Raw genomic sequence first — 57671 nt, forward strand, 5'->3', positions numbered from 1 at the left:
TACGCCCGCGCGGTCAGCCGTGGCTCCACCCGGCACCACAACCCGGCGAGCAGCGCGAAGAAGTCCTCGAACCACCCGTCCCACCGCTCGACATCCCGCTGCACGTCCTCCATGCACGGCTCAACGCGTCACGCGGCCAGCAGACACGAAGCTCCCCTGTAGTGCAGGGCGTGTACGACCCGAACGGGGCGGGAGCCATCGTGTTCGCCGTCCTGGCCGTGGCCGCGGCCGTGGAACGGGAAGGCATCCGGGAGAAGACCGGCCGGCGGGGGCGTGGAGGGTCGGCGCGAACCGGCCGCGTTGCGGGCGGACCAACTGCAGGCGGTGCTCTGCCACGAACTGGGGCACCACTCGCACGGCCGCACCCGCTTCGCCGCGACCGTGTACCAGGGGGCGGCCGGTCTGGACCGCGCGCAGCGCAGCTTCGCACGACCGAATTCGCCTGCCGGTACGGGACGAACGTCCCCTTCCTCATGTTCCCCATGGCGCTCAATTTCCCGGACGAGTCCGTGCTGCGCCCCGGTCACGGTCTGATCGTTCCGGAGATGCCGGTCACCGGGGCGGCCACCGGGGCGTCGTGCTCCGCGCAGCCGCGGGCGTGAAGCAGGCAGCCGCAGTGTCAGGGCCGGATCATGGCCGGTGGACCCGGCCCGGCCCTGTGGCCCTCCGGAGAGCGGAGGCCGTCGAGGACGTTCGAGGCCGACGGGGCCGGGCGGAGACGGGCGGAGGCGGGCGGCGGGTGGGGCCGGGTGGCGGGTGGCCCGCCCGATGGGCCGCTTCGATGCCGTACCCCCTCATGGTCGTGCCCGCGTGGGCAGGGTGAGGATTTCGGCTCCGTCGTCGGTGATGGCGATGGTGTGCTCGCTGTGCGCGGTCCGGCAGCCCGTGGCGCTGCGCAGTGTCCACCCGTCGGCGTCGGTGACGAGTGCGGCGGTGTCGGCCATGACCCAGGGTTCCAGGGCGAGCAGCAGTCCGGGGCGCAGTGTGTACCCGCGGCCCGGCCGTCCGGTGTTCGGGATGTGGGGGTCCTGGTGCATGGTCGAGCCGATGCCGTGGCCTCCGAACTCGGTGCTGATCGGGTAGCCCGCCTCATCGAGGATCGTGCCGATGGCGTGGGAGAGGTCACCGATGCGCGCTCCGGGCCTGGCGGCGGCGATGCCGGCGGCGAGTGCCCGTTCGGTCGTCTCGATCATCGCGACGCTCTCCGCCGGCCTGGCTTCGCCCACCAGGAAGCTGATCGCGGCGTCCGAGGCCACCCCGCCCTTGGCTACGGCGAGGTCGAGAGTCAGCAGATCCCCGTTCGCCAGGGGGTAGTTGTGGGGCAGCCCGTGGAGCACCGCGTCGTTGACGGCCGTGCAGACGTAGTGCCCGAACGGGCCGCGTCCGAAGGAGGGTGCGTAGTCGACGTAGCAGGACTGCGCTCCCGCCTCGCTGATCAGCTCTTTGGCCCACTGGTCGATGTCCAGCAGATTGGTCCCGACCGTGCTGCGCTGCTTCAGAGTCTGCAGGATGTCTCCGACCAGAGCGCCGGTGCCCCTCGCCCGCTCGAGCCGAGCGGAGTTCAGGATCTCGATCATGGGGAGCCTTTCACGTATGGCCAATAACTATACCGGCATAACTATACCGGGATTAGAATCGGGTCATGGTCAGGTTGCCGCTCACCCCCGCCGAGGTAGAACGCGGAGAGCGCCTTGGCGCTCTGCTCCGCCGAGCCCGGGGCTGCCGCTCGATGCTCGATGTGGCGCTCGCCGCGCGTATCTCGCCGGAAACCCTGCGGAAGATCGAGTCCGGCCGTGTGGCCACCCCCGCCTTCCCCACCATCGCGGCGATCGCCGACACCCTCGGCCTGTCCCTGGACGCCGTCTGGACCGAGATCAACCGGGCGGAGCGAACCGTCGGGGACCAGTCGGCCCCGTCTGCCGAGCGGCGTGCGTCGCTGGCTTCGTAGCGCCCGTTCCGCCTCGAGTGCGCAAGCGCGGTGAAGTGTGCATTGACCGTCAATGGGGAGGGCGTCAACAGCTGTCTTGTGTAGGCTGCCGACTCATGAGACATGACGCGGTGCGCGGCCACCTCGACGGACTGCTGCTGGCCGTGCTCGAAACCGGGCCTCTGCACGGCTACGCGATCATCACCGCCGTTCAGCAGCGCAGTGGAGGCGTGCTGGAGCTGCGTACGGGCACGATCTATCCGGCGCTCAACCGGCTCGAGCGGATCGGGCTGCTGCGCAGCAGTTGGCAGACCACCGGCGAACGCCGCAGACGGTGCTACGAACTCACCGAGGCCGGACGCCGTACCCTGGCGGGCGAGCGGACCGCTTGGCGGGAGTTCACCACCGCCATCGGCTCGGTCCTGAACCCCGTCGCGCCGCCCGGAGCCGTCACGTGAGCGCCGTCACGCCGCGGAGTGACCCCGTCGAGGACTGCGTTTCCACCCTGGCCGCCGCCGTGCACGGACCGGCACGCACCAAGGCGCGCATGGTGGCCGAGGTGCGCGAGGACCTGACGGACGCGGTGGCGGAACGCACCCGGGCGGGGCTGACGTACCAGCGTGCCGCCGCCCAGGCGGTGCGGGAGTTCGGGACCCCCGACGAGCTCGTGGTGAGCTGGCAGCGCGAACTCACCATCGCCCAGGCCCGGCACACCGCGCGGACCGTCGCCCTCACCGTCCCCCTGGTGGTCGCCTGCTGGTATCTGGTCCGGCGAGCCGGCCACGACCAGACCTGGGAACTTGCGCGCACCGCGCAGATGCTGGGCGTCCATCTGTCCGGCGTCTCGGCGATCACCGCACTGCTCGCCGCAGTGGCCCTGGCGGTGACAGGCACCCTCGCCCGCCGGCTGCCCACGCCGGACCGGTTGCCGCTCGCGGTCGCCTGGGGCGGCACCGTCGCGAGCGCCTCCATGGCCTTCGCCACCCTGGCCCTCGCCCTCGCGGCCGCCCTGGGCACCGACTGGCTGCTGTTCGCGTCCGCCGGTACCCTCGCGGCCTCTTCGCACGCCCTGGTGGCGGGCTCGGCCCGGTCCTGCAGGCGCTGCGCCCGGCTGCCGGCCGTCGGGGCATCGAGCGCCGGGGCGCGCTGACCGCGACCGGGAGGTTCCGCCCTCGGGTCGACAGGCCGATGTCCGGGTGTGCCGCGGGCATCTTGGATGTTCTGGGCCGCCGCGCGGGATGGGCGGGGTCTGTGGGGCGTACGGCGATCAGGCGCCCGTGGTGGAGCCCGGTCGGACGATCATGAGTACGACCACGACGGCCCAGAGCAGGTTGAACACCCCGGTGATCATGGCCAGTCGCGCCGCCGCGGACCGGGACGCGGTCGCGGTCCGCGGCGCGTTGGCGGTCGCGGTCTCCGCGGCCGCACCCTCGCCGCCGTAGGCCGCCGTACCGGCGGACTGGGCGAGCAGCCGCTCCTGACCGGGCAGGATCGCTATCAGCAGCAGCGCCGCAGCGACCGTCGTGAGGATGAGCGAGACGATGAGCCAGCTGTCGCCCAGCACGCCCATCCGGGCTCCGGTGGCAAGGCCGAAGACCGGTACGGCGACGCCGACGGCGGCGTATACCCGGCAGATCCGGTGCAGCAGCGCGGCGGTGGCGGGTGTGCGCTCCTTGCCGCTCGGGTCGTCGGCCCCGGCTTGGGGCGTGACGAAGCGGGGGAACATCGAGGCCGCCACCGTGATCGGGCCGATCGTCACGATCGATGCCAGCACATGCAAGGAGAGCAGCAGTTTGGTCACCGGGGATCCCTTCTCTTTAGGTTGTCAGGCAATATATTGACAGCCAACCTATTGCCGCAAGCCGGCCCGCTGGGGTGGGCTGCCTGCCTGCTCCCGCTCCGCTGCGGCGTTGCGGATGCCGGGTCTCGGCGATTGTCGCCGTAGGCGTCGTGCGGGCGTCGGGCGGGATTTGCCGTGGCACCGGTTCCGGATATCGGTGGTTCACCGGGGCGGTCCGTCGCCGCACGGCGGTGCCTTACAGGAGTCGGCCGCCCTGCCCGCACCGCGGTGGCGCCCAAGCCGCAGCGTCTGTTCTCCGCGCAGGCCGCCGTGGTTCCGCCGGCCGCCCCGACGGCGTGGCAGCCGCTGGAGGCGGCCGGGTGTGTGCGGGGCTGCGGGTTCCGGTGCACGCGGGGGCGGGCGGCGTCGGACACTTCCCCGTTCAGTTCGCCCGGCACTTCGGGGCGCACGTCACCGCTGACCGCCTCCGCGGGCAACCCGGACTTCCTGAGAGGCCCGGGGCCCGTCTACCGGCGGATTCCCGGCGCGTTCCCGGCCGCCGGCAGCCACCGCGGGCCCCGTGCCCGCATGGGCTGCCGGCGGCTCCCGTCAGCCACCGCGGTCCGAAACCCCCGGCTGTGCGGGGGTGACGGCCGGCTCCGGACCGCGGCCGTCACCCCTCCGTGCGGGAGCCGCCGATGCCGTAGTCGGCCCGCTGGTAGATGTCGGGGATGCCGTCCGCGTCCTCGTCGACGGTCTCCTCCTCGTAGAGGCGGCGGTAGACCGCGTTGCGGCGCTTGATCAGCGCCGCGGCCAGGACCGCCGCGATCAGCGACCCGAGGAGGACGGCGGCCTTCACCTGCTCCGCCTGGGCCGGGTCGGAGAAGGCGAGCTCCCCGATGAGGAGGGCGACGGTGAAGCCTATTCCCGCCAGGACGGCGAGGGAGAAGACGTCCGCCCACTCCAGGTCGGGGTTGAGGCGGGCGCGGGTGTAGCGGGCGGCGAGGTAGGTGCCCGCGAAGATGCCGAGGGTCTTGCCCGCGACGAGGCCGACGACCACGCCGAGCGGTTCGGGCCTGGTGAACACGTCGCCCAGGGCGGCCGCGGAGACGCTCACACCGGCGGCGAACAGGGCGAACAGCGGCACCGCCACTCCTGCCGAGACCGGGTGGAGCAGATGCGAGGTCCGTTCCGCGGGCGAGGTCTCCTCGCCCTTGTCGCGGGTGGTGCGCAGGATCAGGCCCATGGCGACGCCGGCGACGGTGGCGTGGACTCCGCCGTTGTACATCAGCGCCCAGATCGCGATGCCGAGCGGTGCGTACCACCACCAGCCCCTCACCCGCAGGCGCTGGAGGACGTAGAAGAGGACCAGGCCGGCGAAGGCTCCCGCGAGGGCCGGGTAGTCCAGGTCGCTGGTGAAGAAGATCGCGATGATCAGGATGGCGCCGAGGTCGTCGACGACGGCGAGTGTGAGCAGGAACGCGCGAAGCGCGGCCGGGAGATGGGTGCTGAGGACGGCCAGGACCGCGAGCGCGAAGGCGATGTCGGTGGCCATCGGCACGGCCCATCCGTCCAGTCCGCCCCCGGCGGGTGCGGCGACCGCGACGTACAGCGCGGCGGGCACGACCATGCCGCAGACCGCGGCGATGACCGGCAGTGCGGCGGTGGCGGGATTGCGCAGCTCGCCGACGACGAGTTCGCGCTTGAGTTCGATCCCGGCGACGAGGAAGAAGACGGCGAGCAGGCCGTCGGCGGTCCAGTGCCCGACCGACAGGTCGAGACCCAGGGCGGGTATGCCGAAGTGGAAGTCGCGTATCTGTTCGTAGACGCCGCTCCACGGGCTGTTCGCCCAGAGGAGTGCCACCACCGCCGCGGCCAGCAGAACGAGTCCGCCGATCGTCTCGGTGCGCAGCGCCTCGGCCACGGCCTTGCGCTCGGGCAGAGGCAGCAGGCCGAGGAAGGTGGCGCGCTGACGCGGGGCGTCTGACATGGGGAAGGCCTCCGGGCCGTCGGTGGAGCGGGCACACTGCACCCTTTGACGCCGACCAGACTTCCCGGCACACCAAGCGTCATGCTGACGCGTTCCTCACACCCTAACCAGAAGGCGGCCGCTGCCACCAGACAGCGCCCTACCTGCGGGAACACCGGCGCGAGCACCGGTGGGCACGCCGACGGGCACCCCGGCGCGAACACCGGCGGGAACATCGGCGGGCACCCCGGCGCGAGCGTGCCGAGGAGGCCGCATGCGCCCGCGCCCTGCGCATGCGGCCTCCTCCGCGGAACCGGACCGCGCGGGCGGTCAGACGGTGGTCTTCGCCGGCTCCGGTTCGTCGTCGGCGTCGCCCGCCCCGCCGGCCTTGAGGGACCGGACGTACTCCAGGAAGGAGTTGAGCTCCCGCTTGACGACGGGGGCGAGCAGGTAGAGGCCGATGATGTTGATGACCGCCAGCATGAACAGGACCGCGTCGGCCATGTCGATCAGCGTCTGCAGCGTGAGCAGGGCACCGGCGACGGCGAACAGCGAGTAGAGCACCTTGAAGGTGATCTCGCTGGCCTTGCTGCGGCCGAAGAGGTACGTCCACGCCTTGAGGCAGTAGTAGCCCCAGGTCAGCACTGTCGAGATGGCGAAGAGCATCACCGCGACGGTCAGGATGTACGGGAACCAGGGCAGCACCGTGGCGAAGGCGTCGGAGGTGATGGTGACGCCGCCGATGGACTCGCCGGCCCGTGCCTCGGCCCAGCTCGCCGGGTTGGCGATCACGATGGTCAGGGCGGTCATGGTGCAGATGATCACGGTGTCGATGAAGGGCTCGAGCAGGGCGACCAGGCCCTCGCTCGCGGGGTGCTTGGTCTTCACCGCGGAGTGCGCGATCGGGGCGGAGCCGAGACCGGCCTCGTTGGAGAACGCCGCCCGCTTGAAGCCGATGATCAGCGCACCGAGGACACCGCCGGCGACACCCTCGGGGTTGAACGCGCCCTCGACGATCGTGACGACCGCGTCGGGCACGGCCGTGACGTTCACCAGGATGACCACCAGACAGGCGGCGATGTAGACGCCCGCCATGGCCGGCACCAGCCTGCTGGTGACGTTGGCGATGGAGCGGATGCCGCCGATCAGCACGATGCCGACGAGCGCGGCGATCAGGATGCCGAAGAAGAGGGCCCCGGACGAGGAGCCGACGGCGCCGTCCTCGCCGCCGGCGATGGAGACCAGCTGCGCGTAGCTCTGGTTGACCTGGAAGAGGTTGCCGCCGAAGAGGCCGAAGAACAGGACCATGAAGGAGGCGAGGACGGCGAGGACCTTGCCCAGGGTCTTGCCGTTCTTGCCGAAGCGCTCGGTCAGGCCCTTGGGGATGTAGTGCATCGGGCCGCCCGAGACGGTGCCGTCGGCGTGCACCTCGCGGTACTTCACACCGAGGGTGACCTCGACGAACTTCGTGGCCATGCCCAGCAGACCGCAGAGGATCATCCAGAAGGTCGCGCCCGGACCGCCGATGGAGACGGCGACCGCGACACCCGCGATGTTGCCGAGGCCTACGGTGCCGGAGACGGCGGCGGTCAGCGCCTGGAAGTGGTTGACCTCGCCGGCCGACCCCTTCTCGTCGTACTTCCCGCGCACCACGTCGACCGCGAGGCGGAACTTGCGTATCTGGATCAGCCCGAACCAGGCGGAGAAGACCAGACCGGCGACGACCAGCCAGGCGACGATGAGGGGGAGGTCCGTCCCCCCTACGGGGACGGAGTAGAAGACGACTTCTCCGAGCCAGCTGGCGATGGGCTCGAAGAATCCGCTGACAGCCTTGTCGACGGATTCGGTCATGGAGTCGAGTGACACAGTGGCTACCTCGTGGCGCAGGACCGGCGCACGGGAGGCTGCGCCGGATGGTGTGCGGTCTTGGAGCGAACGCCGTTGTCCGATCGGCGACCGTGGGCGCGCGGTCCACGGACTCGAACCGTATCGCCCTGGTCGTGCCGCGCCGGCGGACCGGCGCGCCCCCGCATCACGGCGGGAGGCCGACTGCGGAGTTGCGCAGTTCTAGCACGTTTTTTACGCCCCCATGGGTGATGGGAATCACATAACGGCCAGTAGCCACGCGAAGTGCCTGCGACTGTGACGAGACCGTTATTCGGAAGCGGGAGTTCGTTCACCGAACGTCCATGAGGGTTGGCTTTGCGTACTCGCCCGAGTCGGGCTGTGAGGTGTGACCTGCGGAAAAGGTTCTTCTGCCGGGGCGGGCGGGTCCGGGGGCGCCCCGGGGGCGCCGGGCACCGCCCGGGCATCCGCTCGACTCCCGTACCCGGCAGAGTTCCGGCGCGGAGGCTGCCGTATCCGGGAAGTGACGGCGCGGAGCGGACGTGGCAGGACCGGCCGTCCCCGATCCGGGCGTGTCCCCGGTCGGTGGATGCCGCCGATCCGGGAGTGCCGTCGTCGCGCGCCCCCTGCCGTGCGCGTGGCGCCCCGTGGTGCCCGTGGTGCTCCGTGGTGCGCGTGGCGCCCCGTGGTGCCCGTGGTGCTCCGTGGTGCGCGTGGCGCCCCGTGGTGCCCGTGGTGCTCCGCGCGGTACCTGCGGTGCTCCGCGCGTGTCCGGGCTGCGCCGGGCCGTGTCGCGCCGCTCCGCGCCGTATCGGGCCGCTGCGGGGGCCTGCGCCGATCCGCCCCTCCGCCCGTGTGACGTTCGCCGGCGCCCGGCACGGCGCCCGGCACGGCGGGCGACTCGCCGGGCCCGGGCGGGGTAGACGAGCGCTGTGGACGACAAGGTTCTCTGGTGGATCCTCGGCATGGCGGCCCTGGCCACGGCCGCCGGTGCCGCCTGGATGCTCCTCCGTGTGCTCAGGGCCCGCCGGGCGCTCCGCGAGGCCGGTGTGCCCCTGCGCGACAAGGCCCTCTTCTGGGGCGCCGTGCTCTACACCGTCTCGCCCGTCGACGTGCTGCCGGACCCGGTGTACCTCGACGACATCGGCGTGCTGATGCTGGCGCTCCGCGCGCTGCAGACGGCCGCCCGGGGGGCGGCACGGCATAAGCCCGGATGACCGGGCTCGCCCGGGGGTGTCACCGGCCGCACCCCGCCGGCCACGCCCGCTCGGCGGCGGCGTCAGGAGTCCGCCGGGGGGAGTCCGGGCAGCAGCTTCTCGAGGGTGACGGGGAAGTCGCGCACACGGATGCCCGTGGCGTTGAACACCGCGTTCGCCACGGCGGCGCCGGACCCGCAGATGCCCAGCTCACCGACACCCTTCCCGCCCAGGACGTTGGCCCTGCCGTCGAACGATTCCAGCACGACGGCCTCGACGTCGGTGATGTCGGCGTGGACCGGCACCAGGTAACCGGCGAGGTCCCGGTTGACGAAGGCACCGGAGCGCGTGTCGACGACGGCCTCCTCCTCGAGGGCGGCGCCCACACCCCAGATCATGCCGCCGAGCAGTTGCGAGCGGGTCGTCTTCGGATTGAACACCCGGCCCACCGAGAACACGCCGAGCATCCGCCGCAGACGGATCTCGGCGGTGTCCGCGTCGACCCCCACCTCGGCGAAATGGGCCCCGTAGGAGTTGATCGAGTAGTCCGAGTAGTGCGGATCGTCAGCCATGTGCCGCACCCGGCCCTCCGCCTCCGTCCCCTCCGGGGCGGCGCGCGCGGCAATCGCTCCCACCGCCTCGGACGCCCCGCCGATATGCACCACCCCGTCGGCGAACACGGCGCCGGCCGGGTCCATGCCGTACAGCGGAGAGCCGGTGTCGCCGCAGGCCGCCTCCAGCAGCTTCGCACGGAGGGCGCCGCAGGCCCGATGTGCGGCGGTGCACGCGTTGGCGGCGCCCCACGAGCCTCCGGACCCCCAGCTGGTGGGGTGGTCGGAGTCGCCCAGCTCGATCCGCACCCGCTCGGGCGGGAGCCCGAGCCCGCCGGCCGCGACCTGGGCGAGGACGGTGTACGTACCCGTGCCGATGTCGGTCATGTCGCTGAGGACGACGGCGGTGCCGTCCGGCTCCAGCCGCACCCGTACCGCCGTGGGGGCCTGGAGATGCCCCCGGATCGCCGCCGACATGCCGTAGCCGACGAGCCAGCGCCCCTCGCGCAAGCGCGCGGGCACGGCGGGCCGGTTCTCCCACCCGAACCGGCGCGCGCCCTCGCGCAGGCAGTCGACCAGATGCCGGTCGCTGTACGGCACGCCCCGCTCGGGATCGAGGGCCGGCTCGTTGCGGATCCGCAGTTCCACCGGGTCCATCCCGAGGGCGTCGGCCAGCTCGTCCATGGCCGACTCGACCGCCAGCAGGCCCGGTGCCTCGCCCGGCGCGCGGACGTCCGCCCCGCGCGGCAGGTCGAGTGGCGTCAGCCGGTGGCCGGTCAGCCGGTGGGGTGCGGCATACAGGCTGCGGGTGGTGGCGGCGGTCTGCTCGGCGTACTCGGTCTCGGGGCTGGTGTGCATGAGGACGTCGTGGGCGATCGCCGTCAGCCGCCCGTCGCGCTCCGCCCCCAGCCGGACCCGCTGGCGCGACCGGGGACGCATGCCCACGAGCTGGAAGACCTGCTGCCGGGTCAGCGCGACCTTCACCGGCCGGCCGAGCACGCGGGCGGCCATCGCGGCCAGGATCGTCTCGGCGTGGATGCTCAGTTTGGAGCCGAACCCGCCGCCGACGAAGGGGGCGACGACGTGCACCTGCCCGGGGTCCATCCGCAGCGTGGCCGCGACCGAGGCCCGCGCTGCGTCGACGATCTGGCAGCTGGTGTAGAGGACCAGGCTCTCGCCGCGCGGCTCGGCCAGGCAGGCGTTGGGTTCGATCGGCAGGGAGAACTCGTACGGGGTCGTGTAGTGCTGGTCGATCCTGACCTCGGCAGCGTCGAACCCGGCGTCGAAGTCGCCTACCTCGGTGTCCGCGGGCAGGCCGCCGGTGACCTCCTTGGGGGTGTACACCCCGTCCTGGCGGGCGTCGAGGTCGAAACGCCCCCGTGCGGTGTCGTACCCGACCTCGACGCGGGCTGCCGCGTCCCTGGCCTGTTCGAGGGTCTCGGCGACGACGAGCGCCACCGGCTCACCGAAGTGGTGGATGTCCGGCCGCGCCAGCACGGGTTGGGCGCGCCAGTAGTCCATGGCCGACTCGTCGACGGGCCCCTGTTCCGGGGCGTTGAGATGGGTCAGTACGAGGTGCACACCCGGTGCGCTCTCGGCGTTCTCGGTCCCGATCCGGGTGATGCGGCCCTTGCCGATCGTCGCGCCGGCGATGAAGCCGCAGAGCGGCCGGCCGGCCTCCTGGTGCTCGTAGGCGTAGGGGGCCCGGCCGGTGGCCTTCAGCGGGCCGTCGACGCGATCCAGCGCCTTCCCGATCATCCCGCCTCCTCGGCCGCTCCGGCCAGTTGCGCCAGGGTGCGGCACAGCGTGCGCCTGGCCAGGTCGATCTTGAAGTCGTTGTGTCCCCGCCCGACCGCGCCCGCCATCGCCGCCTCGGCGGCGGCGCGGTAGGTGCCCATCGTGGCCGGGCGGCCGGTCAGCGCGGTCTCCGCCTCGGTGGACCGCCACGGCTTGGGCGCCACGCCGCCGAGCGCCACCCGGGCCCCGACGATCGTGCCCCGCTCGACCGAGACCACGGCCGCCACGGAGACCAGCGCGAACTCGTAGGACGCCCGGTCGCGCACCTTGCGGTAGCGCTGCCGGCCCGGCGGCGGCGGTGGCAGCAGCACGCCCGTGATCAACTCGCCGGGGCCCAGCACGGTCTCGATGTGCGGTGTGTCGCCCGGCAGCCGGTAGAAGCCGGTGACGGCGACCCGGCGAACCGCCTGGTCGGCGCCGAGCAGTTCGATCTCCGCATCCAGAACGGCCAGGGCGACGGCCATGTCCGAGGGGTGGGTGGCGATGCAGGAGTCGCTTGCACCGAGGACCGCGTGCGCCCGGTTGAGCCCGCCGATGGCCGAGCACCCCGAGCCGGGATCGCGCTTGTTGCAGTCCGCGGCGGTGTCCTGGAAGTACGGGCACCGGGTGCGTTGCAGCAGGTTCCCGCCGGTCGACGCCATGTTGCGCAACTGGCCCGAGGCGCCGGACACCAGCGCCTCGGACAGCACCGGATAGCGGGAGCGCACCGCGGCGTCGGCGGCGACCTCGGAGTTCGACGCCTGGGCGCCGATGCGCAGTCCGCCGTCGGGGAGTTCCTCGACGCCGCGCAGGGGGAGCCGGCTGATGTCCACGAGACGGCTCGGCGTCTCGACGTCCAGTTTCATCAGATCGAGCAGATTGGTGCCGCCGCTGATGAACTTCGCACCGTCTGCGGACGCCGCGGCGACGGCGGCCCGGGCGTCCGTCGCCCGCTCGTAGGAGAAGGACTTCATGCCGGACCGCCTCGGGCCGTGTCGCGGATGGCCGCGACGATGTTCGGATAGGCGGCGCACCGGCAGATGTTGCCGCTCATCCGCTCCCGGATCTCCGCGTCGGTCGGCGCGATCCGCGGCGAGGCGACGTCGGCGGTGGCGTGGCTGGGCCAGCCCGCCGCCACCTCGGCGAGCATTCCGACGGCGGAGCAGATCTGGCCCGGTGTGCAGTAGCCGCACTGGAAGGCGTCGTTCTCGACGAAGGCGCGTTGCAGGGGGTGCAGGTGGTCGGGATCGCCCAGGCCCTCGATCGTGACGATGTCGTCGTCCTCGTGCATCACGGCCAGCGTCAGGCATGAGTTGACGCGTCGGCCGTTGACCAGCACGGTGCAGGCGCCGCACTGGCCGTGGTCACACCCCTTCTTGGTGCCGCTCAGGCGCAGATGCTCGCGCAGCGCGTCGAGCAGGGAGGTCCGCGGATCCACATCGAGCTGCCGCACCCGCTCGTTGACGTTCAACCGGATCGCCGTAGGCCGGCCTGTTCGGGACGGGCCCGTTCCGTTCGGCCCTGTCCCGTGCGGGACGGCGCTGCCCGAGCCCGTCGGGCCTGGGCCCGTTCCCTGGGGGTCTGCTGCGCCTGACCTCGGCCCGGCGGGGCCGGCGTCCGGATCGCTCATCGGGGCCTGCCTTCCTCGTTCGCCGCGGCGCGGCTGCCGAGTGGGACGTGCCTCGCACCGGCGGCCGGTGCGGTGCCCGCGCCGACCCTCGCCACCGCGACGCGGGCTTCACTCCCAGCGTCTCGCACACGCGGTCGCACCGCGACTCACGCTTCCGGAGGGCCTGTCGCCGCCGGGACCCCCGTATGGCGTGTCGCGTGCGCCGTGCGCGCCGGGCGGGCCGTACCGGCGCTGGACGTCACGCGCCGGGCCCTGCGACCCGCGCCGCGGCCTCGCCGTGCCGCTGCGCGCGTACGCCCGCTCCGGGGCGACCGGCGGGCGAGTCGCCCGGCGGCCTCCGGGCCCTTGCGGCAGGATGAGGGCGGGTGGTGGCGGGCAGGCCGCTGTGGGGTGCGCGGGGAGGAGGCGACGGGTGTGCGGCTTCGGTTCGAGGGCTGGATCGCCGGTGTCGGCACCCGGTCCGGCGTGCGCCTGGTGGTGGGGCACTGGGTGCGGTCACCTTTCGGGGCTTTCGCCGATGTCATGATCGAGCGGGCGGACGGTGAGCGCCTGCTGCTGGCCCCCACGCAGGAGGCCGCCGACTTCATCGCGGCCACCTACGCCTTCGAGGAGGTGCGGGTCGGTCCGGTGCGGGTGCGGGTGGCCGGGACGGCCTGGACCGTCACGGCTCCGTCACTGGACCTGCGTTTTGCCACCGGTGGGCGGGGACCGCTGGGACGGCTGCTGCGGGCCGTGCCCGGCCCGCTCGCCGGCCGGCCGGCCTGGAGTGCCCTGGCCGATCTCCCGGCACGTCTGATGCCGGGTGTGCGCACCCGGGGCAGGAGCGGGGCGGGCCGCCGCGCATGGTACGGCGCGCGGGACCTCCTGCCGATCGTGAGTGCGCATGCCGTCTTCGAGGGGGCTGAGCTGGGTCCCCTCGCGCCCGTCGAACCTCCCGTGCGCTTCGGGTTCGGCTCCGTACCCGGGAAACCGGCTGCCGTGCGGGTCACTTCGACGGTGGCGCTGGACGGCGGACGATGCGCCTGACGCCTGACGCCTGACGCCTGACGGCCGCGCGTGCGCCCGCGGGTCTGCCGGTGCCTCCTCCGGCGTACCCGCCCCGGTTGCGGCAGCCCGGGCCGCAGGAGCGACGGGCGGGCGTCCGGGCCCGGCCCGGTGTCAGTGGTGCTGGCTACGGTGGGCAGATGATCGAGCCCGAGGAGATCCGCCGTATCGCGCTGTCCCTGCCGGAGACGGTGGAGAAGGAGGCGTGGAGCATGCCCACGTTCCGTGTCGCGGGGAGGATGTTCATCACGATGCCCGACGACCAGACGTCGTTCGCCGTGCGATGCCCCAGGCACGAGCGGACCGAGCTGATCGCCGCCGAGCCAGGGAAGTTCTGGGTACCGCCGCACGAGGCGCGTTCGGCCTGGGTCCGGGTGCGGCTCCGCGCCCTGGAGGGCCTTGACGAACTGCGCGACATCCTCGTGGACTCCTGGAGACAGGCTGCTCCGGACCGGCTCTCGGAGCAGCACCCCGAGCTGTGCCCTGGCGGCGCGCCCGGCGGGTGAACGGTACGGAGCACCGGCCGGCGCGGCCAGGCACCGTCGCGGATTCCGGGAGCGGCGGATTCCGGGAGCGGGGGAGGCCGCGGCGAAAGGACCGGCGGGACCGCGGTCCTGAACTGAAGAGCCGTGTCGAGGGGTGAACTCGACAACGACTTTCGATTCTTTGAGGAATCGGTGTTGCCGTATGTGAAAGTGCAGGTCAGGGGGGTGTTAATGACAGCGATTACCACCACCGTTGCAGCCTTTGCGTGAACTCCTTCCGTGCGTTTCACTGCCTGGCGGAAAAGCACTCGCTCTCGCATCGGAGGGGTACGCAATGGGCGCTGGACACGGTCAGGGCGTTTCACACGGCCACGATCATGCTCATGGAATGACCGGAGACTCCGACAAGAGATGGCTCTCGATGGCGCTGGTCCTCATCGTGGGGTTCATGTCGGTCGAGGTCGTCATCGGGGTCGTGGCCGAGTCGCTGGCCCTGATCTCCGACGCCGCGCACATGCTGACCGACGCGGTGGCCATCGTCCTCGCACTCGTGGCGATGCGGATAGCCAAGCGTCCCCCCGGGGGCAGCTACACGTACGGCCTGAAGCGGGTGGAGATCCTCTCCGCCCAGGTGAACGGGCTGTCCCTGATCCTGCTGGGCGCCTGGCTGTCGGTCGAGGCAGTCGAGCGGCTCATCGACCCTCCCGAGGTCAAGGGCGGACTCGTGCTCGCCACCGCTCTGGCCGGGGTCGTGGTCAACGTCGCCGCCGCCTGGTGCATCTCCCGCGCCAACCGCTCCTCGCTCAACGTCGAAGGCGCCTACCAGCACATCCTCAACGACCTGTTCGCGTTCATCGGCACAGCGGTCGCGGGCTTCGTCGTGCTCACCACGGGATTCGCGCGGGCCGACGGCATCGCGACGCTCGTGGTCGTCGCCCTGATGCTCAAGGCCGGCTACGGCCTGCTCCGCGACTCGGGGAGGATTTTCCTGGAAGCCGCTCCCGCTCATGTCGAACCCGACCGGCTGGGGGAGCGGCTGGCGGCTGAGCCGGGTGTACGGGAGATCCACGACCTCCACATCTGGCAGATCGCGTCCGAGGAGGTCGTCCTGTCCGCGCATGTGCTCGTGGAACCCGGCGGCGACTGCCACGCCGTGCGGCGTGGCCTTGAGGAGCTGGTGCGTCGGGACTTCGGCATCACCCACACCACCCTCCAGGTGGACCACCGGCCGGAATCCCTCCTCCAGATCGGCGGACGGGACGGCGCACCGGCTTCGGCGGCGCACCGGGTGGACCCACACGGCCCCATCCGCCTCGACCGTGCGCGCAGCCACGGCGACGGAGGGCCGGACGAACACGGGGACGGCGGCCCGAGTGATCACGACGGTGCGTCCGGCCGCGGGATGGCAGGCGCACTCCGGCCGTGACGACCGCCGGTGTGAGCCCCCCGGAGCCTCCGGGGGGATGCCGGCGGTGCCCGCCCCTGGGGGCTCCACCGCCGCGGTGCCGCCGCTCCCCGCCGCTCGGCGCGGTCTTCTTCGGGGGCGGGCGCACCGTCTGGGCCTCGGCGGACCGGGACCGGTGATGGTGAGGAGCCGGTGTCCGCCGGAACGAGAGGGATCCTGCCCGAAAGCATGTGAAGCGGGTGAACCGCTTCGAGCGGAAGAATCCGGCTGAAAACAGCTGCAACAGGCTGGATCATGCTGAATTGGGCTGGGGGTCGAGGTCGGAAGGTGGTCACGGACCCGGCGAAAGGTGCAGAGAGCTATATATCACTGATAACGGGTGATTCCTATGAATTTAGGATGGGTAGAGAGGTAGAGAAGACACGGACCGGGACCGGCGAGGCCGGCCCCGGGTCCGAGCGGGAGGGATGACGGGACATCGCCCATGATCTCCGTGCACCCACGTCAGTCAGGAGGGCGCGATGGACTTCTGGGCGATCTGGCTGATCATCGCCGCGGTCCTGGTGGTCGCTGAGATCGCCACCCTGACCGCCGCACTCGGGATGCTCGGCGGGGCCGCGCTCATCACGGCGGCATTCGCCGCCGTGGGGGTTCCGCTGCCCTTGCAGCTCCTGGTCTTCACCGTCGTCGCCGTGGTCAGTGTCGTCTTCGTGCGGCCCCGGGTGCGGCGCGCTCTCAAGCCGCGGGACAAGCGGTTCGGCGTGGACGCACTGGTCGGCCGCACCGCCGAGACCGTGTCGGAGGTGACGGGCACGGGCGGCAGGGTCCGGATCGGGGGCGAGGAGTGGACCGCCCGCGCGTACGACGAGACGCTGGTGATCCCTGCCGGAACGGAAGTGGACGTCATGGAGATCAGCGGTGCCACCGCAGTCGTCTACCCCCGGGAGTGAGTCATGGAAGCCACGGCGCTCTTCGTCGGCGTGATCATCGCGCTCTTGGCCGTCATCACCGTCCTCCGGGCGGTCCGCGTCGTGCCCCAGGCGCGTGCCCGCAACGTCGAACGGCTCGGCCGGTACCACCGCACGCTGCAACCGGGGCTCAATGTGGTGATCCCGTACGTCGACCGGGTCTATCCCGTGATCGACCTCCGTGAACAGGTCGTCTCCTTCCGCCCGCAGCCCGTGATCACCGAGGACAACCTGGTGGTGGAGATCGACACCGTGGTGTACTTCCAGGTCACCGACCCGCGTGCCGCCGCCTACGAGATCGCGAACTATCTGCAGGCCGTCGAGCAGCTCACCGTCACCACACTGCGCAACGTCGTGGGCTCGATGGACCTGGAGCAGACCCTCACCTCGCGCGACATCATCAACAACCAGCTGCGCGGCGTGCTGGACGAGGCAACCGGAAAATGGGGGCTGAGGGTCAACCGTGTGGAGATCAAGGCCATCGACCCTCCGCAGTCCATCAAGGACGCGATGGAGAAGCAGATGCGGGCCGAGCGGGACAAGCGGGCCGCGATTCTCGGGGCCGAGGGGCAGCGGCAGGCCCAGATCCTCACCGCCGAGGGGGAGAAGCAGTCCGCCGTTCTCCGGGCGGAGGGCAACCGGACGGCGGACATCCTCAAGGCCGAGGGGCAGTCCCGGGCCATCGACGAGGTGTTCCAGGCGGTGCACCGCAACGACCCGGACCCCAAACTGCTCGCCTACCAGTACCTCCAGGTGCTGCCGCAGCTGGCACAGGGATCGGGCAACACGTTCTGGGTCATCCCCGGTGAGGTCACCTCCGCGCTCCAGGGCGTGTCCCGCGCGTTCAGTGAGGCGCTGCCCCAGTCGCCGGCGACCCGGGAGGAGATCTCCGGCGGCGAGGCCGACCGGAAGGCCGCGAACGACGCGGCACGGGCCGCGGAAGCCGCGGCCGAGGCCGTCGCCGACGCGGTCCAGGTGGACCGCGGCCCCACCGCGCCCTGACCTTCTGAACCGGTGCCGCGGCCGATCGGCGCTCAGAGTCTGACGACCCCTTCGAAGACGACGAGAACGCCCACCGCGGCGATCACCACCGCCATCACTCCAGCGGCATGGCCCTCCAGCCACCGTCTGACCCTGGTCAGTGGTGCGAGCACCCGCTCACCCATGAGTACATGGAGGGCCACGGGCAGCGCCACCGTGCTGGCGGCGCATGCGGTGAACACGGCGAGGGCCGTCACCCCGCTCGTGGTGGCGTGTGCGCCGGACCCGATCGCGAGACCGGCGGCGGCGGAGAGCAGCAGGATCTTCGGGTTGGCGACCGACAGCAGCACTCCCAGCCGGAACGCACGAGCGGGGTGCGCGCCGGTCAGCAGCCGCATCCAGCCCGGGGCCGGTCTCCCCCGCCGGGTCAGCCACTGGCGGAGCCCGAAGGCGACGAGGAGCGTGCCCAGACCCACTCGGGCCCAGGCGACCCAGGGCGGACCCTCCTGGGGACGGTGGACGACGGAAGCCAGCGCGGCACAGGCGCTCGCGGGGGCGACGATGCCGATGACCCAGCCGGCCAGAAAGGCGCTGCTGGTCGCCCGCGGCCGCGGGGTGAACTGCATGAAGAGTGCGGGGATGAGGGTGAACGGTGAAACGGCGATCACCACAGCGAAGAACACGATCTCACCGAATGACACCGGTACCGCCCTCTGCCGCCCTCGGTCCTGCACGCGCCTACCCGCGGTCGCTCATGCGTACGGGCCTCCTACGCGACCGCCCGCGCCGCACCGGAAGTCCACGGGCACGGCGACTCTGCCGAGGATGTCACACGGTCCGGCGCACCGGGAGGCGGCGGCCGCCGGAGCGCGGTTCGGCGTGCCCCTGCTCCAAAGAGTACGGCCTCCGGCGCCGCCCCGGTTCCCGGAAGCACCCGGTGTCCTTCGCCGCCGCGTCGCCGGACGCACCCGGTGTGCGCTGCCGTGAGGTTCTCGGCGCCGGGTGGCGTTCGGTGCCGTCCGGGTCCTGCGAAACGCCGGCCCCGATGCCGGCCGCCGGCTGCGGTACCGGCGGTCGGCAGACAGCAGTCGGCATCGGCGGCACTCCGCCCGGCAGGCGCGAACGCGGCCACCCGGCGGCGCAGAACGCGGCCCGTGCACCGTGTGAGCCGGTCAGGGGACGTCCTGGCGGGTCCGGCCGCGGCTGGGCCGAGCGGTGATCGATCCGGGCCAGAATGCCGGACGGCCCGCTGACGCGGCGGGAGCTGCTGCGAATCGGAAGGACGGGCGGCATGGGCGGCATGAACGGCGAGAGCCTGATGCGACGGATCCTCGACCCCGACAGCCGGGCCGACCCCTATCCGCTGTACGCCGAGCTGCGCAGGACACCGGTGTGCAGGCAGGAGGACGGCAGCTACGCCGTCAGCACCTACCACGAGGTCCTGGCCCTGCTCCACGACCCCCGCCTCACCTCCGTCAACGCCGAGCAGGAAGCGGCCGACGGCGGCAGGCTCCCGCCCAGCATCCTCGGCATGGACCCGCCCGAGCACGACCGCGTGCGGTCCCTGCTGATGCGGCAGTTCGGGCCCCCGCACACCCCGAACCTGATCAACGACATGCGCGGCGACCTCGAAGCCACGGTCGACGGGCTGATCGACGCCTTTCCCGAGGAGGGCAAGGCCGATCTGGTGGACGCCTTCGCCTACCCCTTCCCCGTGACCGTCATCTGCCGGCTGCTCGGCGTCCCGCCCGAGGACGAGCCACGCTTCCGGGGCTGGGCCGACAAGCTGGTCGCCTCCATCGACCCCCGGCCCGGCGAGGACCCCGCCGTCAGGCTGCGGCAGGGTGCCGAGACCAGGCAGGAACTCGCCCTCTACCTCAACGACCTCGTGGAGAAGGGCGCCGGCCGCTCCGGGGACGGAATGCTCTTCCGGCTCGCCGGGGACCGCGACGCCGAAGGCGGACCGCTGAGCCGTCTGGAGCTGCTCGTCGCCTCGGTTCTCCTGCTGATCGCGGGCCACGAGACCACGGTGAACCTCATCACCAACGGCGCGCTCACCCTGCTGCGGCGCCCGGAGCAGTGGGAACGGCTGCGCCGGGAGCCGGAGATCGCGCCGCGGCTCGTCGAGGAACTGCTCCGGTTCGAGCCGCCGGTCCAGATGATCCCCAGGCGGGGCGCGCTGGCGGACATCGAGGTCGGCGACGTCACCATCCCGGCGGGATCGACGGTCGCGCTGGTCCTGGCATCGGGAAACCGGGACCCGAAGCGCTTCACCGACCCGGAGGCCTTCGATCCGGACCGCCCGGACATCGAACACCTCGGCTTCGGCAGCGGTATCCACATCTGCTTCGGCGCGCCCCTGGCCCGTCTGGAGGCCCAGGTCGCCCTCACCCGCCTGGTTCGCCGGCTGGACGGCGCGCGGCTGCTCCAGGACCCTCCGCCCTATCGCAGCAGCGCGGTGCTGCGCGGGCCGCGGCACCTGGCAGTCGGTTTCGACCGGGTCCTGGGCTGAGACCGCGCTGCCGGCCCTGCCGCCCGGGGGGCCGGATCCGCCGGCCCGGTGGCTTCGGGTGCCGGTTCGGCCGGCCCGGCCGCCCGGGAGCGGCCGGACGCCACCGGCCTGGTGAGCCGTCGGCCGCCGTCCCGTCTCCGCCGTCTCCGCCGCCGTCCCGTCTCCGCCGCACGTGAGCGAAGCGCCGCGGACGGCCTGCCGTCCACCGGTCAGCGGCAGACCGGCACCCGCCGTGGCGTGATGCCCTCCCTGGCCGGGTTGCCGCCCCAGTCCTCCCGGGCGGGCACCTCCTCGCCCTTCATCAGGAAGGAGTCGGCGGCGAGCCGGGCACCGTCCCCGACCGTCGTCCCGTAGTGGACGAACGCGCCCACGCCCAGGGTCACGTGCGCGCCGAGTACGGCCCGGTCGGACTTGAAGGCGCCGTCCTCCTGGGAGTGGCACTGGATGACGGTGCCGGCGTTGAGCGTGCATTCGTCGCCGATGGCGACGAGGGACCGCTCGATCAGCGTGCAGCCGTCGTCGAAGACCTGCCGGCCGATCCGGACCCCCAGCAGCCGCCAGACGAGGTTCTTGAACGGGGTGCCGTTGAAGAGCTGCATATAGCGGTGGGTCGTGAGCTTCCAGAAGCGTTCGTGCCGCCAGAAGGACAGGTCGTAGATCGAGCAGTACAGCGGCCTCAGCGGACGGACCCGGATGACGATCCGCTCGACCAGGGCGAAGTAGACGACGGTGAACACCAGAGTGACCAGGCTGAACAGCACGACCGACGCCACTCCGTGGGCGTGGTAGAGATCGACCGCGGTCATCGCGATCAGCGCGACGACGTAGAAGTGGAACCAGCGCACCAGCAGGTGCAGCATCGCCGTCATGGCGTTGTGGCGGTTCTTCGCGCGCAGACGGCGGTGCCGTTCGTCGCCGGTGGCGAGGTGGTCGAAGCGCTGGTCGCGCCGGACCGTGCGCGGTATCTCGAAGCTGGGCGAGCCCAGCAGCCCCACCCCTTCGCGGACCGGGCCGTCGACGGGCACCATGACCTTGGTCGCCAGGAGGCAGTTGTCCCCGACACGGCTGCGCGCGGGGTAGACGATGTTGTTGCCGAGGAAGCTGCTCGCCCCGATCGAGGCCGGTGAGAAGCGGAACGTGGTGCTGGAGAAGTCGGCGTTGATGACCGACAGGCCGTCGGCGACCATGGTCCCGCTGCCGACCCGGCTCAGGTAGGGGGTGTCGTGCTTGACCAGGGAGCCGAAGTTCGACCCCGTCTGCTGGACCCGGCACAGGTCGTAGCCGAGGCAGCGGAGGTAGTGGACGATGGCGGAGCTGTCGCCGAAGAGCAGGACGAAGAACCTGATGTTGGTCATTCGGGTGAGGGCTCGCTGGAAACCGTGGTGGACCCCGAACAGGGGGTAGACCCTGCCCGGCTTGATCGCCAGGCGCAGCAGCCGGGGCACCGCGTTCACGGTGACCAGGCCCAGCAGCAGACCGCCGAAGAAGGTGACGAGCGAGGCGATGAGCACATTGAGGTAGAACCCGGGACTGGTCAGCGCCAGCTCGGGGTGCAGCAGTGCGTCGAGCTGCGGCAGTACGGCGAACAGCAGGCCGAGACCGCCCAGCGCGATCGGCAGGTACACGCCCAGCAGCAGCAGGAGCTGGGCCGCCGTGTAGAGGACCTTGCGCAGGCCGCCGCACGTCGCGGGCTCGACGGCGCGGAAGTCCGTGGTGGTCGGCTGGGCCGGTGAGCCGTGCCAGGACTCCCCCGCGGGGACGGCCTGTCCGGTGTGCAGCGAGGAGGCGTGGCCGAGCTGGGCGCCGTCGTCCATCGAGGTCCCGATGTCGAGGACCGTCTGCTCGCTGACGGTCACCTCGCGGCCGAGCGTCACGGGACCGGTCTCGATCGCGCCGTCGCTCGCGCGGTAGCAGGCGAACAGCGCGTCCTTGCGGATGACGGTGCCCTCGCCGATCGTGAGGAGGTCCGTGCACACCGGCACGCTCCGGGCGAAGACCGAGACGTTACGGCCGATCTTCGCGCCCAGCGCTCGCAGATACAGCACATACAGCGGTGTGCCCACGAACAGGCGCACCGGGCTGAGGCGGATCAGGCTCTTCACGCACCAGAAGCGGAGATAGCCGAGGCTCCACACGGCAAGCCGCCGGGGACGGAAGCGCCCGACCAGCAGCCACTTGGCGACGACGGGGATCGCGGAGAGGGCCGTGAAGGCCGCGGCCGCGAACACTGCCGAGCGCAGATAGACGCCGAGGGGCCCCGAGTCGCTCCTGATCCACTCGTACCCACGGGTCAGAACGACGGCCACCACGAGGGACAGGCCGAGGAAGAACAGGAACTGCAGGGTGCCGCACAGCACGTACTGGGGGGTGCGCGCCGCGGCGGGTGCCTCCGGGTCCCCCTCTGCCTCCTCTGTCGCCTCTGACGTCGTGGGGGCGGTCGCGGCCCGCGGTCCGGCCAGGGGAGGACCGAGTGCCGCGGCCAGGCCGCGAATGGTCGGATTGCGGTAGACGTCCTTCATCGATGCGGTGGGGAGGTCGTCGCGTTTGCGGACGCGGGCGCAGAACTGGGCCATGATCATGGAGTCGGCGCCGAGGTCGGTGAAGAAGTGGCTGTCGGGGGGTATCCGCTCGGTGTGCAGGACGTCTGCGAGCACGTCGGCGAGGAGCGTCTCCGTGCCGCCCCCGGTGGCCGTGTCCGCCCGCGGCGGGCTGTCGGCAGGCGGCCCCGCCGCCGTTGCCGCTGCCCGCGGTGCCGCGGGAGCCAGCGAGGCGGCCAGACTCCGCAGGGTGGGGTGCTGGTAGACGTCCTTCATCGATGCGGTGGGGAGGTCGTCACGTTTGCGGACGCGGGCGCAGAACTGGGCCATGATCATGGAGTCGGCGCCGAGGTCGGTGAAGAAGTGGCTGTCGGGGGGTATCCGCTCGGTGTGCAGGACGTCTGCGAGCACGTCGGCGAGGAGCGTCTCCGTGCCGCCCCCGGTGGCCGTGTCCGCCCGAACCGCCGAGCCGCCGTCCGCGGTGCTGGAACCCTGGAAGCTGTTGCAGGTCACGACGGTCCCTCCCGCAGGCGGCGGCCGTCGTGGGCCATCAGCACCGCCACGTCGCCTCCGCCCCGGCCTCGAACGTGAACGAAGGCCCGCGACCCGATGGTCCCAAGGTCGTCGATGGCTTTGCGGCCGTATATCCGTGGATGCATGAGTCGTTCACCTGCGGTCGTGCGGCCCTCTCCTGGAGTGTTCAGGAGGCGCGCCCAGGGGGTCACGCCCGAGGCGGCGGGGGAGGGTCCCACGGTTCTGGTCGCGGTTTCGGATTCAATCGCCCCTCATTCCAGTAGGCACGATCCGGCGATTTCTGTCCTGTTACCGGGGCTCGGGGCCTGCCCCGGTAACGGCGGCAGGGCCTGAGGGGCGGTCCGCAGGCCCTTTCCGGCTGCTACCGCGCCAGATGCCGATCCGTCGGGCGACGACACCTCCCCGGCAGATGCCGCGAAGCGGGCGGCGCGGGCCCCTCGGTTCCATGCTGCCTCATCCGCGTTCTGCTATCCGCGTTCTGCTATCCGCGGTTCGCTATCCGCGGTTCGCTATCCGCGGTTCGCTATCCGCGGTTCGCGAGCCCGCCGGGCTCCGAATCGCGGTGGGATGGCACCGGAACCTCCGCAGGGGCCGCAGGTGCCGTCGACGACAGGTGCTGTCGACAGGTGTCGTCGGCAGGTGCAGTCCGGGACCGCAGCACGGGCGTGCACCTCGCAGGGACCGCGGATGGCAGCGCCCCGCCGGCCGGTGGGGTTGGTCCGGCGCCCTGCCGGGTGGTCGAACCGGTTCGTCTCCCCAATGGTGGTGACTGATGGGACACGTCTTCGGTCCGGCCGTGCCGTCCGCGACGATCGCGGACGGCACCCCCCGCCGCGCGCCGGCACACGGCCGGATGGTCGGTCTCGATCTGGCGCGGGGTCTGGCGGTCCTGGGTATGTTCGCGGCGCACGTCGGTCCCGATCCTTCGGTGGGCGGACCGCTGGGCTGGACCATGGAGGTGGCGCGCGGCAGGTCGTCCGCGCTGTTCGCGCTGCTCGCCGGTTTCACCCTGGTGCTCCTCATGGGCCGGCCCCGGCCGCACACCGGACGCCGCGGCCGCCAAGCGGCCTGCCGTGTCCTGATCCGCGCAGCCGTCCTGACGGCGCTGGGGTACGCACTGGTCCTGCTGGACACCGACGTCGACGTGATCCTGCCCTTCTACGGTCTGCTGTTCGTGCTCGCACTCCCGTTCCACCGGATGAGCGCGAGGACGCTTGCGTTCGTCGCGCTCTCGACCGCCCTGGTCATGCCCCAGGTGCGCTATCTGCTGCGGGCAGCACTCGACGGCGGGGGGCTCGCCGGCACCGTGGCGACTGTCGATCCGCTGGCCCGCCTCACCGGCTCGGACGGATTCCTCGGGCTCATCGTGACCGGTGAGTACCCGGCCCTGACCTGGTTCTCCTTCATCGTGGCCGGAATGGCGGTGGCCAGGCTCGACCTCTCGCGCCGTGACACGGCCCCGAAGCTCGCGATCACCGGAGCTGCGCTTGCCGTGATCGGCTACGGGGGGTCCTGGCTGGCCCTGCACGCGGTCCCGGGTGCCCTGGCGGGGGTGAGCGCGGCCACGGGCGGAGGCCCCGCGGCATCGGCGTGGTGGTCCGACGCCGTCGGCGAGGAGTCCGCCACCGGGCAGCCGGCCTGGCTGCTGGTGGCCTCCCCGCACAGCCAGACCACCTGGTCCGTCCTCGGCAACACCGGCGTGGCGTTGACTGTCCTGGCCTGCTGCCTCGTCGCCGTGCGGCTCGCCGGCCCCCGTACCCGGCTGCTCGCACCCCTGGCCGCGGTCGGGTCGATCTCCCTGACGGCCTATGCGGCCCACATTCTCGCCATTCGGCTGCTGGACGCGGCCGGCGGCGGGGAGTGGCCCGCGCTGCCGGTCCTCCTCGGTTTCGTGGTCGCGGCCATGGCCGCGGCCGTCCTGTGGACCCGCCACTTCCGGCGCGGCCCGCTGGAGCACCTGCTGCACCGTGCCACCAGGCCGGCTCGTTCGCTCGTCTGACCGGGCCGGGAGCGGGAGGAGCGAGGGGAGCGAGGGGAGCGGGAGGACGGGACAGGCGGGGTGGGCGGGGCGCTTGGACCCGTTGGGTGAGGGGCCGGGGGCCGGTGCCCGGCGGGCCCTGTCCGCGAGCGCCGTACCCATAGGGTGACCCCATGTCCGTCAGGCTGAGTTCCACCAGGGCCCGTGCCGCGCTCGGCACATCGGCGCGTGTGTCCACCGAGCTGCTGCTGGTCTCCGCGATGGCCGCGGTGATCCTGTGGCTGCTGGGCCGTATGTGGCCGGTCGTCTGGCCCCTCATCGTGGGTCTGCTCCTCACCACGCTGACCTGGCCGCTGACCCGGCGGCTGCGCGGGCGCGGCTGGCCGCCCGCCCTTGCCGCTGCGGCCGTGACCGTCCTGTTCCTGCTGGTCGCCGCGGGCGCCGTGGCGCTGATCGCGGTGCCGGTGGCCTCCCAGTCCGGCCAACTGTCCGACGGTGTCGTCCAGGGCATCCAGCAGGTGCGCGAATGGGCTGCCGGACCCCCGCTGAACATCGGCGACGACCAGATCACCGGCGCCTTCGACACCGGTGTGCAGCGCGTCCAGGACAGCGCGGGCAGTATGGTCACCGCGGTCGTCACCGGAGTGGGCACGGTGGTCAACGGTGTCGTCACCGCCGTCCTCGCCCTCTTTCTGATGTTCTTCTTCCTCAAGGACGGCCCCCGGTTCCTGCCGTGGCTCTCCCGCCAACTGCCCGGCCCGCTCGCCGTCCACCTTCCGGCCGTGGCCGCGCGCGGCTGGAACACGCTGGGCGCGTTCGTGCGTTCCCAGGCGTTCGTCGGCCTGATCGACGCCGTCTTCATCGGCATCGGCCTGTGGATCCTCGGCGTACCCCTGGTACTCCCGCTCGCGGTGCTGACCTTCGTGTCCGCGTTCGTCCCGATCGTGGGTGCCCTGTTCGCCGGCTTCGTGGCGGTGCTCATCGCCCTGGTGTCGAACGGCCTGGTGGACGCGCTGATCGTACTGGCGATCATCATCGTGGTGCAGCAGCTGGAGGGCAATGTGTTCCAGCCGATGATCCAGGGACGCGGCCTCGGCCTCCACGCGGCGGTGATCCTGCTGGCCGTGACGCTGGGCGGCAGCCTGGCGGGCATCGTGGGAAGCCTGCTCGCGGTACCGGCGGCCGCGCTGATCGCTGTGGTGTGGAACTATCTGCGCGAGCAGCTCGGGGAACTGGAGCCCGAACCCGGGGCCGACGCCGGGAACGGTCCGAAGCCCGAGACGGCAACCGGCCGCGAGGCCGGTCCCGAGGCCGCTCCGGGAGCCGGAGAGCCGTCCGCCGGTGCCGCCGTCGTGGTGTCGTGACTCCCGCGGCTGGGCGTGTCCGGGAGCGGCGTTTCGCGGTGGAACGGCCGCTGCTGCCACTGTCCTTCCGCCGTTTCTGATGCCGGGGCGTTGCCGGGGCGGAGCCGAAGCTGATCGGCGACCGGCGCCGGGATCGCTTCCGCGGCGGCCGTCGCCCCGCTCCCGCATGTGGCTGTTGTGTGTGGCCGTTGTGCGGCGGTTGTACGGCGGTTGTGGGCCCCCGGGAGCCCGGTGGGAGGGCGCCGGCCGGTGCCCGAGTGCCGGTTGCGCCGGCTGGTGAGGCACGCCACAGTCCCCACTCGACTCCTTAAGGGGAATCTTGGATGCGTATTTGATAGCGTCCTGGTTGTGCGACTCACCAAGTTCACCGACCTGGCGCTCCGTTCGGTCATGCGCCTCGCGGTCTGCGCCGACGACGAGGTGCTGACCACCCGTGAGGTGGCCGAGGCCATGGGCGTCCGGCACACCCACGCGGCGAAGGCGATCACCCGCCTGCAGCATCTGGGTGTGGTCGAGGCCCGTCGCGGTCGCGGGGGCGGGCTGGTCGTGACCGACTTCGGTCGGCGGGCGTCGGTGGGCTGGCTGGTACGGGAACTCGAGGGTGAGGAGGAGGTCGTGGGCTGCGAGGACCCGCCGTGCCCCTTGCGGGGCGCTTGCCGTCTGCGGGGTGCGCTGCGTGACGCCCAGGCGGCTTTCTACGCCACGCTCGATCCGCTGAGCGTGGCCGATCTCGTCGCGTCGCCCACCGGGCCCGTTCTCGTCACTCTCGGTGGACCGCCACCGCGGTAGCCCTGTCGCGGCAGCCCCGCCGCAGGCCGCCGGCTCCACGCGTCGGAACCCCGGGGATGGGGTGTGCGCATGCATAAAAACACGAAGATCATCTACCTATTAGGAGTCACACGTGCTCTCCGAACAGGCCACTCCAGTCATCCGGACTACGCTTCCGATCGTCGGGGCCGCCATGAGGGACATCGCCGGGCTCTTCTACCGCAAGTTGTTCGACGCGCATCCCGCGCTGCTGAGGAACCTGTTCAACCGCGGCAACCAGGCGAACGGGGAGCAGCGACAGGCGCTCGCCGGCTCGATCGTCGCCTTCGCCGGGATGCTGCTGGAGCAGCCCGGCACCCGTCCGGACGCGATGCTCGCCCGGATCGCGCACAAGCACGCCTCGCTCGGCGTCACCTCCGACCAGTACAAGATCGTTCATCACCATCTGTTCGCGGCGCTGGCCGAGGTGCTCGGTGACGCGGCCACGGACGAGGTCATAGAGGCCTGGGACGAGGTGTACTGGCTGATGGCCAACGCCCTGATCGCCGTCGAGACCCGGCTCTACCAGGAGGCGGGTGCCCCCGGCGGCGAGGTGTGGCGGTCCATGGAGATCACCGCCAGGCGTCAGGAGACGCCCGATGTCGTCTCGTTCCTGCTGCGGCCCCGCGACGGCCGGCCCGCGGGCTCCTTCCGGGCGGGCCAGTATGTGAGCGTCCAGGTCGAACTGGCCGACGGTGCACGGCAGATCCGCCAGTACAGCCTCTCCGCCGCCCCCGGCCGGCCGGATTGGCGGATCAGCGTCAAGAGGGTCCGTGACGAGGCAGGACCGGAGGGCGAGGTGTCGTCCTGGCTCCATGAGCACGCGCAGCCGGGTGACGAGCTCACCGTGTCGGTGCCCTTCGGCGACCTCGTCCTGCCGGAGGGCGGCGGACCGCTGCTGCTGGCCTCCGCGGGGATCGGGAACACGCCCGTGATGGCGCTGCTCGACCACCTTGCGTCCACCGGCGCGGACCGCCGTGTCATCACGGTTCATGCCGACCGCACCCCCGCCGACCACGCCCATCGCGAGGAGCATCTCGCCCTGGCGCGCGAGCTGCCCGGCGGCGGGCTCCACCTGTGGTACGAATCGCCCGGGCACGACGCCCCGGACGTCCCGGCAGGACAGGCCGATCTGGGGGGCCTGGACCTCCCGGAGGGCCTGACCGCGTATCTGTGCGGTCCCCTGCCCTTTATGCGCGCGGTGCGCGGTGACCTGCTGCGCCGGGGCATACCCGCCGAGAGGATCCACTACGAGGTCTTCGGCCCGGACCTCTGGCTCGGCCGGTAGGGGCCGGCCGGTACTTCCGTGCCGCGGTGCCCCGGTGCTGCCGGGGCACCGTCAGCGGAGCACACCCGCGGTCATCCGGCGCCGCACCGCGAGGGGGGACGGAAAGACCGGACCGGTGGGCATGAAGCAGTCCGCGGGGATCGAGGAGTGCCAGGACACGCCGTGTGCCGGCAGCCGGGCGGCCCGGCACACGGCGAGCGGCATCGAGCCGCGCCGGGAAGCGCAGGCGTCCCCGTGCGCCCTGGTTCATGCGCCACGCGGGATGCGGCATGGGTCATGGGTCATGGGTCATGCGCCGGGCATGAGGGTCCGGGTGCCGAGAGTCCCCGATGCCCGGCGCCCGGCCCCAAGAGGCGCCGGGCGCGAGGCATCAGGCGCCCAGCGGCACCACCCGGAGAACGGCGGGTACCCCCGGAGAACAACCGGCACCACCAAGACAAGAAGGGACCCCGTGTATGAACACCGTCTGGGCGGCCGTGGCCGCCGCGACCGCCTTCGTGTGGCTGGGGATGGTGCTCGCCATCTCGTTCCTGGAGGCGCCCCTCAAGTTCCGCGCCCCCGGCGTGACTCTGCGGATCGGTCTCGGTATCGGCCGCCTCGTCTTCCGCGCGCTCAACCGCGTCGAAGCCGCCCTGGCTGGCGTGCTGGTCCTCGCGGTCGCCGCCGGCGGACTCCCCGCTCCCGTCGTGGTGCCGACGGGCCTCGTCGTCGGGCTGCTGCTGGTGCAGCTCGGCGTGGTCCGGCCCGCCCTCAACCGCCGCTCGGACCGGGTGCTGGCGGGGGAGGACGGCCCGCGCTCGCGCGCGCACCTCGTCTACGTCGCCTGCGAGTCGGTCAAGGTCCTCCTGCTGCCCGTGCTGGGCATCGCCGCGCTGTCGCTCTGAACGCGCCGGCGCGGGCCCTCGGGTGGGGCCCTCCGCGGCGGGGCCCGGGCCCCGCCGCGTGAGCGGACCCGGACGGGGGAGGGGCCCGGTCGAGCCGCCGGGGCGGTATGCGGCCGGACGGAACGGGACGGGGCCGGACGGAACGGGACGGGGCGGTCTGCGGTGGGGACTGATCCGGGACCGCGCCCGCACCGATCAGGCGCCGGTGCATGGAGTCCCTTGACCCTGCGGGTGTTCGGCGGGGTCCGGTCACCGACGTGGGTCCCGGGCAACGGGCCGTCCGCCAGGCGTGCGGCACGCCGACGGCCGGAGCCGGGTGCGGCGCAGGGAAGCCGCTGCTCAGCCCGGACCCGGTCGGCGGACCCGGTACCGGCGGACCCGGTGGCGGTACGGACGGCCGCTCAGAGCGAGTCGACCAGCGTAGCCAGGGCGGCACTCAGCCTTCCCAGCCCCGGTCCGGCGGGGCCCCCTGGCTCGGTCATATAGACATCGCGGCGGATCTCGATCATCAGAGCGCTCACCCGGGAGTCCCTGCCGTAGAAGTCGAGCGGCACGTACGTACCCGCGAAGGGGGTGTCCAGCCCGGTGCCGCCGAAGCCCGCGAACGCCTCCTCGGCCGATGCGAGGAGCCGGGGCGGGGTGTGGAAGGCGTCCGTGCCGAGGCAGACCGGCGGCCGGGGCCCGTCGCCGTGGAGTTCGTAGGGCAGCGGCGCCGTGGGGTACGAGTGGACGTCGATGACGACCGCCCGCCCGGCGGCTGCGAGGCGATCGGCCACCGCGGCGGTCATGGCTCGCGCGTACGGGTGGAAGTACCGGTCCAGAAGCGGCTGCGGGTCGGCGTCCCCGGGGCGGAGCCGCTCGCGGTGTGCAGTCCTCGTGTAGACCGCACCCATGCCGGCGGCGAGCATCTCCTCGCGCTCGTCGGGGAACCGCTCGGGATCGACCACCAGCCGGGACAGCCCGTTGACGAACTGCCATGGTCTCAGGGCGGCCGCGTCCGCCGCGGCGGACGCGAGGGCGGCCGTGTGGGCGTCGGTGAGGTGATCGAGTTCCCGTGCCAGCGCGGCGTCGTCCAACTCGATTCCCCGCCTTACCGGTTCGGGGATGTCCCGCGAGGAGTGCGGGACGTGGAGCACGACGGGGGAGTCGCGGGCGCCCGGGAGGAGGTGGAAGGAGGACACGGGAAGCGATCCTACGACTGGTACAGGGTGTCCGGTATCCGGTGTGGGATGTCTGGTTTTCGATGCGCGATGTGCCGTATCCGGTGGCTGACTCTCGGTGTGGGGTGTGGGGGTGCGAGCTGTCCGGTGCGCGGGGTGCCCGCCGGGTGTCCTGCGTCCGGCGCGGGGTGACCCGTTGCCCGGTCGCGGGCGCCTGAACCTCCGGCCGCGGGCGGACGGTCGCGGCCTGTGCGCACAACGGCCCGTGGGATGCCGCCGTGATCAGCCAGGTCAGCCATCTGCTGGCGGAGCTGCTGGACAACGCCACACGGTTCTCGCCGCCCAGGTCCAGGGTCGTCATCCGAACCGAACTCGTGTCCGACGGGCTGTCGGTCGAGATCGAGGACCGCGGCCCGAAGGTGGCAGCCGCGACGTACGAGGAGATGAACGGACGCCTGTACTCGGCACCGCCGTATGCCGTCCTGGCGGAGAACGCCCATCGGCTGGGCCTCTTCGTGGTCGGCCACCTCGCCGACGGGCTCGGGGCCACGATCACGCTGCGCAGGTCGGTGTACGGGGGGACGTCGGCAGCCTGCTCGGCGAGTTGGAGGACCGGGGGCTGGTCCGGCACCGGTCCCCCCTGGAGGAGACCGAGACCACCAATGCCAACCTGCTCATGAGAATCAGGGACAACCTTGCCCGGATATGACAGCTCTGCTCAGGAAGCGGCCCCCGTCAAGATCCTCGTGGCCGGGGGATTCGGCGTCGGCAAGACGACTCTGGTCGAGACGATCTCCGAGATCGAGCCCCTGCGCACGGAGGAGCGGCTGACGGCCGCCGGCGTCGGCGTGGACGACCTGCGGGGGATCGAGTCCAAGGCCGTGACCACCGTGGCCATGGACTTCGGCCGCATCACCCTCACCGACGCCGGGGTCGTCCTCTATCTGTTCGGGACACCGGGCCAGGAGCGTTTCTGGTTCATGTGGGACGACCTGCTGAACGGCGCCCTGGGGGCGGTCGTGCCGGTCGACACCCGGCGCCTGGATCGCAGTTTCCCCGCCGTCGACTTCTTCGAGAGCCGCGGGCTCCCGTTCGTGGTCGGCGCCAACTGCTTCCACGGCGAACAGCTGTACAGCCCCGAGGAGATCAGGTCGGCGCTGCACCTCGGGGATCCGGACACGCCCGTCCTCATGCTCGACGCCCGCACGCGCGGTGACGTGTGCGCGGCGCTGCTCGCCCTCCTCGACATGCTGATCGCCAAGGCCGGGACGGTGGCGCGGGTGTGAGCCCGGACGTGCTCCGCTACGGGGCCGGGTGCCGCGCCCCGTGCGCACCGGCGCGGGGCACGCATCGCTGCCGTTGGAGTGGCATGGCCGGTCGCCGAAGCCGTGGTGGCCCGGCCGGTGCTCAGACCGCCGGAACGGTCAGCGAGTAGGACTGCGCCGCCGGCGCGCTCGCCGTGTTGGGGCTGATGGACACATCGACGTCGAAGTTCGCGCCGTAAGTGGCCCGGTAGGTCCCCGCGCCCTTGAAACTCAGGGCCTTCTTCGCCGAGTCCAGGGTGAAACCGCTGGGCAACGCGGGCGCGGGCTTGCCGTATTTGGTGCCGTACTTCTGGTGGTAGGCGAGGTCGTCGTACAGCGGGTAGTCGCTGCCGATACAGGAGTCCCCGAGGCAACTCAACGTCTGGTATATGCCGCCGAGGTCGGTGGACAGGTCGACGTCGCCGCTGGCTATGGCCTGCTGGAGGCGGACGGTGACGGTGGCGGTGGAGTGCGCCGGGACCTCGATGTTCTGCGACGGCGCGGTGTAGACGACGCCCTTGGTCTGCGAGGTGCTGCTGGAGTCGCTGAAGCTCCAGGTCGTGGTGAGGTCGGTGCCCATGTGCACCGCCTTGCCCATGTCGACCGAGACGGACACCTTGTTCGCGACGGCCACCCCCTTGGTCACCGTATTCGTGACGGTGTCGGAGAAGCTCTTGGAGAAGCTCTCGCTCGTGAGGGTGAGCGGGGCGTCGGTGGAGTTCTTCAGGGTCGACGTCCCCACGAACCACAGGTCGCCCAGACTGACCGAGGGCTCCCCTACGACGGTCACCGTGGTGTTGGAATTCGTGACCTTGTTCGTGAAGACATAGGTGTAGTTGTCCCCCGCCTGATCCCTGATCACGGTTTCCAGGTTGGTGATCCCCAGGGTGTCTGCCTGTGCCGGAGTGGCCAGCAGGATGGACGTCACCACCGCCGAGGCGGTCAGTGGATAGACGAGAGCCCGTATGCGACGCTTCATTGCGTTGTTCCAATCAGCTTGGGTGCTTCCCGCCCGCCCCGGGGATGCCTTGCGATCGGCACGCCAAAGGCCGCTCAACAGCCGTGTTTTCGACGGCATTTCGGAAACCCCAAGGAGCATGCAGGCTCTCAACGAGGCAATAGGTGAATCCCCCCTTGAGAATTGTTCGAATAGTAGACGAGGAAAGGTAAAGGGCCGGCATTCATCCGGTCATGTTCGTCCCGCCTCCCTCATGGAATCGTCACCAGGGGCCGCCCCGTAAATGATCTCCGAGCCGTGTCGGTGGGGTCGGCTCTCGGGCGCCTGCCGGCCAAGGGCGAGGTGGTGTGTGCGGGGGAGGCCGAGCACGGCATGGTGGCCCCCGTCGCCTTTGAGCGGCAGCCGCGGAGGACCCTCCCTGTCAATGCGGGTCTTCGAGTTCAGTGGGGGTGCGCCTCTCGTCGGCGTTGCCGGGTGGTTGCACAGCGTGACCGGAGCCGCTGGTTCTCGCGGTTGCGGAAGCCGAAGGCGTTGCGGGCTTCGAGTTTGATGAGGTGGTTGTCGCCTTCGGGGGCGGCGTTGCTGATCCCGGTGGTCGGGTAGGTCTCGATGCCGTCCCACCACTGCTCGGCGGTCTCGGCGAGGGTGAGGGGTTTGGGCAGGTGGGCGTGGTCGGCGATGTGGGCGAGGAAGCGGTGGCGGGCGGCGGAGATCGTGGGAGCGGTCGGGGGCGTGGTGGGTGCGGGTGACGGCAAGGTGGAGGAGGCCGTGCAGGAGTTCCTTGGCCTGCCAGGCCGCGTGGATCTGCCGGCCTTAAGGTGCCCAAGTACTCCAACTCGGCTGTGGGGACGGTGCGTTGGTCTTCGGCGAGGCCTTCCTTGCTGCGGCGGTTTGCGGACGGTGTAGATGCTGTCGCCCTTGCGGGCCCGGCGGCCGGCCTGCACCACCGTCGTCCGCCGTGACACACCGTGGCCCCCGCCGCCCGGCGCAAGGCGAGGGTGGTCCGGCCGCGTACACGGTGGGGCGGGATCGCCGGGCCGGCGCCCTGGCGGCCGCCGTCGGCGATCGTGGCCGGGATGCCGGCGGCGGGTGCGGCCGGCGGTTCGCCGGCGGTACGGCGGTGGCCGGAGGGAGCACCGCCCGCGCCGGGACCCGCGGACCCCGTGCGGGCGGTGCCCCGCGCGGTCAGGCTTCCGGCGGCACGTGTGCCGGGCGGCCGCCGCCGCGGGTGAGGCGGTGGCCCCAGATTCCGGCCAGCGCGGCGAGCACGGCTCCGCCCGCGGTCCAGAGGATGCGGGAGGACCACCGGCCCGACGCCCAGCCGCCGTCCGGTTCCACCTCCCGGCCCGAGGCGGGCACCAGGGGGGCGGCGAGCCTGCCGTCCACGGCCGTGGCGCCTCCGGAGTCCGCCGTGGCGACCTCCAGCGCGGCCTCGGCCGGCTGGCCCAGGTCCTCGGCGGGCGCCGCGGCGACGGTCAGCCGGACGTAGTAGGCCCCGGGCAGTGGGTCGTTCGCCCACGGCTCGGCCCATGCCCGTACCGTTCGCAGCGCGCAACTCAGCTCGACCGACGACGCCCCCGCCCGGACCGTGGCGGAGTCGCTGCCGTAGCGGCAGGCCTGGCGGCGGCGCAGTCCGTCGTACACGTCGAGCCGCCATGTCTGGCTGCCGCTGCGCGCCTTGGAGCGGGGCAGTTCCACGGTGGCCCGGACGGTGGCCCGCTGCCCGGCATCGGCCGCGAACTGCCAGTAGAGGTAGTCACCGGTCGACGCCTGGGCGGTGGCCCGCTGCCCGGGGCGTACGACGGCGGCCGTGCGGAACGACGTGCCGGCCTCGGTCGGCGCGGCGGCCTCGTCCCCCGTGCCCGCGGCGGGCGACGGCGAGTCGGCGGCGGCCCCCGGCAGCGGCAGTGTGAACACGGCGGCGGCGGCGAGCAGGCCGGCCGTGAGAACGCGTACGGTACGCATCAGTTGCTCCTCCAGACGGCGATGCGCCAGCGAGAGATCCAGCCCCACAGCGCCCCCGCGGCGAAGCCGGCGAGCGTCCCCATTCCGAGCAGCCACCAGCCGTGGCCCAGGCCGCGGAACGCCGCGTCGCCGGCGTCGCGGGGGCCGCCCGTGATGTCGATGGTCAGCTCGACGGGAAGACCGGGGGAGGTGGCGACCGACGCGGGGGCGGAGAAGGAGTTGCTCACCCGCAGGCAGACGGTCTCGGCGGCCGGTCCGCCGTCGCCGGCCCCCGCGGCACCGGCCTCGTCGGTGCCGTCGCCGGTGTCGCCGTCGGTGTCGCCGTCGGTGTCGGCCTTGGGGTAGCGAAGGCCCGTGGAGACGACGTCGGTGCGCCCGTCGCCGGTGGACTCCCCGCGCACGATCTCGCGGCCCGCCAGGGTCGAGGCGCGCAGCAGCACACCGTGGTCGCGGTTCACGGGGCGGTCGGCGGAGATGCTGACCGAGGCGCGCAACTCCTGCCCGGGCAGCAGGTCCACGCGGTACCAGAGGTGCTGGCCGAAGGTCTCGCGGTCGGCGTACAGACCGGCCTTCAGCCGGGGCGCGTCCGCACAGCGCTCGCCGCCCTGGGTGGCCACCGGGGTGACGACCGGCTCGGCGGCGCGGTCCACCAGCTGACCCACCCGCTCGGACAGCTCCTCCTTGTGCTGTACGGAGGAGTAGGTACCGCCCGTGGCCTCTGCGATGCACATCAGCTGGGCGCGCAGCTTGGCGTTGGGGACGAGACCGAGGGTGTCGATGGTGATGCCGACGCCCTTGGCCGCGATCTCGCGCGCCACCTCGCACGGGTCGAGCGGGGCGCAGGTGTCCTCGCCGTCCGTGATGAGCACGATCCGCCGGGTGGCGTCGCCGCCCTCCAGGTCGTCGGCGGCGCCGAGCAGGGCGGGGCCGATCGGCGTCCAGCCGGTCGGGACGAGCGTCGCCACGGCCGTCTTCGCCTCGGTCCTGTCCAGCTCGCCCACCGGGTAGAGCTGCCGGGTGTCCTTGCAGCCCTCCTTGCGGTCCTTGCCGGGGTAGTCGGCCCCGAGGGTCCGGATGCCGAGCCGTACGTCCTCCGGCACCGCGTCCAGCACCTCGTTGAACGCCTGCTTGGCCGCGGACATGCGGGACTGCCCGTCGATGTCGCGGGCCCGCATGGAACCGCTGACGTCGAGGACGAGCTCGACTTTGGGAGGTTCCTTCGCGGCGGCCTGGCCGGCAGCGCCGCCGGAGTCGGCGAAGGCGGTGGAGGGGAGGGTCCCGCCGGTGACGGTGACCAGCAGCGCGCCGCAGAGGGCGGCCGCCAATCGCTTTCGTATGCTCATCGGCGGATCATAGTGAGCGGGACTGGTCCGGCCCAATTCGGCTCCGCGGCCCCGGTCCCGTCAACTGCCCGGTTTTGCAGCTCAGTTGATTACCGAGTCCGTGCTGTCCAGCGGTACGCGGTGGGGGCAGTCGTCGGCATGGGAACGGCGACTGGGGGAGTTGGCCCCGGCAGGTAGACCACAGCCGAGGACACGTCCGGCGCTCCGCCGTACCGGTCCTGCCAACCGCGGCCGGGAGAGTCCGCGTACGGCCTCCGGGGCCGCCTGTGCGGGGCCCTGACGACCTCGGGGACGGGAGGGCCCCGGATGATGCTTCCGAGGCTTCACAGGGACGCTCACCCCGCACCCGTCGCCCTGGCGTGACAAGTGAGCGGATCCCGTCTGCGCCCGTGCGAGTGAAGACGGGCCGCCCCGCGGGGCGGCCCACGCGGCGGTCAGCGGGCGGTTCCGAACGCCTGCGTCCACCACGGCCCGCCGGAGGCGTCGTGGATACCGACGCCCAGTTCCTTGAACGAGCAGTTGAGGATGTTGGCCCGGTGGCCCGGGCTGTTCATCCACGAGGTCATCACCGACGACGGGCTCTGCTGGCCCCGTGCGATGTTCTCCCCGTAGGTGCTCCACTGGTAGCCGGCGGCGGTGATGCGGTCGCCCGGGTCGGTACCGTCCGGGCTGGTGTGGTCGAAGTAGCCGCGGGCCGCCATGTCCTCGGAGTGCCGCCGTGCGGCGGTCTCGAGCAGGCTGTTGCTGCGGACCGGCCCGCATCCCGCCTTGGCACGCTCGGCGTTGACCAGCGCGACGACCTGCTCGGCGTCCCCGCTCGGCAGCGGCGTCTGGGGGGCGGGCGCCTCGGAGGTGGGCGTCGGCCGGGGCTTCGCCGTGCTCGGCTCGGGCTTCGGCGGCGCGATGCTGCTGGGGCCGGCGCTCGTGCTCGTGCTCGCGCTCGGGCTGGGTGAGGCGGAGGCCGAAGCGGAGGCGGAGGCTGAGGCTGAGGCGGAAAGCGACGGGGACGGGGACGGGGAGACCGAGGCTGACGGTGAGGGGGACGGGGAGGCGTCCGCCGGGGCGGCGACGGTGGAGGCCGGCTCTTCGGACTCCTCGGGACCGAACAGAAGATGGGCCGTGCCGCCCGCGGTGACCAGTGCGGCGACCGCGGCGGCCACGGCGGCGGTGCGGCGCCGCCGCCGCGCACGGTGCAGGCGGGCCTGGGCGCGGGACGCCCCGGAGCCCGCCGCCTCGCCGGAGCCCAGCGGATCCCCGGCCGGATCCCCGGCCGGATCCCCGGACGGGGCGCCGGCTTCGATGGGGTCGGATCCGGCGGCGTGGGAGGCGTACGGGGTGCCCTGGGCGGCTCCGCCCGTCTGGCCGCCGCCCGGGTGCGCAACGCTGCCGAACGACGCCGTGGCCGCCAGGTCCGGCGCCTGCGGGGCGAAGGCCGCCAGTGACGCGGTCACCGGCAGCAGCGCGAGGCCCACGAGCAGCCCCTCGGCGGGCACCAGCCCCGACCAGTGCCCCGCGCAGACCGTGCAGCCCCGGGCGTGACGGGCGATCCGCTTGCGCCACAGCGCGGAGGGCAGCCCGTCCCAGCTCGCGACGATCGGCTCCAGCAGTACGCACCCGGGCTCGGCCGACAGTGCGCGGACCACCACGCGGGCCGTCTCCAGCTGGGCCTTCATCCGCTGTACCCGTACCGCGGTGTGCTGCGGGGACAGCTCCAGCGCGGAGGCGACCTCCTCCCGGGACAGCTCCCCGGCGGCCTCCAGCCACCACAGCGAGAGCAGGGCGCGGTCGTCCTCGTCCAGCCAGCGCGTCGCCTCGGCGGTCTCCTTCCGCTGACCGGAGAGCCCGAGGCGGGTGATGGTCAGGTCCACGAAGTCGGCGCCGGGGTCGACGACGTCGTACGCGTCCTCGAGACCGCCGGCGCCGGGTATCTCGCCCGCGCGGCGCTCGCGCCAGTGGCCGCGGATCTGGTTCATGGTGATGGCGACCAGCCAGCTGCGGAAGCTCTCCGGGTTCCGCAGTCCGTCCAGGCCGCCGAGGACGCGGAGCATGGTCTCCTGCACCACGTCGTCCACGTCCGCGTGGCCGTTCATGGCGCGACCGACGATGTTGTAGACCAGCGGAAGGTACTCGGCCACGAGCCGGTCCTGCGCGTGCTGGTCACCGGCCTGCGCCGCCATGATCACCGCGGCTTCGCGTTCGCTGCTCACGCTGTGTCCACTCTCTTCCTTGGCTGTGGCGTGTCTCCCCCGACGGTTGGGAGACGTGCCGCCTCCGCCCCGATAACGGAAATCGCATAGGAGTACGCAGAAACGGCCGGGAGTGTTAGATCCGCCCGCCAGGCGCGCAGGACCGCGGCGGAGGGTTCGAACAGTTCGCCCGGAATGCGGGCCGGCTCGTGCCACTCCCAGCGCACGATCCTGTCCGGTTCGGCGACCTCCGGCTCGCCCTCCACCCCCGTCACGAGGGCAGCCGCCGAGATCCTGGTCAGGCCGCGCTTGCCGTCCATGACCACGGCGATGACGGTCACGTCCTCGTCGCGGACCCGCAGCCCCGTCTCCTCGGCCAGCTCTCTGGCCCCGGCCCGCTCGAAGCTCTCCCCGGGGTCGACCTTGCCGCCGGGCAGCTCCCACTGCCCGCTGCGGTCCAGGCCGAGCAGGACCTGCCCGCCGGGGCGTAGGACGATCATGCCGACGCCGGTCAGGCCGTTGGGGGCGGGGAAGGCGCGCGCGGGCCGCTCGCCGGGGGCGCAGGAGTGGGTCACCATGCGGGGGATGGTACGAGGGGGTCGTACGAGATTTCGAATCTCGCCTGCCGGGGGGCCACGGCACTGCCGGGCTCGGTGCGGTGTGCCGCGTCCCGGTGCCGTGCCGTGCCGTGCGGTGCGTCCCGGTGCCGCGCGGTGCGGTGCTCCCGGTTGCGGTGGCGGCCGCCGTGGCGCGGCCCGGCGGGGAGCCGCCGGGCCGGTCCGCCTCGCTGCGGTCCCGTTCGGTGGGGCCCGGCCTCGCGGCAGCGGCCCGGCCCGGCGCTGTTCAGACGCCCTGGGTGCTTCTGGCTCCGTAGCGTGCCCACGCGGGCACCACGCCGGTGATCTGGCAGACCATGAGGTACAGCGGGATGGGCGGTGTGTACGGGCTGTCGTCCTCGGGCCAGTGGATCAGCCGGGTGCCGGGGGCCGGCACGTACGCCCCGCGCGAGTAGTACGCGGGCAGCGGCCATTCCAGATCCTGATCGGATCCCGCCGGGACGATCCACCACATCCATTCCGTGTCCGCGTAGACACATCCCGTGTGGGGGAGGCGGGACAGCAGGCGCCGGCCGTGCCGCGCGGGCAGGCCGACGGCGTCGTGGCCGAGCGCGGCAGGCAGTCCGGCCGGGACGTCGAGACGAGGCTGTCCGCGGGTCTCGTCGCGTACTCGGGAGAGCGGGCCGGTCTTCGCCCTCAGCACCGCGGCCCCAGCAGCAGCTCGGCCCAGACGACACGGCCGGGCCCCGGTTGCGCGTCGTGTGCTCCCCAGGCGCTGCTGACCGCGTCGACCAGCAGCAGCCCGCGTCCGCCTTCCTCGGCGGAGATCCTGCGCAGTCGCGGCTCTCCCGGCGGGCAGCCCTCGTCCTGCACGGCTATGCGCAACTGGCCCGGTGTGTCGTGCAGTTCGCAGAGAACGCGCTGGCTGGCGGTGTGCATCACGGCGTTGGTGAACAGCTCCGAGGCGACCAGTGCCACCGTGTCGAAGTGGCACTCGTCGACACCCCAGCGTGTCATGCGGTCCCGGATCAGGTGCCGGGCGCGCCCGACCGACTCGGCCCGGCCCGGGAGCTCGAACCCGAAGCGGCGGATCGCCGGCACCGGGGAATCCGGCCGGCACGGCACCGCGAGCACGGGCCTGAGCGTGTTGCCAGGAGCCACGACCAATCCTTAACGGTGGGGAAGCAGTGCCGCACATGCCTCTTCCCTGGCACGATGCGGCAGCCTCGTGAACTGGTTCACCGAGCCACTCTCCCCTCGAACACGACACTTGGCAAGGGGCACTCTGAAAATTGCAGAGTGTCGACTTCTGGGAGACAGTGGCATGGCAGACTCGGCGTGACACCGGATCACGGCGTCGGACGGGCAGAGGCGGAACAGGGCGCTGGGGAGGTCGGTAGTGAGCGAGCCGCGGTCCGCCCCCACGGTGGGGCAGGTCGTACTGGGCAGGCGACTGCAGGATCTGCGGGAGCGGGCAGGCCTGCGGCGCGAGGAGGCCGCCAGGGTGCTCCATGTGGCTCCCGCGACCGTACGCCGGATGGAGATGGCGGAGGTCGCCCTCAAGATCCCCTACGTGCAGCTCCTCCTGAGGGCCTACGGCGTCCCCGAGGACGAGGTCGAGGGCTTCAGCAGGCTGGCCGAGGACGCCAACAAACCCGGCTGGTGGCAGCGCTTCCACGACGTCCTGCCGGGCTGGTTCAGCATGTACGTCAGCCTGGAGGGGGCGGCCGCCCTCATCCGCGCGTACGAACCGCATTTCGTCCCCGGCCTCCTCCAGACAGAGGACTACGCCCGCGCCGTCATGCGCAGCGGAGCCCTCGGGGCGACCAGCGCGGAGGACATCGAGCGGCATGTGGCCCTGCGCATGGAGCGCCAGGCCCTGCTCGACCGATCCGACGCCCCCAGATTCTGGGTGATCATGGACGAGACGGCGCTCCGCCGCCCGGTGGACGGTCCGCGGGTGATGCGGGCCCAGATCGGGCGGCTGCTCGAAGCCGTCGAGCGGCCCAACATCGTCCTCCAGGTCGCGGAGTTCGCGACCGGACCGCACGCCGGGACCTACGGCCCGTTCGTCCTCTTCCGCTTCGCCGTGCCCGAGCTGCCGGACATGGTCTACAGCGAGTACCTCACCGGCGCGGTCTACCTCGACGCCCGCCCCGAGGTGGCCTCGCATCTGGAGGTCATGGACCGCATGGCGGCCCATGCCGCCACCGCACAACGCACGAAGGACCTCCTCCGGAGCGTCCGCAAGGAGCTGTGAATGGACCGCATCTACAACGGCATGCCCGCCCGGGAGCTCGGCTCGGAAGGCTGGCACAAGCCGTGGAGCGGTGGCAACGGAGGCAACTGCATCGAGGCCATGAAGCTGGCCGACGGCAGGGTCGCCGTCCGGCAGTCCGCCGACCCCGACGGCCCCGCGCTCATCTACACGCACGGGGAGATCGCGGCCTTCATCCAGGGGGCCAAGGCGGGTCAGGCGGACTTCCTCCTGAGGTGAACGACCGCCGGCCACCCGGCCCGGTCCGGGCGGGCGATGCGGTCGCACCACGCCCCCACCCGCCTGCCCGCCCGGGCCGCGGGCACCTCGCCGGCCACCCGGAGCCCGATGGGGTCCCCGGCGGGAACACCCCCACGCGCTGCCCATGGCGAACGGCTCGTACCCGGCCTCCCGCGTCTCCTCGAACGGCACGGCCCGTCGGGCACCCGCCCAGGCCGCCACGGTCAGCGGCACGGCGTCCGAGTGGACCGCGGGGCGGACGCGCCGCTCCCGTACCCGTGCGATGCGCTGCCCGGTCCCGCGCCCCCGTCGTGACACCCGTCGTGCATCCGTGAGGACCTACTTCCGGGCCAGGTGGGCGAGAGTGGGGTGTACGGCGGCGTACCCGTCCAGCAGGCGGCAGGCCACGGTGACGGAGTCGACCAGCGGGTGCAGGGCGAAGGCCCGCAGCGCGGCGGCGCGCGAGCCGCTCTCCGCGGCCGTCATCACCTCCCGCTCGACGGCCTTCACCGCGGTGACCAGACCGGTGGCGTGGCCCGGCAGCGGATCGACGGCGCAGGGGTGGGCGCCGCCCGCGTCCACCAGGCACGGCACCTCGACCACGGCGTCCGCGTCGAGAGCGGCGAGCGCCGTACCGTTGCGGACGTTCAGGATCAGCGTGGTGCGCTCGTCGCGGGCGACGGCGCGCATCAGGGCCAGCGCCACCCGCTCGTACCCGCCCGGCTCCAGGTCCGCATCGGCCCGTTCGCCCGCACCCGACGCCTCCTGGCTGCCGGCCATATAGGTGGCCTCGCGCTCGGCGAGCGCCGACCGCCAGCGCCGCAGGGAGGGCTGGGCGTAGAACCCGGCCTGCCGGTCGCGGAGGAACGCCCCTCGGGTGCGCTCCGCCCGCCGGTACGCCCGTACCGTCTCGCGGTGGAAGTAGTAGTAGTGCAGGTACTCGTTGGGGATCGCGCCGAGCGAGCGCAGCCAGTCGGTGCCGAAGAGCCGGCCCTCCTGCAGAGAGTCGAGCGCTTCCCGGTCGGCCAGGAGCCGGGGCAGCTCGTCCCGGCCGGCCACCCGCACCCCGCGGAGCCAGCCCAGATGGTTGAGGCCGGCGTAGTCCATCCACACCCGCGCGGGATCGGCGCCGAGCGCCCGCGCCACCCGCCGCCCCAGCCCGGCCGGTGAGTCGCAGATCCCGATGACGCGGTCGCCGAGCACCCGGGACATGGCCTCGGTGACGAGCCCGGCGGGGTTGGTGAAGTTGACGACCCACGCGTCGGGTGCGAGCGCGGCCACCCGGCGGGCGATGTCCGTCGCCACCGGCACCGTCCGCAGACCGTACGCGATCCCCCCGGCGCCCACCGTCTCCTGCCCCAGCACGCCCTCGGCGAGCGCCACCCGCTCGTCGGCGGCCCGCCCCTCAAGACCCCCGACCCGGATCGCGGAGAACACGAAGTCGGCCCCGCGCAGTGCCTCGTCGAGATCGGTCGTGGCCTCGACGACGGGCGCGTCGGGCACCCCGGCGGCCTGCTCGGCGAGGACGGCGGCGACGGCGCGGAGCCGGGAGCCGTCGATGTCGTGGAGGGCGACCCGGGTGATCCGGCCCTCGCCGCGGTCGCCGAGGAGCGCGCCGTACACCAGCGGCACGCGGAAGCCTCCGCCGCCCAGAACCGCCAGCCTCATCCCGCGACCTCCTCGCTCTGGGGCCCGCGCCGCGCCGCCGTCCCCCGCGGAGCTCCCGGCCAGCCCTGCCCGGTTCCGTCATCTCCGGCTGTGCCCTGCCGGCTGTGCCCTGCCGCAACGCTGCGACCTCGGCGGCGTTCGCGCGAGAGCCCCGCCGTGTTCCGGCGTCCGGGATCACGTCCGGACTCATCCCGTGGGATTCTGCCGGAAACCGGAGGTCGCTGCCGGGAACCCGGTGCGTCCCTTCCGGTCGGGAGCCCGGGGAACGGTTCCGCGGCGGACCGGCCGTGATCACCGGCTCGGGGCCGGGTCCGGAGGGCGCCCCGCCGGGTGTCACGACCGGGAGCGGGGGCCGGGGCGGGGCGGGGCGGGGTGAGATCGCGGGCGGGGGCGGGGGCCGGGGGCGGGGGCATGGAAATAACGCGTTGACGTACCCGGAAGGCGTCCTGCTAGCCTCCGGGAGTCGTTTCCCCTTCGTCTTCGTTCTGGGCCTGTGTGCCCTGGAAGAGAGTGCCTGATGTCCCGGCCCGCGCCGAGTGCGCCTCGCCGTACCGCGTAACCGTCCGCCACCTGTCGCTGCCCGCTGGTCCGGGCGGCTGCCGGACGTGTTCTCCGGTGCTCCGATCTGCCCCTCCGGCGCTCCCCTGCGCTCCCGGGCCCTCTGACGAGGCCACTCGGCCTGCTCTTGCTGTCATGACCGACTTCCCAGCAAGGAGCACCCGGGTGTCCAACCACACCACCAACACCACCAACATCCTCGGCCTCGGCACCTTCACCTGCGTCCGGTGCGGGCTGACCGTGTCCGCGTGCACCGCCGACGGCGCGCCGCGCAACCACTGCCCGTCCTGCCTGCACTCCCGGCATGTCCTCGACCACGTCGAGGGAGGTCCGAGCGACTGCGAGGGCCGGATGTCCCCGATCGCCATCGCCGTGCTCCGCACCGGCGACTGGATGGTGATCCACCGATGCGTGCGCTGCGACGAGCTCACCTCCAACCCGGTCTGCACCGACGACAACCAGCTCATCCTGATGCGCATGGCGGTCCGTCCGCTGGCCCAACCGCCCTTCCCGCTCGAAGCGTTCGGAACCCTCTGACCGCCCGGCAGGAAAGGAGCACCGCCATGCCGCGCAACAACCGCGACAGCCGCGACAGCCGCAACAACCGCGACAGCCGCGGCGAACGCGACAAACGCAGAGACCGCGACAGCCGCGGGCGGCGGAGCCGTCCGCAGCGGCGCAAGGACGTCCTGCACACCCAGGGCGGGCACCGGGCGCAAGACTTCCGGTGCGTGTCCTGCCGGCTCGACGTGTCCGTGGTAGCACCCGGCACCGCGCACCGCAACCACTGCCCCCACTGTCTGGCCAGCCTGCACGTGGACCGCAGGGTCCCCGGCGACCGCGACGCCGACTGCCGCGGCCGGATGGAGGCACTGAGCATGTCCACCCGCCCCGACGGCGAGTGGGTGATCATCCACCAGTGCGCCTCCTGCGGCGAACTCAGCGCCAACCGCATCGCCGGCGACGACAACCCCTACGCCCTGGTCCGCCTCGCCCTCAGACCACTCGTCGATCCCCGGCACGCCGGCCGTGCCCTGTTCGCCCTGTGACCCGGCCGCGGTGGACGCGGGAGGTCCCCACCCGCAGCCGCCCCCCGCCCATGGCGCACAAGCCCCGCACGCCCCGGCCCCGCACGCCCCGCCCAAGACGCCCCTGCGGTGTGATGAACCACGTCGTCAGCGGATCGGACGGGGTACGGGCGGACGCGCCCGCTGAGGCAGGGCGGAAGCCGGTGGCGTGAAGCAGTACCAGAGGCCGCTATGCGGCCGTGGATCGGGTGGGGGACCGCCGGAGAACCGGGAGGGCGGGGAACAAGCAGGCCAGGTAGGAGGGCGTTGATCCGTGCACGGCGGGGGAGCCGCGCCGGGCCCCGCGCCCGGTGCGGCTCCCGGCGCGACACAATGGCCCCATGGCCCGACGCACCCCCCGCCCTCCGCGGCCCCCGGTCAAGGACGGATCCCCCTGCCCCTGCGGACTGCCCGCCGCCTACGGAGCCTGCTGCGGCAGGTTCCACAGCGGAGAGTCCGTCGCACCCACGGCCGAGTTGCTGATGCGGTCGCGCTACAGCGCCTTTGCCGTCCGCGACGAGGGCTATCTGCTGCGCACCTGGCACCCCGACCATCGGCCCGGCGACGTGGACTTCGATCCCGCGATGCACTGGACGGGCCTGGAGATCCGGGACACGGCCGAGGGCAGCATGTTCCACACCAGGGGCACCGTCACCTTCGTCGCCCGCTACGCGGTCGGCGGGGAGCCCGGACAACTCCACGAGCGCAGTCACTTCGAGCGGCGCGACGGGGCCTGGGTGTATGTCAACGGCACCGTCGTGCAGTGACGGCCGCGCCGAACGGAGGGAGTTCAGCCGTCCCGGTCGCCTCCCCGGTCGTCGTTCCGGTCGCCTCCCCGGTCGTCGTTCCGGTCGCTGTTCCGGTCGTCGTCCGGACCCGGTTCGGCCGTGTCGGGCCGGTGGCCCGGCAGCGACGAACCGGCGGTGGCCTCATGGTGCAGCCGCAGGAACTCGAAGTGCCTCTCGTACTGGTCGAGTACGTCTGCGATGAGCTGCTCCTCGGTGTACCCCATCACGTCGTAGCCCTGGTTGCCTTCGGCGAGCCGCACCTCGAACCTCAGATAGGTGTCGTGGGCGGCGACCGAACGCGTCGCGAACTGGGGGGTCGGCGCCTCCACGGGTTCCAGCCCGTAGGCGAACTGCTCCCCGTCACCGATGCCGACCTCCAGCCCCAGGCGGGGGACACCCGTCGCCCCGTCGACCCCCTCGGTGACGGTTGTCCGCGCACCCTGGGCGCGCAGTTCGTCGGCCACCTTCCCGAGCGCCGGCCGGCAGACCTCGTCCACGAACCGGGTGGCGGCCCGCGGGCCGGGGAACGACATCGCCCTCGCGATCCGCCGCCGCCAGGTCGGATCGGTGACCGCCCCGCGGACCGTGCGCCCCGACAGCGACCCGGGCAGGGCGGCGATCAGCGCTTCCTCGCGCATCCGTTCCATGCGGAGAGCCTTGTACAGGCCGGCGATGATGAGGAACATCACGAACGAGAAGGGCAGTCCCATGACGATCGTCGCACTGGTGAGCGCGTCCACACCGCCGACGAGGAGCATGGCCAGGGTCAGCAGCCCCGTCGCGGCGGCCCAGAACACCCGCAGCCAGGGGGCGGAGTCGCTCACGGGGGTGGGCAGGTGCGAGCAGAGGTTGCCCATCACCAGGGCGCCGGAGTCCGCCGAGGTCACGTAGAGCAGCAGGCCGACGACGGTGGCGAGCCCGGCGCTGAAGGCCGCTCCCGGGTACTGCGCGAGCAGCCCGTAGAAGCCCTGTTCGGGGAACTCCATGGCCGTCTCGCCGAACGCGATGTCGCCGCTGCGGATCACCTGGAGTGCGCTGTTGCCGAAGACCGAGAGGAAGATCAGTGTGAACACGAACGGGATGACCAGGGTCGCCAGCACGAACTGCCGGAGCGAGCGGCCGCGGGAGATCCTCGCCAGGAAGAGCCCGACGAAGGGCGCCCACGCGACCCACCAGGCCCAGAAGAACAGCGTCCAGGCGTTGAGCCAGTCCGCCGGCGGGGCGTAGCCGAAGGTGTTCAGCGTCATCGAGGGGAAGCGGCTGACGTAGTCGCCGATGTTGAGGATGAGCTGGTTGAGCAGCGCGACGGGGCCGCTGACGATCAGCATGTAGAGCAGCAGTACGAGGGCGAGCACGACGTTGAGCTCGGAGAGCCTGCGGATGCCGCGGTCGACACCGGCCGCGGCGGACACCGTGGCCATGAGCACCGCGACGGCGATGAGGCCGATCTGCGCGCCCACGCCTTCGGGTACGTCGAAGAGGAAGCCGAGGCCGAAGTTCAGCTGCACCACCCCGATGCCGAGCGACACCGAGATGCCGAACACTGTGCCGAGGATGGCCGCGAGGTCCACGGCGTCGCCCACCCGGCCGTGGATGCGTCGGCCGATGATGGGGTAGAGCGCCGAGCGGATGGCAAGGGGCAGGCGGTAGCGGAAGGCGAAGTAGCCGAGTGCCATGCCCATCAACGCGTACATCGCCCACCCGGTGATGCCGTAGTGGAACAGTGTCCACACGACGGCCTGCCGGGCCGCCTCCACCGTCTGCCCCGGGCCCTCGGGAGGCAGGAGGTAGTGGCTGACGGGCCCGGAGACGGCGAAGAACATCAGGTCGATCCCGATGCCCGCGGCGAAGAGCATCGCACCCCAGGCGAACAGGCCGAAGTCGGGCGTGGAGTGCTTCGGGCCCAGCTTGAGGCTGCCGTACCGGGAGGCGCCGATGAACACCACGAAGGCCAGGTACAGGGTGGCGGCGAGGAAGTAGTACCAGCCGAGACCGGTGGAGATCCAGCCGACCACCACGCCGATGACGTCCTGGGCGCCGCTCGGGGTGACGATCGCCCAGATCGAGATCGCGAGGACCAGCCCGGCGGAGCCGAAGAAGACGAGCGGTTTGATCCGGATGTCCTCGGGCGTGGCGGGCTGCTCCGTCCCGACGTCCCCTTCGGTTTCGGCGCTGCCGCCGCCCTTTTCCTTGGCCGCCACGGTCAGTCCTCCATGCTCTACAGGCCGGCGGCTCAGCAAAGTCCGGCGGCTGTACGAATGCGACAGGTCAACCCTGCGGTCAAGGCTCCCGCTCCCGGTACCGGCCGCCCGGCATCGACACGGCTTCCGGCGGACGCCGGTTGCTCCGGTCCTGGGGGCTCGGGCGTGGACCGCGTCCCGTCGGCGGGTGGCGGGTGGCGGGTGGCGGGTGGCGGGTGGTGGGAGGGGGCGGGTGGAGGTCCGCCGGGGAGGGTACGGCGGGTGGCCGGGCCGGCGGATCGTCCCCGGGAAAGCGTCCTGCCGCGCCCCCCCCCGCGGCACCGGCCGGGCACGGCGCCGGATCCGCCGGACGCGGCACCGGCACCGGCACCGGCCGGGCACGGCATCGGACTTCAGGGGCGCGTGCGCTTGGGAGGGGGCACGTCGTCGGCATGGACGTCCTCGGAGGGGCGCTTGGTGAGGAACGGCCCTTGTTCGCCCTGGTGGACCTCGTAGTGGTCGCCGCTCAGGGACAGGTCGATGACGCGGAGGCCGTCGGCGCCGGCCGCGCCGAGCGGAAGGAGCTCGTGGACCCGGCCGCCGGCCAGGTGGATCCTGATCACGATGTCGAGCGCGGAGGCCACCAGGCGCGGTGCGAGGTCACCCGCTCCCTCGTTCCAGTTTCCGCTCACGGCCAGGACGTTGACGACGTCGTCGAAGGCCTCGCCGTGCTCGTCGGCGTACCGCACGGCGGTTCCCAGGTTCTCCGGCGCCAGGGTCCAGCGGACCACAGAGGTGCGCAGTTCACGGGCCGCTCCCCCCGATGGGGCGAGTCCGGACAGTGCCCGGTTGACCGCGTGGTAGAGGCAGTCGCCGTCGGCGGGGATCTCCTGACCGGAGGGTCCCCCCTCCGCGCGGGCGGGGAAGACGTCGAGCCGGCTGACGGAGGTGCGCAGCCTTGCGCCGCCGTCGCCCGGACCGCCCTCGCTTCCCGTCCCGAACAGCAGGTCGGCCAGGCGCCGACCGGCTCGCAGCACGGGGGTGGACAGCGCCAACTCCTGTGCTGCCCATACCTTGTGGCTGTCCGACACGCCGGCCTTGAGCCCGGTGAAGGAACCGGTCATCGGGGCCGAGATGGCATCCGCCATGACGTTCCTCTTCGCGTGGCCCAGATTGCCCCGGCTCTTCGCGGGCAGTTCCTTGCTCCCGGCCGGGATTCCGGCGAACTCCGCACGCCGGGGCTCGTGGCTCCAGTAGGTCGACGAGTTGTGGAAGGCGTAGTTCGAGCGGTGGGCGGCCAGGCTGATTCCCTTCTTGGCCCCTCTCGTGCTGCCGCCGCTGTCGTTGCTGAAGAACCGGTTGGTGACGGTGCCGAGGTCCGCATGCGACTGGAGCAGCTTCCTCTCCCCGGATTCCAGGAACGCGTACGCGATCCGGGAGAGATCGGTGACCACCGCGCCGGACTCGAAGTCCGTGACGTAGGCCGGCCCGCGGAACGGCAGCCGGTGGTTCTCGGCGTCGGCCCGGACCCGTTCGAGCACTTCGTCCGCACCCGTCGGCAGGGTCGTGGGCGTGTCCTCGGCGGTCGTGGAGCGAGGCACTTCGAAACTCCGCCCCTCGACCTCGGCCAGTTCGCTGTCGTACCGCCTGCCCAGTTCCCAGGCGTTGTACCGGTTCAGCTGCCGTGCCAGTCCGGTCAGCTCGGCCCCCTTGTCGGAGAACCGGACGTCCGGCCGGTCGCTGCCGCCCCCGGCGGGGGGCGGCAGGACGGCGGCGCCGTCCACGAACAGGTTGGGCTCCGGCGCGTACGGCAGCAGCGGGTGGATCCCGGCCTGAAAGCGCCGCTCCCGCATGTCGTCGGCGACGGCACGCCGGAACCGTTCGAGGAAGGCTCGCTGTTCCACGCGATCGGTCAGCTGCTCGGGCACGGTGACGTCCTTCGCCTCGTAGCGTCTCCTCGTGTCCTCGATCAGCCGCTTCTGCTGCTCCCCCTCCTCGGGGCCGGGCACCCGGTAGCCGCCGGTCATCAGCAGCGGCCGGCTCGGCGGGAGCGCTTCGCCGGGGTCGGGCGAGCGCAGCTCGGGCGGGTCGAGCAGTTGCTCGAAGTGCGTGAACACGTGCACACCCGACGGCACCATCCGAGAGCCGTCGTCGAAGTCCTGCACCGCGATGTAGGGGTGCAGCCCCAGGCCCATCAGCGACTGAACCGCGGCGATGCTCTCCGGGCTGTGCAGTACCGCGTTGCGCATCGTGCCGTAGGGGAACGACCCGGTGAAGGTCGACGGGACGACAGCCACCGGCACGTCCAGCTTCTCGACCTGCTTTTCCACCGAAGCGACGGCCTCGGCCAGGACCTGTCCCTTGGTCTCGACGGCATTGACTCCGATCACGATCGCCAGGCGGCCGGCGTAGCCGTCCAGACCGGACAGCAGGCTCTCGATCACCTCTCCGGCTCGGTGCGCGTCTGCGTGGCCGGTCATGGTGTTGATGACGAACGCCAGGGGGCGCGCCTGCTCCACGCTCTCCCGGACGTAGTCGAGGTAGTCGTCGTCGCTCTGGCGCCCCGCGGTCCGGCGGACGTAGTACCGGTAATCCTCGTCGGTCGGGAAGTCCCCCCGCGTGCGCGATGTCAGCTGCCGGAAGGCGCCGTTGACATGCCTGTCGTCGAGAGTGAGATCGGCCAACCGCTGCCGGGTCGAACCGGGGACGTCCGCGTCCGGGGGCGTCGCGTGCGCGGTCGGGACCTCCTCCATCTCGACATCCGAGGACATGCCGAACCGGGCCTCGGGGTGCTCGCTGTCGGGGCTCAGCAGGTAGGGGTCGCTCGTGCCGGTGCCCGTGAGCCGGCCCTCGTGCCGGTCTGCGGCACTCGCCCAGATCCGCACGTGCGGTGGAAGCTCCGCCGGGGGGCGGTCCGGCTCCGCCGGGTGCACGGTCCCGCCGTGGACGTCGACCCAGAGCAACGCCCCGTCGCCGGTGTGCACCAGTGCCCAGTCGTGGCCCACGCTGCCGTGGTCGCCGGCCAGCACGGTCGCGAAGCTCCCCGGGCCGCCCCTGGTGACGAGGTCCAGCACGGCGTCGAACCCGGCGGATCCCCGACCGTAGCTCAGCGGCATGTCATGGCGCTTGTACACCGTCCAGGCGAAGCCTCTCTCGGGGCCGGCCCGGCCGGCCCCGGCGGCCAGGAAGCCGGCCGCCCGCGGGCGGCCGAACCAGGTGTCGCGGTACGCCTCCACCGTCTCACCGCAGTTGGGCCCGGTGAAGCCTCGGGTGATGGCCGACAGCAGCGGCCGGTGAGGAGCTGCGAAGGCGTCCAGCTCGGCCGCCCGCTCACGAACCCGCTGGTGTTCCTCGGGACTCGGCGGGACGAGACCGCGGTCGCGCAGTACCGCGTCGGTGTTCTCATGCCGCGGGGTGCGGGGGCGCTTGGCGGGCGCGCCGGGCCCGGTGGGCTCTTCGGCGCGCTGTTTGCGGGTGGGGGGTGGTGTTGCGGGGGTGTGGTTGCTTTCGGGTTCGGGTGTGGGGTCGGGGTGTGGGGTTGTGGGGGTGTTCGGGGTTGTGGGGGTGTTGGGGGTTGTGGGGTGGGTTTGGTCGGTCTGCTGGGGTTCGGTGGTAGTGGGCTCGGTTGGTTGCGTCGGGTTGTGCTCGTTGCTTTCGGGTGTGGGCGTGGAGGGGGAGCGTGCCGGTTCCGGTGCTTCGGAAGCGCCGTCGGTGGAGGTGGACCCGGCGGCCGCCTCACCGGTCGTCCTGGCCACCCAGTAGTAGACGTGCCCGTCGGTATCGGCTGTGTTCCCGTACGTGCCGTTCTCGTCGAAGTTCTGCGTGGTCAGCCGCACCGGCTGCCGCATCAGCACCTGAGCGCCCTTGAGCGTGGCCTTGCCCGGCTCGTCGGCCGACTTGCCGTGCGGCACGGTCGGTAGGGTGAGAGTCCGGGAGGGAACCCCCGGGCTGAGCGTCACGGGCTTCTTGCTCTCGAACGTCGCGTTGTACTCGGCCTTCGCGACATCGCTGGGCAACGGAACGATCACGGTTGATCCGTTCCCGTCCGTCGTCCTTTCCGCCAGGAACACATGGCTCGTTGCGGGCTTCAAGGCTGCGGTCACACCGGCGGTGGACGTCGTGGACGACTCGTGTTCCGTCGAGACGGTGACCTCGTCGCTCCCTTCGTCGCGAGTGGAGAGTTCCTGCGCCTCCCCGGTGGGGCGCAGCCGCAGCTCCAGACCCGTCCGGCCATCGCTGCCGAGCGGAATCGTGCGGTACCCCCTGGCGGGGTCCTTGAGCTGGTGGAAGACCGAGGTCAGGGTCTGCTGGGAGAGCGCCTGACGCAGCGCGGCCTGCTGCTCCGGCGTCAAGCGCTGCTCCCGCAGCAGAGGGTTCGTACTGCCTTCGGGGCGGGGGCCCGAAGCGACGGAGCGGACCACTGAGTGAGCGGCCTCCAGCGTGATGCCCTCGGGCCAGTAGCGGAGCGACGGGGCGGTCTGCCCTTGGTCGGTGTTGCCGCCCTGTCTGGGGGTGGCGGCCAGGCTGTAGCCGTCCGGGTGCCCCGGCCCCCGGTTGGCCGTGGTCGTGCCGCGGCCCTGTCTGGGGGTGGCGACCAGCCGGTAACCGTCCGTGCCCGCCGCCTCCTGGTCGGCAGTGATCGCGGCGGGGGCCGTCGAGAAGGCCGAAGTCACCCACCCGGACACGGCTCCCAGCAGGTTCCGTATGCCGCCGGTCCCCGGGCGGGGCACGGTGAGCAGCGTCTCGGCGTCGCCGAGGAGCGCACCCTGGCTGTCGAAGCCCACGAGGTCGTGTGCGGAGTCAAGCGACTGCTGCCAGCGGTCCCGTTCGGCCCGGTCGGCGGTGACGGGTGCGGTGCCGACAGGGGTACCGGTGCTGGTGCCGCCCTGCAGGACCCACGCCTGCCCGTGCTCCGTGAGCGACGTGGGCACATAGACGTGGACCGGCCACGTCGGCTCCACAAGCCCGGGCGCCACGACATCGCCTGGGCGTTCACCGAGGAGGGGGTACACGGTTCGCCGGGTCACGGTGACCTCGAAGCGCATGCGGTTGGCGAACCTCACCATGTCGCCGAACTTCGACGTCTTGTACTCCACCTTGGTGGTGACGCCTGCGTCCGCGCTGCTGGCCGGGCTGAATTCGGCACCGAGAGACGGCGCCCAGCCCCAGCTCCGGAACACGGGCGGCGGGCCGTCCGCCGATGATCCGTCGCTTCCGGATTTCGCGATCGGCGCATAGGACAGGCGTGAGTTGGCGTCGAGGCCCCCTGACCAGTTGCGCCCCGAACTGCCGGTCACGGTCTGCGAGAGGCCGACCTTGCGGGTGGTGTTCCCGGTGGAGTGGTCTCCCTCGTCGGTCCACTCGTGCTGCGGGACGCCGCGCACCAGGACCCGGGTGACCATCCGACCGGTGTGGGACTCCTGGACGCGGTACTCGAAGATGCCCTGGCCCACCAGTTCCTCGTAGTTGGCCGACAGGTTCTCCGGCGAGAAGGTCCCGGCGAACTCCAGGGCGGTCACCGGTACATCCGCCGCCTCTTCCAGCCCGCGGATCTGCCGGTCGATCTCGCCGAGGATCTCGTCCGACGACGGGATGTGGGCGATCGCCCCGCTCAGCAGCCCCTGTTCCAGCAGCGGAGCCCGGCGCGGCACGGTGGGGTCCGCGGGGGCGGTGCGGGCCGGGGCGCCGGTGTCCGCGGTCCCCTCGGTGCCCAGCCGCCTCACGTCGTCGTCGGAGAGCAGCACCAGCACCCGGTGCCGGCTCGACTCCGGGGCGCCGACGGTGACGACACCGTCCCAGGCCGTGACACGACCCTGGACGGTGACGTCCGCGTCCGCCTCGTACAGGTGCCAGGTCCCCTGGTGCGCGGTCTTCCGCGAAGTCGTCGTCTTCTGCTTGACGTTGTCGCCGTCGCTCCAGCCGGATCCGCCCTTGATCCTGGGCCCGCCGCGCGGCTGGAACGACTCGGCGGCGTCCCCTGCCGACGGGTAGTGCGCGGTGTCGTGACCGACTCCCAGTTTGAGGGCGCGGGAGTTCTTGTCCGCCACGGCGGTCGAGGTGCTGGACGTGGTCTCGATCTCCAGTGTGCCTTCGCCGGGCATCGTCCCGCGGAACCGGAAGTGGCTCAGGCGGGTCCGCGCCGACAGGCCTATGGTGTCGCGGTTGCGGCCCGAGCCGACCTGCTCGTCACCGCTGTTGGCCCACCCGCCGTGCGAGGCGGAGAGCAGGGACCGGAGGTGGCCGTCGTCGGCCATCCCGTCCAGGGCCTTCCGCAGGCCCCCGACCGCGGGCGGCGGCGTGCCGTTCCGGACGTCGTCGAACCCGGTCGCCCACCGGACCGCCCGCACCGCGCGCTGGAGCGCCGTCGAGGCAGTGGCCTCGACCGACCTCTTCTCGAAGGCGCCGGCCAGCGATTGCAGGGCCTTGTCGCGGAAGCCGTCCCCGTCCGTGACGTGGCGGATCGCATGGCGCTGCGGCAGCATGTCCAGACCGGGGAGTCCGGCGGGCGGCGCCGTGCCGGTGGTCCCGCTCTCCCGTGCGACCTCGACGGTCAGGCGGCCACCGGGCTCCACCTGACCGGTGTGCCGGGTGGGCGACGGGGGCTGCTCCGCCGTGGACAGGCGGGTGGTGGGGTGCTCCGGGTCCTGGACGCCGATCAGCACCCGGTACGTGACCGGGTGGGCGTACACATCGGTCTCCGACTCGAGGGAGAACGTCCGCGTCACCTCGGTCTCGAAGCCCGTGGTGACTCCGTGGGAGGGGTTGTCGGGGGTGAAGTCGAGCCCGGCGGCGGTGAATCCGCGCAGCGTATCCGACTCGGTCTGAGGGTGACGCAGGGTCCCGGAGATGTTGACGGCGTGCTTGTAGCCGCGGGTGGCGGACTTGTCCTCCCCGGTCGTACGGGTGCTCGCCGCCTTCGCCGTCGACTTCCGGGAACCCAGGTGGTCGCCCCTGGCCGGCTCGGCCTTGATGAGGATCTCGTAGGTCCGCTCGCCGAGCAGCGGCAACCGGGGGGCGTCCAGAGCGATCCGGTAGGTGCCCTCGAGCAGCATCGCGCCCGCGCCCCGCAGTTGTGAGGGAATGAGCAGGCGGCGTAGCGAACGCAGGTTCTCCCAGGACTGAGGGGTGATCCGGTGACGCTCTCCGGCGTCCCCGCCGGGTGTCGCCCCGGTGCCGGGTCGTACCGCCTCCGGGGGCGGCAGTACGCCGGGGAACCTCTGCGACATCACATGCACGATGTGGTCTTCCAGCTCCAGCGAACCGGGGACGTGCAGGAACGTCGTGAGCTGTGCCGCGACCGGGTCGGCGAGCCGTTCGGGGTCGAGCTGCGGGCGGTCGCCCGCGGCGGGCGGGGCGGGTGTGTCGTGGGGGACGGCGTGCAGCACCTCACCGTGCTGCGGCTCGATGGTGATGGCCACATGGTCGGAGGGGTGCGGGGACTGCTGCCGCTCGGCGGGTGGGGTGTGGTCCCCGATCGGCGTGGTGTCGGTGCCGTACCACCCGTCGAGCCCCGGCCGCAGGGCACTGGACGTCAGCCAGACGTGTATCCGCACCCGGGTGGCGACCAGGTCGGCCCTGTCGGACCGCTCGTGATGGGACTCCGTGCCGACGATGTGCTTGCCCTTGACGCCGTGGCCGACGGTGCGGGAGTGCGCGTAGCCGACGGTACCGGTCAGCCACAAGGGGCCGTCGTCCGACACGTTGACGCTCGCGCCACCTCCGAGCCCCACCGACCAGGAGCTCTTCTCCGTACGGTTCCGGCCGTGCTCGCTGGACCACTTGGACCCCAGGGTGGCCTTGTCGTCCACCGTGTGCAGGGCCAGCGAGTCGTCCGGCTCGACCGTCAGATGCAGATACGCGCGGCGGCCGTCACTGAGCCTGAGCTGCTTCGACATCAGCCCCCGGCCCGAGGCGTGCTCGAACTCGTCGATGATGTGGGACGGCCGGAAGAAGTCCTCGATGTCCTGGTGCGCGGTGCCGTCCGGGCGGGCCTCGCGCGCAAGCGCCTCGTAGACCGCCTTCCGCGCGGTGTCCAGCCCGGTGATCGACACCGGGTGGCCCGGGGCGGGTTCCGGCGTCCGGTGGGCGGTTGCCGGGCTCTCCCCCGGCTCGGGTGCACGGGTGTGCCCCCAGCCCCTCCAACTGCGCGGCCGTCCTTCGGCCAGGCTCTCCGGACGGGGGACGTCGGCGCGTACCGTACCGGTGACGGGGGCGTCGGCACCCTCGGCGGTGAGCCGGGCGCCCTGGTGGTCCGTGACCGTCACCTGGTAGCTGAAGCGCGAGGTGTAGCTGTCCGTCCTTCCCGTGAGGGCGAACTTGTTCGCCGTCTGCGACGACCAGGCGACCGTGGTCGAGCGGTCGTGGGAGGTGCCTCCCCATGTGATGGAGGGGCTGAAGAGAAGGGACAGCTGGTCGCCCAGAGGCCGGATGACGGTAAACGGCAGGTCCAGGTTCGGCCCGGAGGAGGCCATCTCCACCTTGCGCGGCGGGGAGTCGTACGCCGACTGCGACGGCACGCCGAAGCCTTCCCCGTCGTTGTCCTCGGCCGGGTCGGTCACGGCGTCCAGGGTCCAGGGACCGGCGGTCGCCCGCACCTCGATCTCGTGGGGTCTGCCGTCCGCATGCACCGTGAAACGCCAGCCGCCGTTGAGCATCGGGTCGTGCTGCTTGCGGAAGTTGGCGGGATCGAGGGCGGCGTCGAGGCGCTGCGCCACGGAGACGTCCTTGCCGTGGTCGCCGAGCAGTGCCTCGATCCGCTCGCGCACACCGTCGGGCCCCGGGTCCTCGGTGATCTTCTTACCAGCCATGGATGTGGTGTGGCGTCCGGCGAGGACCGGGTCGGGGGCGGGGGATTGTGCCGGTTCGTCGGTGGGGGTGTCGTCGGTGCTGGTCGGGGCAGGGGTGCCGTCTGCTTCGACGGGGTCGGGGTTTGCTGCGGCAGGGGTGCCGTCGGTCGGAGCGCGCTCTTCCTCCAACGCGCCTTGAGCACCGCCCTCGGGCGCTTCTGCAGGCGCCTGCCGGTCCGCAGGTGCCTGCTGATCCGGGGACGCGTCCGCGGGCCGTACCGGAGGTGGCGACTGCCGGCCCTGAGCGTCGGTCGTGCCGCTCTCGGTGACCGGACGCGGTTGTGGTGCGACCTCCTGCCCCGTGCGGGTGCCGTTGTCCACCGTGGGTGGGAGGTTGCCCGCGGTGCCGGAGGCCGCCGGCCGGTCCGTCGCGGTGTCTGTGGTGTCTGTGGTGTCCGCGGTGTCCGCGGTGTCTGTGCTGTCTGTGCTGTCTGTGGTGTCCGCGGGGTTTGTGCTGTCCACGGGGTCCGCGTTGTCTCCGGGGTCTGCGGCCTCCGCGGCGTCTGGGCCTACCGTTTCTCCGGGCACTGCCGTGCCCGCACGGTGAGGGGACCCATCTTCGGCGTCGGGGTTCACGGCGATCGGGACGGTGGCCGCTTCCGGAACAGGCTGCGGAGCCAGGGCGTCGTAGTGGTCGATTCCGTTGTAGGCCAGATACAGCGAGGGTCGGTCTCCGGGGCCGCCGAGCGCGATGGGCGGCTGAGAGCCGGGAAGGACGAGCCGGAGGTCGAGGGCCAGAGCCCGCGCCAGCGCCTGCGGGAGATCGTCGGCGAAGGGGGAGGTCCACAGGGAGGTGCGTTCCGCCGCGGCGGCAACGAGCCCGTGGTAGGTCAGCTCGCGCGCCGCACTGGGGGTCGCGGCGACCGCGAGGAGATCCCGGTAGGCGCTGTTTCGGAGGATCTTCCGCCATCCCTCGGCATCGCCGCGGTCCACGACCGCCTTTCGGATGCCTTCCCACTCGTCGTCGATCCGGCGCCGATCGCTCCCGTCCTTCGCGATACCCGGGGCACTGCTCCGCAGATCGGCCACGACGACGGCCACGGGGTCGAGGCTCCCGGTGACCGGGTCCGGTCCGGCCGCGATGATCCTGTCGCGCAGCAACCGGCGCAGTTCGGGGACGCTCCGTCCGGTCC

At 72.1% G+C, this 57671-nt stretch carries 43 protein-coding genes (1 of these 43 running past the window's edge); 22 read left to right on the top strand and 21 right to left on the bottom strand.

Annotated features, from left to right (window positions below; all coding sequences use genetic code 11):
* Nucleotides 1–794: 794 nt before the first annotated feature.
* A complete protein-coding gene (gene map / locus SCWH03_RS26510; RefSeq protein ID WP_173267181.1) occupies nt 795–1577 on the bottom strand; it encodes a type I methionyl aminopeptidase in 783 nt (260 codons plus the stop codon).
* 65 nt (nt 1578–1642) lie between these two features.
* Here map and SCWH03_RS26515 point away from each other — a divergent pair, with 65 nt between their 5' ends.
* The 3 genes from SCWH03_RS26515 to SCWH03_RS26525 all read left to right on the top strand — a co-directional run bounded on the left by SCWH03_RS26515 (nt 1643) and on the right by SCWH03_RS26525 (nt 3077).
* Nucleotides 1643–1948 (top strand): helix-turn-helix transcriptional regulator, encoded by a 306-nt coding sequence (locus SCWH03_RS26515; RefSeq protein ID WP_173267184.1) that lies wholly within the window; start codon nt 1643–1645, stop codon nt 1946–1948.
* Between the two features lie 95 nt (nt 1949–2043).
* Complete coding sequence (locus tag SCWH03_RS26520) at nt 2044–2385, top strand: PadR family transcriptional regulator (protein ID WP_173267186.1); 342 nt, start codon at nt 2044–2046, stop codon at nt 2383–2385.
* Nucleotides 2382–3077: a permease prefix domain 1-containing protein gene (locus SCWH03_RS26525; protein ID WP_173267188.1), complete on the top strand. Its 696-nt coding sequence runs from the start codon at nt 2382–2384 to the stop codon at nt 3075–3077. Before SCWH03_RS26520 ends, SCWH03_RS26525 begins: the two co-directional genes overlap by 4 nt.
* Before the next feature lie 117 nt (nt 3078–3194).
* On the opposite strand, the gene SCWH03_RS26530 is transcribed toward SCWH03_RS26525, so the two are convergent.
* From SCWH03_RS26530 to SCWH03_RS26540, 3 genes are all read right to left on the bottom strand, one after another.
* On the bottom strand, nt 3195–3728 hold the full coding sequence (locus SCWH03_RS26530) for a hypothetical protein (protein ID WP_173267190.1): 534 nt from the start codon (nt 3726–3728) through the stop codon (nt 3195–3197).
* 652 nt (nt 3729–4380) lie between these two features.
* Nucleotides 4381–5697, bottom strand: a complete 1317-nt coding sequence (gene nhaA / locus SCWH03_RS26535) for a Na+/H+ antiporter NhaA (RefSeq protein ID WP_173267192.1) — start codon at nt 5695–5697, stop codon at nt 4381–4383.
* A 309-nt stretch (nt 5698–6006) separates the two neighbouring features.
* A complete protein-coding gene (locus SCWH03_RS26540) occupies nt 6007–7542 on the bottom strand; it encodes an alanine/glycine:cation symporter family protein (RefSeq protein ID WP_173267194.1) in 1536 nt (511 codons plus the stop codon).
* A 911-nt stretch (nt 7543–8453) separates the two neighbouring features.
* Here SCWH03_RS26540 and SCWH03_RS26545 point away from each other — a divergent pair.
* Nucleotides 8454–8738, top strand: coding sequence for a YkvA family protein (locus SCWH03_RS26545; protein ID WP_173267196.1), 285 nt, complete (start codon nt 8454–8456; stop codon nt 8736–8738).
* Between the two features lie 62 nt (nt 8739–8800).
* On the opposite strand, the gene SCWH03_RS26550 is transcribed toward SCWH03_RS26545, so the two are convergent.
* From SCWH03_RS26550 to SCWH03_RS26560, 3 genes are read right to left on the bottom strand one after another with little or no spacing between them, the layout of a single operon-like run.
* Nucleotides 8801–11026 carry a xanthine dehydrogenase family protein molybdopterin-binding subunit gene (locus SCWH03_RS26550; protein ID WP_173267198.1) on the bottom strand — a complete coding sequence of 742 codons (2226 nt, stop codon included), beginning with the start codon at nt 11024–11026 and terminating at the stop codon, nt 8801–8803.
* On the bottom strand, nt 11023–12018 hold the full coding sequence (locus SCWH03_RS26555) for an FAD binding domain-containing protein (protein ID WP_173267200.1): 996 nt from the start codon (nt 12016–12018) through the stop codon (nt 11023–11025). Before SCWH03_RS26555 ends, SCWH03_RS26550 begins: the two co-directional genes overlap by 4 nt.
* Nucleotides 12015–12515 (bottom strand): 2Fe-2S iron-sulfur cluster-binding protein, encoded by a 501-nt coding sequence (locus SCWH03_RS26560; protein WP_371872784.1) that lies wholly within the window; start codon nt 12513–12515, stop codon nt 12015–12017. The genes SCWH03_RS26555 and SCWH03_RS26560 overlap by 4 nt, the downstream gene beginning before the upstream one ends.
* Nucleotides 12516–13088: 573 nt before the next feature.
* Here SCWH03_RS26560 and SCWH03_RS26565 point away from each other — a divergent pair.
* The 5 genes from SCWH03_RS26565 to SCWH03_RS26585 all read left to right on the top strand — a co-directional run bounded on the left by SCWH03_RS26565 (nt 13089) and on the right by SCWH03_RS26585 (nt 17578).
* Nucleotides 13089–13700, top strand: coding sequence for a hypothetical protein (locus SCWH03_RS26565; protein ID WP_173267202.1), 612 nt, complete (start codon nt 13089–13091; stop codon nt 13698–13700).
* A 158-nt stretch (nt 13701–13858) separates the two neighbouring features.
* The gene (locus SCWH03_RS26570; RefSeq protein WP_173267204.1) at nt 13859–14224 is read left to right on the top strand and encodes an MmcQ/YjbR family DNA-binding protein; all 366 of its coding nucleotides are present in this window, start codon (nt 13859–13861) and stop codon (nt 14222–14224) included.
* 313 nt (nt 14225–14537) lie between these two features.
* Entirely contained in the window at nt 14538–15629 is a 1092-nt protein-coding gene (locus SCWH03_RS26575) for a cation diffusion facilitator family transporter (protein ID WP_254077046.1), read from the top strand.
* 500 nt (nt 15630–16129) lie between these two features.
* Nucleotides 16130–16558 carry an NfeD family protein gene (locus SCWH03_RS26580; RefSeq protein WP_173267206.1) on the top strand — a complete coding sequence of 143 codons (429 nt, stop codon included), beginning with the start codon at nt 16130–16132 and terminating at the stop codon, nt 16556–16558.
* A 3-nt stretch (nt 16559–16561) separates the two neighbouring features.
* Entirely contained in the window at nt 16562–17578 is a 1017-nt protein-coding gene (locus SCWH03_RS26585) for an SPFH domain-containing protein (RefSeq protein WP_173267208.1), read from the top strand.
* A 32-nt stretch (nt 17579–17610) separates the two neighbouring features.
* Here SCWH03_RS26585 and SCWH03_RS26590 read toward each other — a convergent pair whose 3' ends face one another.
* Nucleotides 17611–18258 carry a GAP family protein gene (locus SCWH03_RS26590; protein WP_254077047.1) on the bottom strand — a complete coding sequence of 216 codons (648 nt, stop codon included), beginning with the start codon at nt 18256–18258 and terminating at the stop codon, nt 17611–17613.
* 599 nt (nt 18259–18857) lie between these two features.
* On the opposite strand from SCWH03_RS26590, the gene SCWH03_RS26595 reads away from it, so the two are divergent.
* Nucleotides 18858–20069, top strand: a complete 1212-nt coding sequence (locus SCWH03_RS26595; RefSeq protein ID WP_216854807.1) for a cytochrome P450 — start codon at nt 18858–18860, stop codon at nt 20067–20069.
* A 209-nt stretch (nt 20070–20278) separates the two neighbouring features.
* Here SCWH03_RS26595 and SCWH03_RS26600 read toward each other — a convergent pair whose 3' ends face one another.
* Entirely contained in the window at nt 20279–23119 is a 2841-nt protein-coding gene (locus SCWH03_RS26600) for a Pls/PosA family non-ribosomal peptide synthetase (RefSeq protein ID WP_173267214.1), read from the bottom strand.
* Between the two features lie 793 nt (nt 23120–23912).
* Between SCWH03_RS26600 and SCWH03_RS26605 the strand changes: the two genes are divergently transcribed.
* From SCWH03_RS26605 to SCWH03_RS26625, 5 genes are all read left to right on the top strand, one after another.
* Nucleotides 23913–25139 (top strand): DUF418 domain-containing protein, encoded by a 1227-nt coding sequence (locus tag SCWH03_RS26605; RefSeq protein WP_173267215.1) that lies wholly within the window; start codon nt 23913–23915, stop codon nt 25137–25139.
* Between the two features lie 152 nt (nt 25140–25291).
* On the top strand, nt 25292–26482 hold the full coding sequence (locus SCWH03_RS26610; RefSeq protein WP_173267217.1) for an AI-2E family transporter: 1191 nt from the start codon (nt 25292–25294) through the stop codon (nt 26480–26482).
* Nucleotides 26483–26830: 348 nt separating this feature from the next.
* The gene (nsrR, locus tag SCWH03_RS26615) at nt 26831–27271 is read left to right on the top strand and encodes a nitric oxide-sensing transcriptional repressor NsrR (RefSeq protein ID WP_173267219.1); all 441 of its coding nucleotides are present in this window, start codon (nt 26831–26833) and stop codon (nt 27269–27271) included.
* A 112-nt stretch (nt 27272–27383) separates the two neighbouring features.
* Nucleotides 27384–28577 carry a globin domain-containing protein gene (locus SCWH03_RS26620; RefSeq protein ID WP_173267221.1) on the top strand — a complete coding sequence of 398 codons (1194 nt, stop codon included), beginning with the start codon at nt 27384–27386 and terminating at the stop codon, nt 28575–28577.
* Between the two features lie 455 nt (nt 28578–29032).
* Nucleotides 29033–29461: a hypothetical protein gene (locus SCWH03_RS26625; protein WP_173267223.1), complete on the top strand. Its 429-nt coding sequence runs from the start codon at nt 29033–29035 to the stop codon at nt 29459–29461.
* 401 nt (nt 29462–29862) lie between these two features.
* Here the strand turns inward: SCWH03_RS26625 and SCWH03_RS26630 are convergent, their stop codons facing one another.
* A complete protein-coding gene (locus SCWH03_RS26630) occupies nt 29863–30642 on the bottom strand; it encodes an N-formylglutamate amidohydrolase (RefSeq protein ID WP_173267225.1) in 780 nt (259 codons plus the stop codon).
* A 257-nt stretch (nt 30643–30899) separates the two neighbouring features.
* Here SCWH03_RS26630 and SCWH03_RS26635 point away from each other — a divergent pair, with 257 nt between their 5' ends.
* Both SCWH03_RS26635 and SCWH03_RS26640 read left to right on the top strand, forming a co-directional pair.
* A complete protein-coding gene (locus SCWH03_RS26635) occupies nt 30900–31301 on the top strand; it encodes a sensor histidine kinase (RefSeq protein WP_254077048.1) in 402 nt (133 codons plus the stop codon).
* Between the two features lie 15 nt (nt 31302–31316).
* Nucleotides 31317–31907: a GTP-binding protein gene (locus tag SCWH03_RS26640; RefSeq protein WP_173267227.1), complete on the top strand. Its 591-nt coding sequence runs from the start codon at nt 31317–31319 to the stop codon at nt 31905–31907.
* Between the two features lie 121 nt (nt 31908–32028).
* Here SCWH03_RS26640 and SCWH03_RS26645 read toward each other — a convergent pair whose 3' ends face one another.
* The 8 genes from SCWH03_RS26645 to SCWH03_RS26680 form a co-directional block, all read right to left on the bottom strand.
* A complete protein-coding gene (locus SCWH03_RS26645; protein WP_173267229.1) occupies nt 32029–32904 on the bottom strand; it encodes an ETX/MTX2 family pore-forming toxin in 876 nt (291 codons plus the stop codon).
* 419 nt (nt 32905–33323) lie between these two features.
* Complete coding sequence (locus tag SCWH03_RS26650) at nt 33324–33638, bottom strand: transposase (RefSeq protein WP_173267231.1); 315 nt, start codon at nt 33636–33638, stop codon at nt 33324–33326.
* Nucleotides 33639–34068: 430 nt separating this feature from the next.
* Nucleotides 34069–34848 carry a hypothetical protein gene (locus SCWH03_RS26655; protein WP_173267233.1) on the bottom strand — a complete coding sequence of 260 codons (780 nt, stop codon included), beginning with the start codon at nt 34846–34848 and terminating at the stop codon, nt 34069–34071.
* A complete protein-coding gene (locus SCWH03_RS26660; protein WP_173267235.1) occupies nt 34848–36191 on the bottom strand; it encodes a VWA domain-containing protein in 1344 nt (447 codons plus the stop codon). Before SCWH03_RS26660 ends, SCWH03_RS26655 begins: the two co-directional genes overlap by 1 nt.
* 434 nt (nt 36192–36625) lie before the next feature.
* Nucleotides 36626–38398, bottom strand: coding sequence for a sigma-70 family RNA polymerase sigma factor (locus tag SCWH03_RS26665; RefSeq protein ID WP_173267237.1), 1773 nt, complete (start codon nt 38396–38398; stop codon nt 36626–36628).
* Nucleotides 38395–38955, bottom strand: coding sequence for a nucleotide triphosphate diphosphatase NUDT15 (locus SCWH03_RS26670; protein ID WP_173267239.1), 561 nt, complete (start codon nt 38953–38955; stop codon nt 38395–38397). Before SCWH03_RS26670 ends, SCWH03_RS26665 begins: the two co-directional genes overlap by 4 nt.
* 265 nt (nt 38956–39220) lie before the next feature.
* Nucleotides 39221–39637, bottom strand: coding sequence for a hypothetical protein (locus SCWH03_RS26675; protein ID WP_371872787.1), 417 nt, complete (start codon nt 39635–39637; stop codon nt 39221–39223).
* Nucleotides 39631–40095 carry an ATP-binding protein gene (locus tag SCWH03_RS26680; RefSeq protein WP_254077049.1) on the bottom strand — a complete coding sequence of 155 codons (465 nt, stop codon included), beginning with the start codon at nt 40093–40095 and terminating at the stop codon, nt 39631–39633. The genes SCWH03_RS26675 and SCWH03_RS26680 overlap by 7 nt, the downstream gene beginning before the upstream one ends.
* A 238-nt stretch (nt 40096–40333) precedes the next feature.
* Here SCWH03_RS26680 and SCWH03_RS26685 point away from each other — a divergent pair, with 238 nt between their 5' ends.
* Together SCWH03_RS26685 and SCWH03_RS26690 are read left to right on the top strand one after the other, a co-directional pair.
* Nucleotides 40334–41194, top strand: a complete 861-nt coding sequence (locus tag SCWH03_RS26685; RefSeq protein WP_173267241.1) for a Sco1979 family transcriptional regulator — start codon at nt 40334–40336, stop codon at nt 41192–41194.
* Nucleotides 41195–41431 carry a DUF397 domain-containing protein gene (locus SCWH03_RS26690; RefSeq protein ID WP_173267243.1) on the top strand — a complete coding sequence of 79 codons (237 nt, stop codon included), beginning with the start codon at nt 41195–41197 and terminating at the stop codon, nt 41429–41431.
* Nucleotides 41432–41770: 339 nt separating this feature from the next.
* Here SCWH03_RS26690 and SCWH03_RS26695 read toward each other — a convergent pair whose 3' ends face one another.
* Nucleotides 41771–43099 (bottom strand): 6-phospho-beta-glucosidase, encoded by a 1329-nt coding sequence (locus SCWH03_RS26695; protein ID WP_173267244.1) that lies wholly within the window; start codon nt 43097–43099, stop codon nt 41771–41773.
* Between the two features lie 723 nt (nt 43100–43822).
* On the opposite strand from SCWH03_RS26695, the gene SCWH03_RS26700 reads away from it, so the two are divergent.
* The 3 genes from SCWH03_RS26700 (at nt 43823) to SCWH03_RS26710 (ending at nt 45491) form a co-directional block, all read left to right on the top strand.
* Nucleotides 43823–44194: an RNHCP domain-containing protein gene (locus SCWH03_RS26700; RefSeq protein ID WP_173267262.1), complete on the top strand. Its 372-nt coding sequence runs from the start codon at nt 43823–43825 to the stop codon at nt 44192–44194.
* Between the two features lie 26 nt (nt 44195–44220).
* Nucleotides 44221–44706, top strand: a complete 486-nt coding sequence (locus SCWH03_RS26705) for an RNHCP domain-containing protein (RefSeq protein ID WP_173267246.1) — start codon at nt 44221–44223, stop codon at nt 44704–44706.
* Between the two features lie 359 nt (nt 44707–45065).
* The gene (locus SCWH03_RS26710) at nt 45066–45491 is read left to right on the top strand and encodes a YchJ family protein (RefSeq protein WP_173267248.1); all 426 of its coding nucleotides are present in this window, start codon (nt 45066–45068) and stop codon (nt 45489–45491) included.
* Between the two features lie 23 nt (nt 45492–45514).
* Here the strand turns inward: SCWH03_RS26710 and betT are convergent, their stop codons facing one another.
* Together betT and SCWH03_RS26720 are read right to left on the bottom strand one after the other, a co-directional pair.
* A complete protein-coding gene (gene betT, locus SCWH03_RS26715; RefSeq protein WP_272491129.1) occupies nt 45515–47713 on the bottom strand; it encodes a choline BCCT transporter BetT in 2199 nt (732 codons plus the stop codon).
* A 392-nt stretch (nt 47714–48105) separates the two neighbouring features.
* On the bottom strand, nt 48106–57671 hold the 3' portion of the coding sequence (locus SCWH03_RS26720) for a toxin glutamine deamidase domain-containing protein (protein WP_173267250.1). The gene runs 5083 nt beyond the window's last position; 9566 of the gene's 14649 nt are visible here — the last part of the coding sequence; the start codon falls outside the window, past its right edge; the stop codon is at nt 48106–48108.

The organism is Streptomyces pacificus (assembly GCF_011766325.1).
Taxonomy (GTDB): Bacteria; Actinomycetota; Actinomycetes; order Streptomycetales; family Streptomycetaceae; genus Streptomyces; species Streptomyces pacificus.

Bases quoted from the DNA above. Each gene is read 5' to 3' on its own strand.
- SCWH03_RS26605 (WP_173267215.1), top strand. From the start codon at position 23,913: ATGGGACACGTCTTCGGTCCGGCCGTGCCGTCCGCGACGATCGCGGAC.
- SCWH03_RS26585 (WP_173267208.1), top strand. From the start codon at position 16,562: ATGGAAGCCACGGCGCTCTTCGTCGGCGTGATCATCGCGCTCTTGGCC.
- SCWH03_RS26550 (WP_173267198.1), bottom strand. From the start codon at position 11,026: ATGATCGGGAAGGCGCTGGATCGCGTCGACGGCCCGCTGAAGGCCACC.
- SCWH03_RS26610 (WP_173267217.1), top strand. From the start codon at position 25,292: ATGTCCGTCAGGCTGAGTTCCACCAGGGCCCGTGCCGCGCTCGGCACA.
- map (WP_173267181.1), bottom strand. From the start codon at position 1,577: ATGATCGAGATCCTGAACTCCGCTCGGCTCGAGCGGGCGAGGGGCACC.
- SCWH03_RS26595 (WP_216854807.1), top strand. From the start codon at position 18,858: ATGAACGGCGAGAGCCTGATGCGACGGATCCTCGACCCCGACAGCCGG.
- SCWH03_RS26690 (WP_173267243.1), top strand. From the start codon at position 41,195: ATGGACCGCATCTACAACGGCATGCCCGCCCGGGAGCTCGGCTCGGAA.
- SCWH03_RS26570 (WP_173267204.1), top strand. From the start codon at position 13,859: ATGATCGAGCCCGAGGAGATCCGCCGTATCGCGCTGTCCCTGCCGGAG.
- SCWH03_RS26645 (WP_173267229.1), bottom strand. From the start codon at position 32,904: ATGAAGCGTCGCATACGGGCTCTCGTCTATCCACTGACCGCCTCGGCG.
- SCWH03_RS26580 (WP_173267206.1), top strand. From the start codon at position 16,130: ATGGACTTCTGGGCGATCTGGCTGATCATCGCCGCGGTCCTGGTGGTC.
- SCWH03_RS26670 (WP_173267239.1), bottom strand. From the start codon at position 38,955: ATGGTGACCCACTCCTGCGCCCCCGGCGAGCGGCCCGCGCGCGCCTTC.
- SCWH03_RS26520 (WP_173267186.1), top strand. From the start codon at position 2,044: ATGAGACATGACGCGGTGCGCGGCCACCTCGACGGACTGCTGCTGGCC.
- SCWH03_RS26575 (WP_254077046.1), top strand. From the start codon at position 14,538: ATGGGCGCTGGACACGGTCAGGGCGTTTCACACGGCCACGATCATGCT.
- SCWH03_RS26660 (WP_173267235.1), bottom strand. From the start codon at position 36,191: ATGAGCATACGAAAGCGATTGGCGGCCGCCCTCTGCGGCGCGCTGCTG.
- SCWH03_RS26515 (WP_173267184.1), top strand. From the start codon at position 1,643: ATGGTCAGGTTGCCGCTCACCCCCGCCGAGGTAGAACGCGGAGAGCGC.
- SCWH03_RS26695 (WP_173267244.1), bottom strand. From the start codon at position 43,099: ATGAGGCTGGCGGTTCTGGGCGGCGGAGGCTTCCGCGTGCCGCTGGTG.
- SCWH03_RS26655 (WP_173267233.1), bottom strand. From the start codon at position 34,848: ATGCGTACCGTACGCGTTCTCACGGCCGGCCTGCTCGCCGCCGCCGCC.
- SCWH03_RS26710 (WP_173267248.1), top strand. From the start codon at position 45,066: ATGGCCCGACGCACCCCCCGCCCTCCGCGGCCCCCGGTCAAGGACGGA.
- SCWH03_RS26625 (WP_173267223.1), top strand. From the start codon at position 29,033: ATGAACACCGTCTGGGCGGCCGTGGCCGCCGCGACCGCCTTCGTGTGG.
- SCWH03_RS26705 (WP_173267246.1), top strand. From the start codon at position 44,221: ATGCCGCGCAACAACCGCGACAGCCGCGACAGCCGCAACAACCGCGAC.
- nhaA (WP_173267192.1), bottom strand. From the start codon at position 5,697: ATGTCAGACGCCCCGCGTCAGCGCGCCACCTTCCTCGGCCTGCTGCCT.
- SCWH03_RS26555 (WP_173267200.1), bottom strand. From the start codon at position 12,018: ATGAAGTCCTTCTCCTACGAGCGGGCGACGGACGCCCGGGCCGCCGTC.